Origin of the sequence: Micromonospora polyrhachis (genome assembly GCF_014203835.1) — a bacterium.
Classification (GTDB): domain Bacteria; phylum Actinomycetota; class Actinomycetes; order Mycobacteriales; family Micromonosporaceae; genus Micromonospora_H; species Micromonospora_H polyrhachis.
Window position 1 is genome coordinate 3201035 of the sequence record NZ_JACHJW010000001.1, and the last position, 57671, is coordinate 3258705.

51 protein-coding genes (2 of these 51 running past the window's edge) are annotated in these 57671 nt (G+C 67.8%); 26 read left to right on the forward strand and 25 right to left on the reverse strand.

The window, feature by feature from the left end:
- Both FHR38_RS13830 and FHR38_RS13835 read left to right on the forward strand, forming a co-directional pair.
- Window positions 1–740, forward strand: partial view of an AAA family ATPase gene (locus FHR38_RS13830; RefSeq protein ID WP_184535057.1) — the 3' portion only. It extends 559 nt beyond the left edge of the window; 740 of the gene's 1299 nt are visible here — the last part of the coding sequence; its start codon lies off the left edge, out of view; it ends in the stop codon at window positions 738–740.
- 6 nt (window positions 741–746) lie between these two features.
- A complete protein-coding gene (locus FHR38_RS13835; protein WP_184535058.1) occupies window positions 747–1352 on the forward strand; it encodes an RloB family protein in 606 nt (201 codons plus the stop codon).
- Here FHR38_RS13835 and FHR38_RS13840 read toward each other — a convergent pair.
- Entirely contained in the window at window positions 1328–1705 is a 378-nt protein-coding gene (locus tag FHR38_RS13840; protein WP_184535059.1) for a MerR family transcriptional regulator, read from the reverse strand. The genes FHR38_RS13835 and FHR38_RS13840 overlap by 25 nt on opposite strands.
- Window positions 1706–1774: 69 nt before the next feature.
- Here FHR38_RS13840 and FHR38_RS13845 point away from each other — a divergent pair, with 69 nt between their 5' ends.
- On the forward strand, window positions 1775–2869 hold the full coding sequence (locus tag FHR38_RS13845; protein WP_184535060.1) for an alkene reductase: 1095 nt from the start codon (window positions 1775–1777) through the stop codon (window positions 2867–2869).
- A gap of 163 nt (window positions 2870–3032) precedes the next feature.
- On the opposite strand, the gene FHR38_RS13850 is transcribed toward FHR38_RS13845, so the two are convergent.
- The 3 genes from FHR38_RS13850 to FHR38_RS13860 all read right to left on the reverse strand — a co-directional run bounded on the left by FHR38_RS13850 (window position 3033) and on the right by FHR38_RS13860 (window position 5840).
- Entirely contained in the window at window positions 3033–3191 is a 159-nt protein-coding gene (locus tag FHR38_RS13850; protein WP_184535061.1) for a hypothetical protein, read from the reverse strand.
- 222 nt (window positions 3192–3413) lie between these two features.
- Window positions 3414–4508, reverse strand: coding sequence for a ricin-type beta-trefoil lectin domain protein (locus tag FHR38_RS33210; RefSeq protein ID WP_221449013.1), 1095 nt, complete (start codon window positions 4506–4508; stop codon window positions 3414–3416).
- Window positions 4509–4712: 204 nt separating this feature from the next.
- Window positions 4713–5840 carry a ricin-type beta-trefoil lectin domain protein gene (locus tag FHR38_RS13860; protein ID WP_184535062.1) on the reverse strand — a complete coding sequence of 376 codons (1128 nt, stop codon included), beginning with the start codon at window positions 5838–5840 and terminating at the stop codon, window positions 4713–4715.
- A 276-nt stretch (window positions 5841–6116) separates the two neighbouring features.
- Between FHR38_RS13860 and FHR38_RS13865 the strand changes: the two genes are divergently transcribed.
- Window positions 6117–9332, forward strand: a complete 3216-nt coding sequence (locus tag FHR38_RS13865) for a UvrD-helicase domain-containing protein (protein ID WP_184535063.1) — start codon at window positions 6117–6119, stop codon at window positions 9330–9332.
- 28 nt (window positions 9333–9360) lie between these two features.
- Here FHR38_RS13865 and FHR38_RS13870 read toward each other — a convergent pair whose 3' ends face one another.
- Window positions 9361–10089 (reverse strand): prepilin peptidase, encoded by a 729-nt coding sequence (locus FHR38_RS13870; RefSeq protein ID WP_312882122.1) that lies wholly within the window; start codon window positions 10087–10089, stop codon window positions 9361–9363.
- A 254-nt stretch (window positions 10090–10343) separates the two neighbouring features.
- Between FHR38_RS13870 and FHR38_RS13875 the strand changes: the two genes are divergently transcribed.
- The 3 genes from FHR38_RS13875 to FHR38_RS13890 all read left to right on the forward strand — a co-directional run bounded on the left by FHR38_RS13875 (window position 10344) and on the right by FHR38_RS13890 (window position 13473).
- Window positions 10344–11096, forward strand: coding sequence for an LppU/SCO3897 family protein (locus FHR38_RS13875; RefSeq protein ID WP_184535065.1), 753 nt, complete (start codon window positions 10344–10346; stop codon window positions 11094–11096).
- Window positions 11097–11121: 25 nt separating this feature from the next.
- Window positions 11122–12078 carry a flagellar basal body-associated FliL family protein gene (locus FHR38_RS31585; RefSeq protein WP_221449014.1) on the forward strand — a complete coding sequence of 319 codons (957 nt, stop codon included), beginning with the start codon at window positions 11122–11124 and terminating at the stop codon, window positions 12076–12078.
- A 147-nt stretch (window positions 12079–12225) separates the two neighbouring features.
- Window positions 12226–13473, forward strand: coding sequence for an ATP-binding protein (locus FHR38_RS13890; protein WP_184535068.1), 1248 nt, complete (start codon window positions 12226–12228; stop codon window positions 13471–13473).
- Window positions 13474–13557: 84 nt separating this feature from the next.
- On the opposite strand, the gene FHR38_RS13895 is transcribed toward FHR38_RS13890, so the two are convergent.
- Window positions 13558–14097: a GNAT family N-acetyltransferase gene (locus FHR38_RS13895; protein WP_184535069.1), complete on the reverse strand. Its 540-nt coding sequence runs from the start codon at window positions 14095–14097 to the stop codon at window positions 13558–13560.
- Between the two features lie 125 nt (window positions 14098–14222).
- Here FHR38_RS13895 and FHR38_RS13900 point away from each other — a divergent pair, with 125 nt between their 5' ends.
- Both FHR38_RS13900 and FHR38_RS13905 read left to right on the forward strand, forming a co-directional pair.
- The gene (locus tag FHR38_RS13900; RefSeq protein ID WP_184535070.1) at window positions 14223–14768 is read left to right on the forward strand and encodes a DoxX family membrane protein; all 546 of its coding nucleotides are present in this window, start codon (window positions 14223–14225) and stop codon (window positions 14766–14768) included.
- A 347-nt stretch (window positions 14769–15115) separates the two neighbouring features.
- A complete protein-coding gene (locus tag FHR38_RS13905) occupies window positions 15116–16555 on the forward strand; it encodes a glycosyltransferase 87 family protein (protein WP_184535071.1) in 1440 nt (479 codons plus the stop codon).
- 157 nt (window positions 16556–16712) lie between these two features.
- Here FHR38_RS13905 and FHR38_RS13910 read toward each other — a convergent pair whose 3' ends face one another.
- Genes FHR38_RS13910 through moaC form a run of 4 tightly spaced genes read right to left on the reverse strand, consistent with a single transcriptional unit; the run spans window position 16713 to window position 19403 of the window.
- A complete protein-coding gene (locus FHR38_RS13910) occupies window positions 16713–17150 on the reverse strand; it encodes a molybdenum cofactor biosynthesis protein MoaE (protein WP_184535072.1) in 438 nt (145 codons plus the stop codon).
- Entirely contained in the window at window positions 17147–18391 is a 1245-nt protein-coding gene (locus FHR38_RS13915; RefSeq protein WP_184535073.1) for a molybdopterin molybdotransferase MoeA, read from the reverse strand. The genes FHR38_RS13910 and FHR38_RS13915 overlap by 4 nt, the downstream gene beginning before the upstream one ends.
- Entirely contained in the window at window positions 18388–18915 is a 528-nt protein-coding gene (locus FHR38_RS13920) for a MogA/MoaB family molybdenum cofactor biosynthesis protein (RefSeq protein WP_184535074.1), read from the reverse strand. The genes FHR38_RS13915 and FHR38_RS13920 overlap by 4 nt, the downstream gene beginning before the upstream one ends.
- Window positions 18912–19403 carry a cyclic pyranopterin monophosphate synthase MoaC gene (gene moaC / locus FHR38_RS13925; RefSeq protein WP_184535075.1) on the reverse strand — a complete coding sequence of 164 codons (492 nt, stop codon included), beginning with the start codon at window positions 19401–19403 and terminating at the stop codon, window positions 18912–18914. Before moaC ends, FHR38_RS13920 begins: the two co-directional genes overlap by 4 nt.
- A gap of 481 nt (window positions 19404–19884) precedes the next feature.
- Here moaC and FHR38_RS13930 point away from each other — a divergent pair, with 481 nt between their 5' ends.
- The 6 genes from FHR38_RS13930 (at window position 19885) to FHR38_RS13955 (ending at window position 25841) form a co-directional block, all read left to right on the forward strand.
- On the forward strand, window positions 19885–22413 hold the full coding sequence (locus FHR38_RS13930) for a putative bifunctional diguanylate cyclase/phosphodiesterase (RefSeq protein ID WP_376771401.1): 2529 nt from the start codon (window positions 19885–19887) through the stop codon (window positions 22411–22413).
- 5 nt (window positions 22414–22418) lie between these two features.
- Complete coding sequence (locus FHR38_RS13935) at window positions 22419–23819, forward strand: glycosyltransferase 87 family protein (RefSeq protein ID WP_184535076.1); 1401 nt, start codon at window positions 22419–22421, stop codon at window positions 23817–23819.
- Window positions 23816–24289, forward strand: a complete 474-nt coding sequence (gene crcB, locus FHR38_RS13940; RefSeq protein ID WP_184535077.1) for a fluoride efflux transporter CrcB — start codon at window positions 23816–23818, stop codon at window positions 24287–24289. The genes FHR38_RS13935 and crcB overlap by 4 nt, the downstream gene beginning before the upstream one ends.
- Before the next feature lie 31 nt (window positions 24290–24320).
- Entirely contained in the window at window positions 24321–24689 is a 369-nt protein-coding gene (locus FHR38_RS13945; protein WP_184535078.1) for a fluoride efflux transporter FluC, read from the forward strand.
- A 101-nt stretch (window positions 24690–24790) separates the two neighbouring features.
- Window positions 24791–25426, forward strand: a complete 636-nt coding sequence (locus FHR38_RS13950; RefSeq protein ID WP_184535079.1) for a phosphoribosyltransferase — start codon at window positions 24791–24793, stop codon at window positions 25424–25426.
- 22 nt (window positions 25427–25448) lie between these two features.
- The gene (locus tag FHR38_RS13955; protein WP_184535080.1) at window positions 25449–25841 is read left to right on the forward strand and encodes a TFIIB-type zinc ribbon-containing protein; all 393 of its coding nucleotides are present in this window, start codon (window positions 25449–25451) and stop codon (window positions 25839–25841) included.
- A 239-nt stretch (window positions 25842–26080) separates the two neighbouring features.
- Here FHR38_RS13955 and dnaB read toward each other — a convergent pair whose 3' ends face one another.
- The 5 genes from dnaB to rpsF all read right to left on the reverse strand — a co-directional run bounded on the left by dnaB (window position 26081) and on the right by rpsF (window position 29771).
- Window positions 26081–27484: a replicative DNA helicase gene (gene dnaB, locus FHR38_RS13960; RefSeq protein ID WP_376771478.1), complete on the reverse strand. Its 1404-nt coding sequence runs from the start codon at window positions 27482–27484 to the stop codon at window positions 26081–26083.
- Between the two features lie 613 nt (window positions 27485–28097).
- Window positions 28098–28547 carry a 50S ribosomal protein L9 gene (rplI, locus tag FHR38_RS13965; RefSeq protein WP_184535082.1) on the reverse strand — a complete coding sequence of 150 codons (450 nt, stop codon included), beginning with the start codon at window positions 28545–28547 and terminating at the stop codon, window positions 28098–28100.
- Window positions 28548–28561: 14 nt separating this feature from the next.
- The gene (gene rpsR / locus FHR38_RS13970; protein WP_007073789.1) at window positions 28562–28801 is read right to left on the reverse strand and encodes a 30S ribosomal protein S18; all 240 of its coding nucleotides are present in this window, start codon (window positions 28799–28801) and stop codon (window positions 28562–28564) included.
- Window positions 28802–28842: 41 nt separating this feature from the next.
- Window positions 28843–29364 (reverse strand): single-stranded DNA-binding protein, encoded by a 522-nt coding sequence (locus FHR38_RS13975; RefSeq protein WP_184535083.1) that lies wholly within the window; start codon window positions 29362–29364, stop codon window positions 28843–28845.
- Window positions 29365–29477: 113 nt separating this feature from the next.
- On the reverse strand, window positions 29478–29771 hold the full coding sequence (gene rpsF / locus FHR38_RS13980) for a 30S ribosomal protein S6 (protein WP_184535084.1): 294 nt from the start codon (window positions 29769–29771) through the stop codon (window positions 29478–29480).
- 954 nt (window positions 29772–30725) lie between these two features.
- Here rpsF and FHR38_RS13985 point away from each other — a divergent pair.
- A complete protein-coding gene (locus FHR38_RS13985) occupies window positions 30726–31502 on the forward strand; it encodes a deoxyribonuclease IV (protein WP_184535085.1) in 777 nt (258 codons plus the stop codon).
- An 11-nt stretch (window positions 31503–31513) separates the two neighbouring features.
- Window positions 31514–33736, forward strand: a complete 2223-nt coding sequence (locus tag FHR38_RS13990) for a putative glycosyltransferase family protein (RefSeq protein ID WP_184535086.1) — start codon at window positions 31514–31516, stop codon at window positions 33734–33736.
- Window positions 33737–33807: 71 nt separating this feature from the next.
- Here the strand turns inward: FHR38_RS13990 and FHR38_RS13995 are convergent, their stop codons facing one another.
- The 3 genes from FHR38_RS13995 to FHR38_RS14005 form a co-directional block, all read right to left on the reverse strand.
- Window positions 33808–35328 carry a glycosyltransferase family 87 protein gene (locus FHR38_RS13995; RefSeq protein ID WP_184539652.1) on the reverse strand — a complete coding sequence of 507 codons (1521 nt, stop codon included), beginning with the start codon at window positions 35326–35328 and terminating at the stop codon, window positions 33808–33810.
- A 121-nt stretch (window positions 35329–35449) separates the two neighbouring features.
- Entirely contained in the window at window positions 35450–38305 is a 2856-nt protein-coding gene (locus FHR38_RS14000; protein ID WP_184535087.1) for a transglycosylase domain-containing protein, read from the reverse strand.
- 191 nt (window positions 38306–38496) lie between these two features.
- Window positions 38497–38964, reverse strand: coding sequence for a DUF5318 domain-containing protein (locus FHR38_RS14005; RefSeq protein ID WP_184535088.1), 468 nt, complete (start codon window positions 38962–38964; stop codon window positions 38497–38499).
- 176 nt (window positions 38965–39140) lie between these two features.
- Between FHR38_RS14005 and FHR38_RS14010 the strand changes: the two genes are divergently transcribed.
- Window positions 39141–39755, forward strand: a complete 615-nt coding sequence (locus tag FHR38_RS14010; protein WP_376771402.1) for a PadR family transcriptional regulator — start codon at window positions 39141–39143, stop codon at window positions 39753–39755.
- A gap of 101 nt (window positions 39756–39856) precedes the next feature.
- On the forward strand, window positions 39857–40936 hold the full coding sequence (locus tag FHR38_RS14015; protein WP_184539653.1) for an inositol-3-phosphate synthase: 1080 nt from the start codon (window positions 39857–39859) through the stop codon (window positions 40934–40936).
- A gap of 97 nt (window positions 40937–41033) precedes the next feature.
- On the opposite strand, the gene FHR38_RS14020 is transcribed toward FHR38_RS14015, so the two are convergent.
- Complete coding sequence (locus FHR38_RS14020; RefSeq protein ID WP_184535089.1) at window positions 41034–41513, reverse strand: methylated-DNA--[protein]-cysteine S-methyltransferase; 480 nt, start codon at window positions 41511–41513, stop codon at window positions 41034–41036.
- On the reverse strand, window positions 41498–42505 hold the full coding sequence (locus FHR38_RS14025) for an AraC family transcriptional regulator (RefSeq protein WP_184535090.1): 1008 nt from the start codon (window positions 42503–42505) through the stop codon (window positions 41498–41500). The genes FHR38_RS14020 and FHR38_RS14025 overlap by 16 nt, the downstream gene beginning before the upstream one ends.
- An 89-nt stretch (window positions 42506–42594) precedes the next feature.
- Between FHR38_RS14025 and FHR38_RS14030 the strand changes: the two genes are divergently transcribed.
- Together FHR38_RS14030 and FHR38_RS14035 are read left to right on the forward strand one after the other, a co-directional pair.
- Entirely contained in the window at window positions 42595–43425 is an 831-nt protein-coding gene (locus FHR38_RS14030) for an NAD(P)H-binding protein (RefSeq protein WP_184535091.1), read from the forward strand.
- Window positions 43426–43564: 139 nt separating this feature from the next.
- Entirely contained in the window at window positions 43565–43795 is a 231-nt protein-coding gene (locus tag FHR38_RS14035) for a hypothetical protein (protein ID WP_184535092.1), read from the forward strand.
- 11 nt (window positions 43796–43806) lie between these two features.
- On the opposite strand, the gene FHR38_RS14040 is transcribed toward FHR38_RS14035, so the two are convergent.
- Both FHR38_RS14040 and FHR38_RS14045 read right to left on the reverse strand, forming a co-directional pair.
- Window positions 43807–44337 carry a hypothetical protein gene (locus FHR38_RS14040; protein ID WP_184535093.1) on the reverse strand — a complete coding sequence of 177 codons (531 nt, stop codon included), beginning with the start codon at window positions 44335–44337 and terminating at the stop codon, window positions 43807–43809.
- Window positions 44338–44432: 95 nt separating this feature from the next.
- A complete protein-coding gene (locus tag FHR38_RS14045; protein WP_184535094.1) occupies window positions 44433–44978 on the reverse strand; it encodes a hypothetical protein in 546 nt (181 codons plus the stop codon).
- Window positions 44979–45102: 124 nt separating this feature from the next.
- On the opposite strand from FHR38_RS14045, the gene FHR38_RS14050 reads away from it, so the two are divergent.
- Window positions 45103–48018: an AfsR/SARP family transcriptional regulator gene (locus tag FHR38_RS14050; protein ID WP_184535095.1), complete on the forward strand. Its 2916-nt coding sequence runs from the start codon at window positions 45103–45105 to the stop codon at window positions 48016–48018.
- An 8-nt stretch (window positions 48019–48026) separates the two neighbouring features.
- On the opposite strand, the gene FHR38_RS14055 is transcribed toward FHR38_RS14050, so the two are convergent.
- On the reverse strand, window positions 48027–49343 hold the full coding sequence (locus FHR38_RS14055; protein ID WP_184535096.1) for a hypothetical protein: 1317 nt from the start codon (window positions 49341–49343) through the stop codon (window positions 48027–48029).
- Between the two features lie 1598 nt (window positions 49344–50941).
- Between FHR38_RS14055 and FHR38_RS14060 the strand changes: the two genes are divergently transcribed.
- Entirely contained in the window at window positions 50942–52342 is a 1401-nt protein-coding gene (locus FHR38_RS14060) for an IS1380 family transposase (protein WP_184535097.1), read from the forward strand.
- A 301-nt stretch (window positions 52343–52643) separates the two neighbouring features.
- On the opposite strand, the gene ltrA is transcribed toward FHR38_RS14060, so the two are convergent.
- Window positions 52644–53960: a group II intron reverse transcriptase/maturase gene (ltrA, locus tag FHR38_RS14065; protein WP_246446525.1), complete on the reverse strand. Its 1317-nt coding sequence runs from the start codon at window positions 53958–53960 to the stop codon at window positions 52644–52646.
- Window positions 53961–54689: 729 nt separating this feature from the next.
- Here ltrA and FHR38_RS14070 point away from each other — a divergent pair.
- The 3 genes from FHR38_RS14070 to FHR38_RS14080 all read left to right on the forward strand — a co-directional run bounded on the left by FHR38_RS14070 (window position 54690) and on the right by FHR38_RS14080 (window position 57592).
- Window positions 54690–55448 (forward strand): DUF6528 family protein, encoded by a 759-nt coding sequence (locus FHR38_RS14070; RefSeq protein ID WP_184535099.1) that lies wholly within the window; start codon window positions 54690–54692, stop codon window positions 55446–55448.
- 81 nt (window positions 55449–55529) lie between these two features.
- Window positions 55530–56054 carry an NfeD C-terminal domain-containing protein gene (locus tag FHR38_RS14075; RefSeq protein ID WP_184535100.1) on the forward strand — a complete coding sequence of 175 codons (525 nt, stop codon included), beginning with the start codon at window positions 55530–55532 and terminating at the stop codon, window positions 56052–56054.
- 8 nt (window positions 56055–56062) lie between these two features.
- Window positions 56063–57592 carry a flotillin family protein gene (locus FHR38_RS14080; RefSeq protein ID WP_184535101.1) on the forward strand — a complete coding sequence of 510 codons (1530 nt, stop codon included), beginning with the start codon at window positions 56063–56065 and terminating at the stop codon, window positions 57590–57592.
- Window positions 57593–57668: 76 nt separating this feature from the next.
- Here FHR38_RS14080 and FHR38_RS14085 read toward each other — a convergent pair whose 3' ends face one another.
- Window positions 57669–57671, reverse strand: partial view of a CCA tRNA nucleotidyltransferase gene (locus tag FHR38_RS14085; RefSeq protein WP_184535102.1) — the final stretch only. 1458 nt of this gene lie beyond the right edge of the window; the window shows 3 of its 1461 coding nt (coding positions 1459–1461); its start codon lies beyond the right edge, outside the window; the stop codon is at window positions 57669–57671.

The following is a 57671-nucleotide window of genomic DNA, read 5'->3' on the forward strand; positions in this document are numbered from 1 at the left end:
TCCAGGTCCTCGGTCAGATGCCGCGACGAGTTCGCGCGAGAGCGTTCGGTAGCGGCAGCGGCACTTGGAGGGCGAGGACGCACCGTTGGTTCGACAGCCTGGAGAACGCGCAGCCCCCTCTTTTCCCCCTCGGAGACAAAGAGGGAGAGTGGCCCACCTTGAGCCGACGCGACCAGGCACTTGCTCTGCTGCGTCTCGCTGACCTGGGCATCGAGGATGTTGTCATCGATGAGCAGCAAGTTGTATATTCCGGCTCCGGCGAGACACGAACTCAACGCCGACTACGTCTTGTACACCGGTCTGGCGATAACGCCGCGCCGCTCGATTTCTCCGCCGAGTCGGAGGGCACGAGGACGTGGTTCGGTCTGATCGGACCGGTGTTGACGGCACTACAGCAGGGGTCGGTCGTCATCTTCGATGAGTTGGACGCCAGTCTGCATCCGACTCTCTCCGCAGAGCTGCTGCAAGTCTTCCGAAGCCCTGTCACGAACCCGTACGGCGCACAGCTCATCTTCACCTCCCATGACACCAGCCTGCTCAACCATCTGAACCGGGATGAGGTCTGGCTCACCGAGAAGCGAGCCGACGGCTCCACCCGCCTTGGCGGACTCGCCGAGTTCGCTGGTGAACGAGTACGCAAGTCACAAAACCTGGAAAACGCCTACCTCCATGGCCGATTCGGCGCACTTCCCCAGGTTGACCAGACAGATTTCCTCCGAGCGCTCGGGTTGATCGGCTGACTAAGGATGAGCCAACGTCATCGTGAGACGAAATCCCTCAAACGTAAGATTGCCCGCCGACCAGAGCTACGCACGGTCGTGGTCTTCTGTGAAGGCAAAAACTCTGAGCCTGACTACATCAATGGGCTAAAGAGGTTGCCCGAGATCGCGGACAACACGTCCCTGAATCTCGAACTTCACCCCGAGCAGGGTGTGCCACTCACCTTGGTAAAGATGGCAGCCGCTCGGCTGGCTGACCCAGAGGTCGACGAATGCTGGTGCCTCTTCGATGTCGAGTGGCCGAAGCATCATCCGAACTTGTCCGACGCCCGGCAGCTCGCGCAGGCCAAAGGTGTCAAGCTGGCCATCTCGAACCCGTGCTTCGAGCTCTGGCTCATCCTGCACCATCGCGAATTCACCAGATTCGTCAACACCGCTGACGCTGAGCGCATGAGTCGCCAGCTCGACGGACGGACCGGGAAGAGAATCGACAGCGCCACCTATATGCCGCTGCGAAAGCAGGCAGCACACCGAGCCGAGGCTCTGGAGAAGCGCCACACAAATAACAGCACTACCTTTCCTGATGACAACCCGTCCTCAGGTATGCATCACTTCCTGCGGGCACTCGAATAGCGAGAGCGGCTTCCGCGATGGGCGGCGAGCAGCTCATCGAGGGAGTCACGGGTCTGGGCGAGGTGAGTGATGTAGGCGGTGAGCTTGTCGCGTTCCTCGACCATACGGACGAATGCGGCGTCGCTGGTCTCGTCGCTCGGTGCGTCCATGCAGGGAAGCAACGCGTGGATGGTCTTGCTCGACAGTCCCGCCGCATACAGCCGCTGTAGGTGCTCGACCCGCTCGACTTCGTGTTCGGTGTAGTGGCGCTGGCCGCCGACGCTGCGAGTGCTGGCCAGCAGCCCCTGCTCCTCGTAGTAGCGCAGCGAGCGGATGCTCGCGCCGGTCCGCGCCGACAGCTCTCCGATCCGCATGACCGCCCCCTATGTCGTACGCCACGAGACTTGCAGCTCACATGCATGTCAGGTTTTAGCGTACTGCCCATGACAACTACGACCGAGACGACAACCCTCTTCACCCCCGCCAAGCTGGGCGAGCTGACCCTGCCCAATCGGATCGTGATGGCACCGATGTCCCGCGTACGCGCGGCGGCCGGCGGCCTGGCCACCCCATCGATGGCGGCCTACTACGCGCAGCGGGCCAGCGCCGGGCTGATCATCACCGAGGGAGTGCAGCCGAGCCTGGTCGGCCAGTCCAACCCCGGCACCCCGGGCCTGCACACCGACGCACAGACCGAGTCGTGGCGGCAGGTCACCGGCGCGGTACACGCCAACGGCGGGCGAATCTTCGCGCAGCTGATGCATGGCGGCCGCGTCTCCCACCCGGAGACCACCGGGCACCGACCGGTCGGACCATCCGAGATCGCCGCGCCCGGCGAAGTCTTCACCCCGAGTGGCCCGAAGCCGGCGCCCCTGCCGTACGCCTTGGGCACCGCCGAAGTGCCGGAGCAGGCGCAGTCCTACGCGAACGCGGCACGACGGGCGATCATGGCCGGCTTCGACGGTGTCGAGCTGCACGGGGCGAACGGCTACCTAATTGCCCAGTTCCTCTCCAGCAACGCCAACCTGCGCACAGATCGCTACGGCGGCTCGATCCCGGGCCGGATTCGGTTCGCGGTCGAGGCAGTCACCGCGACCGCCGACGCGATCGGCGCGGCCCGGGTCGGGATCCGCCTCTCCCCGAACTCCGGCATTTGGGGTGTCGAGGAGACTGATGCCCCCGAGCTGTATACAGCGCTGCTGGCCGAACTGGCACCGCTCGGGCTCGCCTACGTCCACTTCGAGGCGACGGTCGGCGACGAGGTCCTGCTGCCGCTGCGTAGGGCCTGGCGAGGCACAATGATCGTCAATCCAGCGCACCCGGCCGGGCCTCGGTGGAGCGACCGGGAAGCGGCCGAACGCTGGCTGGAGCTGGGCGCGGATCTGATCAGCTTCGGTCGGGCGTACATCAGCAACCCCGACCTGGTCGAGCGGCTCCGCCAGAATCTGCCCCTCGCCGGCCATGACCAGGACATCTGGTACACCGGCGGCGACGCCGGCTACCTCACCTTCACCACCTATCAGCACGAGGCGGCCTGATTCCTCCCCGGGATGCGGGGAGTGGGCCATCATCAACGCGCCGCCAGGGCCTCGGCATGTCGCGGGGTGGCTATGCAGGGCCGATCATGGACGGACGCACGCTGCCGACGAAGGTGATCTGAACGCCATGGACGTTACGAGGCCGCTGTAACGTCCATGGCGTTCAGATCACCAAGGCGCCTTCGCCAGGGATGCCGACGGCAGCAGCGGCGGTGGCAGTGCTGGTGGTCGCAGCAGCGCTGGTGGTGGCAGCGGCGCTGGTGGCAGTGGTGGTGGTGGCAGTGGTGGTGGTGGCGGCGGCGGCGAATGGAAACACCTGCAACCGAGCGCCGGGCACTGACGATCGACAAAACCCGCGACAAACGCTATAGACGCGACAAAACCGCGACAAACGCGATAGACCCAATAGATGCGGCAAACCGCAGCGATCGACCATTCCGGCTGCCCGCCCTACTCGATCCCGTGACCTGAACACCACCTACGTCATTTCACCTCGATGACGTAGGTGGGTGTCCAGGTCAGTCGTGTAGGGCCGCCGGGGTCGTCACCGCCTCTGGCTGAAGTACTGGTTGCCCTGGTTGAGGCAGGAGAAGATTACGACAAATATGCGCCCCGAGTCAGAGTGGACGTTGACGCACTTGTTCGCGTACGGGCTGTAGATCTGCTTCTTGCTGTTGATGCGGAACTGCTGCGCCGGATTGCCGCTGCACACCGCCACCTGGACGGGGGTCCAGTTTGCTGTCACAGCGTTGGCGACGTCCATGCACAGACCCACCGATCGGATCGTGCCGTCGGATCGGGTTTCCCAGCGTTGTACTGCGGAGCCGTCGCATACCGCCACCCCCAGATGGGTGCCATCCGCCGCCCGGAAGGCGGTCAAGCAGCGTCCGCGCTCGTCGTTGAAGAGCGTGAAGCCCGGCGGTGGTGTGGTCGGCTTGGTCGGCGGCGACGAAGTCCGCGTGGGCGAGGCGGTGGTCTTGGTCGGCTTGACGGCTGGCTGCGAGGGATCTGTCGGTGACGACGGCGCGGTGCTGGGTGAAGCAGTGGCGGTAACGACGGGGGTAGCGACGGAGGTAGGTGTGGCGGTCGGATCGCTGCTCTTCCCGACAGAAGGCACACCATCAAAGTAGGGCTGACGCTCGTACCACGCCGCGTAACGAGCCACGCGCTTCACGTACTTGTCCCCGTCCGCCGACGTCCCGCTGGAAGCCCGCAACATCGTCGCCCCGGAACGATGCCCAGCCAACGCCAACTGCCACGAATCCCCCTTGGCCTTCGCGACCCGAGCCTGCCCCACCATGTCACACAGGTAATGGGCAAGTGCAGCAATGTTCGCCTTCGGATCCAGTCGATCAGCGCCCGGCCAAGGATGCCAAGTCTTCCACGCCTCGTCGTTCAATCCAGCCAACCCCTGACCACCCCCGTCAGCGGCTCCTCGAACAACGAATCGCGACTCCTCCATAAGCTGCGCAGCCAACCGTGCCGGGCTCAACGCCGCACAGGACTTGGCTGCCTCAACAATCGGCTGACGATACTCCGCCGGCACCACCACGCCCGCCAACGGCCCCGACTCATCACCAGAACTATTCGTCGCTGCGAAAGCAGTCGTGGTACCCGCAACAACGACGAGCGCGGCCACCACTGAGGTGATCCGCCAGCGTACAGGCCACGAGCGCACTCTCGACAAGCTCACGGTTCGCACCCCTTCAATCGTTACTGCCGTCCAACGTTCTTCCCTGCCTCCTGCACCAATCGGCCCGACAGCCTCCCGGAAGGCGCGAGTCGCGGGCCAACGCCGGGGCGATGCTGGCCAGTCGTCGCAGACTCACACCGACCGGAGTCATCACCGCACCTGACGGAAGTACTGGTTGCCCTGGTCCAAACAGGGGAACAGCAGAACCAGACTGCGCCCCCACAAGTCATGGACATTGGCGCACTTGCTCGCGTACGGACTGTAGATCTGCTTTTTACCGTTGAAGTAGAACTTCTGCGTCGAAGTGCCGTTGCACGGTGCCATCAGAACCCCGGCGAAATTCTCCATCGAAGCATTCTCGATGTCCATACACAGACCCCCCGATCGGATCGTGCCGTCGGATCGCGGTTCCCAGCGTTGAGCTGCGGAGCCGGGGCACTCCCCCACCACCTCCAGGTAGATACGGCTGCCGAACGGGGTGGCGGTTACGCAGCCGAGGTACAGGTCGACAACCAGCTTGTAACCCGGCGGTGGAGTCGATTTGGTGGGACGGACCGAGGTTTGCGCGGGAGCCGCAGTGGTCTTGGTCGGCTTCACGGCTGGTTGCGAGGGGGACGTCCGCGGCGATGGCGTGGCGGTGGCTGAAGGTGCGATGGGTGGCGTGGTGGGGCCGCCACTGTTGTCGTTCCCTACGGCGGGCACACCGTCGAAATAGGGCTGACGTTCGTACCATGCCGTAAAGCGGGCTACCCGCTTCACGTACTTGTCGGCCTCCTCCGGCATACCCACGGAGGCTTTCACCGTTGCCGGGCCGGAGTGATGCCCGGCCACGGCCAGCCGCCACGTGTCACCCGCGGCCTTGGCTACGCGGGCCTGGCCCACCATGTCGCAAAGGTAGTGGGCAAGCGCCGCGATGTTGGCCTTCGGATCCAGTCGATCAGCGCCTGGCCAGGGATGCCACGCATTCCACGCCTCGTCGGTCAACCCAGCCAGACCACGGCCATTCCTGCTATTGGTCTCTCCGGCGGCAAACCGCGACTCCTCCATGATCTGGCCAGCCAACCGCGCGGGAGTCAACGCCATACAGGATCTGGCGGCCTGGACGATCGGCTGGCGGAGCGCCGCCGGCACGACCACACCAGGTAACGGCCGCGAGTCGTCGCTGCCGGAATTGGTCGTAGCGAAGGCTGCCGTGGTGCCCGCGACCACGACGAGCGCGGCCACCACCGAGGTGACCCGCCAGCGTACGGGCCACGAGCGCACTCTCGACAGGCTCACGGTTTGCGCCCCTTCAGTCATTGCCGCTATCTCACATTACGAGCGGGAGGGCACTGCGGTTCGATCGAATTATGGTCCAGGTTTGGACTGGCGCAAGCGCGGGTGGCCGGTGACCGGGTTGCCAGAGCCAAGCCCTGTACGGGTTGCCGGAGCAAGCCCTGCACCGGGCACAGGCCGGGGCCACGGCGGCGAGTGATCATCGATGGGTGGGATAGCGCAGGTCACGTCTGAGCGTGGCGCGGTGTGCGGGCGTACCCGGGCATGGAAGGATGCGGCGTGCTTCCGTTCAGCGCCGCGCCCCCCGGCGGCTCCTCCGTGGGCACCCGTCCGTTCGTCGCGGACCTGCACATCCACTCGAAATATTCGCGGGCCTGTAGCCGTGACCTCAGCATGCCCAACCTCGCGTGGTGGGCCCGGCGCAAGGGCGTCAGCCTGCTCGGCACCGGCGACTTCACCCACCCGGCGTGGTACGAGCACCTACGCGAAACCCTGCAACCAGCCGAGCCGGGCCTCTACCGGCTCAGCCCGGAGCAGGAGCGGGACATCGCCCGCCGGTTGCCGCCCCGGCTGTCCAGCGTCGCCGAGGCCAATCCGGTCCGGTTCCAGCTCAGCGTGGAGATCTCCACGATCTACAAGCGGGACGACCGGACCCGTAAGGTGCACCACCTGATCTACCTGCCGGATCTGGACGCGGTCGCCCGGTTCAACACCGCGCTCGGGCGGATCGGCAACCTGGGCTCCGACGGGCGGCCGATCCTCGGGCTCGACTCGCGGGACCTGCTGGAGATCACCCTGGAGGCGAGCCCGGACGGCTACCTCGTGCCGGCGCACATCTGGACGCCGTGGTTCTCGGCGCTCGGCTCGAAGTCCGGCTTCGACGCCATCGCCGACTGCTACGCCGATCTTGCCGACCACATCTTCGCCGTCGAGACCGGCCTCTCCTCCGACCCGGAGATGAACTGGCGGGTCTCCAGCCTGGACCGCTACCGGTTGGTCTCCAACTCCGACGCGCACTCGGCGCCGGCGCTGGCCCGGGAGGCCACCGTCTTCGACACCGAGCTGGACTACTTCGCGGTCCGGTCGGCGATGCGTACCGGCAACGGGCTGCACGGCACGATCGAGTTCTTCCCGGAGGAGGGCAAGTACCACGCCGACGGGCACCGGGTCTGCGGCGTGAACTGGCAACCGGAGCAGACCCGCCAGGTGGGCGGGCAGTGCCCGGAGTGCGGCAAGGGGCTCACCGTCGGCGTACTCAGCCGGGTCGAGGACCTTGCCGACCGCCCCGAGGGGCACCAGCCGGCGAACGCGCCGAAGGTCACCCACCTCATCCAGTTGGCCGAGATCGTCGGCGAGATCAACAACGTCGGGCCGAAGTCGAAGACGGTGCAGGGGCAGCTCAACGACCTGGTCGCCAACCTTGGCGCGGAGCTGGACATCCTCACCACCACCCCGCTCGACGACATCTCGACGGCCGGCGGCGAACTGCTCGCCGAGGCCATCGGCCGGGTCCGCCGTGGGCAGGTCCGCCGAATTCCCGGGTACGACGGCGAGTACGGCGTGATCACCGTCTTCGAGCCGGGCGAGCTGGACCGTTCCGCACCCGGTGTGCAGGCGGACGCGCTCTTCGACGTACCCGTGCCGGCGCAGCGCAAGCCCGCCGAGCCGGCGGTGAAGCCCCGCACCCGGACCCCGGCGAAGGCCGAGCCGAAGCGGCGGGCAACCCGGGCGGCGGCGAGCCTGCCACCGCCCCCGCCGATCGCCCCGCCGCCCTCGCCGCACGAACCGTTCGAGCCGATGCTGGCCGGAATGGAGGAGGTCGGCACCGGTCTGCTCGACCGGCTGGACGCGATGCAGCGGGTCGCCGCCTCGGCGCCGGGTGGGCCGCTGCTGATCGTGGCCGGTCCGGGCACCGGCAAGACCCGTACGTTGACCCACCGGATCGCGTACCTCTGCGCGGAGCTGAACGTCTTCCCCGAGCACTGCCTGGCGATCACCTTCACCCGGCGGGCCGCCGAGGAGCTGCGGCACCGGCTGGACGGTCTGCTCGGGCCGGTCGCCGAGGCCGTCACCGTGGGCACCTTCCACTCGCTGGGCCTGTCGATCCTGCGGGAGAACGCCCGCGCCGCCGGCCTGCCGGAAGATTTCCGGATCGCCGACGACGCCGAGCGGGCCGCCGCCCGGACCGAGGCCGGCACCGACGACGCGGCGTACGTCAAGCTGCTGCGCGCCCAGGACCTGGTTGACCTGGACGAGCTGGTCACCCTGCCGGTGAGTCTGCTGCGTGACGACCCCGAGTTGGTCGAACGCTACCGGGACCGGTGGCGGTGGATCTTCGTGGACGAGTACCAGGACGTCGACGCCGTCCAGTACGAGTTGCTGCGACTGCTCAGCCCGGCCGACGGAAACCTGTGCGCGATCGGCGACCCCGATCAGGCGATCTACTCGTTCCGGGGGGCCGACGTCACCTACTTCCTGCGCTTCTCGCAGGACTTCACCGACGCACGGCTGGTCCGGCTGACCCGCAACTACCGGTCGTCCGCCCCGATCCTGGCCGCGGCGGTGCAGGCCATCGCACCGACTTCCCTGGTACGCGGGCGGCGGCTGGACCCGGCCCGGCTGGATCCGGAGGCTCCCCTGGTCGGGCGCTACCCGGCCCGGTCGGTGGCCGACGAGGCCGATTTCGTGGTCCGTACCGTCGACGACCTGGTGGGTGGACTCTCCCACCGGTCGCTGGACTCGGGGCGGATCGACGGCCGCTCGTCGAACGTGTCGTTCTCCGACATCGCGGTCCTCTACCGTACGGACGCCCAGTCGGCACCGATCATCGACGCGCTGAGCAGGGCGAACGTGCCGGTGCAGAAGCGGTCACACAACCGGCTGCGGGACCGGCCCGGGGTCGCGTTGATCGCCCGCGAGCTGCGGCACGCCGACGGGCTCGGTGGGTCGCTGGCCGCCCGGGTACGCCTCGCCGGGCAGGTGCTCGCCCAGCGTTTCGCCGCCCCGACGCTGGACGCGCCGACCGGCGTGGGACCGGAGGACATCTGGAGTGCGGTGGAGGTGCTCACCCCGCTCGCCCTGCGCTGTGGCGACGACCTTCCGTCGTTCCTGGCCCAGATCGCCACCGGGGCCGAGGTCGACGCGCTCGACCCGCGCGCCGAGGCGGTCACCCTGCTCACCCTGCACGCCGCGAAGGGGCTGGAGTTCCCGGTCGTCTTCCTGGTCGGCTGTGAGGACGGGCTGCTGCCGTTCCGGTTCCCGGGTAACGATCCCACCGACGACGCGGTGGCCGAGGAACGGCGGCTCTTCTTCGTCGGACTGACCCGAGCGCAGGATCGCCTCTACGTCAGCCACGTACAGCGGCGGCACCGGCACGGTCGCGAACATGACTGCCGCCCCACGCCGTTCCTGGACGCGATCGACGCGGGGCTCTTCGAGCGGTTCGGTGACACCGAGCCGCGCCGACCGAAGGACCGCCAACTTCGGCTGCTGTGACGCCGCGCGGGTTGGTGTCTGTGGTTTCCTAACCGCACAGCAGGGCGGCGAGCAGCGCGCCGACGAGTAGGGCTGGCCCCAGCGGCAGGGCGGCCTGCCGACCGACCCGGCCGGTCAGTAGCAGGCAGAGCGCGATCACACCGGCGATGACGTGGGGCAGCACCAACCCCAGCAGTACGGCGGGCCACCCCAGCCAGCCCAGCAGCAGACCGAGTACGCCGCCCAGCTTGACGTCGCCGAACCCGAGCCGGGAACCGGGAAGCAGGGCGAGCAGCACGTACGCGCCGATGGAAACCAGCGCGCCGGCCAGTGCGCGGAGCAGCGGTTGGGGCGTACCGATGGTCAGGGTCGCGCCCACCAGCCCGAGCACCGCAGCCAGGCCAGCCGCTGCCACCAGTGGGTCGGGGAGTCGCAGACTGGTCAGGTCGATGGCGGCCAGGGGGAGGCCGATCGCCGCGACAGCGAGGAAGGCCGGTAGTGCCGGGTCGTCACGTAACCCGGCGACGAGCAGACCGAACGATGCCGCGCCGGCCACGATGGTCGACCAGGTGGGTGGTCCCTGACGGGCGGTGCAGACCGGACAGCGGGTGGCCGGGCCCAGCCATCTGGAAGGACCGGTCCGTGGTGCTCGGGCACAGTGGCACGCGGAGCGCGATACGGTGCCCGCCTCGATGGCGAGTCGATAGGCGAGTCGGGGAGTGACTCCCCCACCGACCGCACCGAGTACGACGGCGGCAACAGCGATTGCGACGGACACGCGACCAGATGATATTGACGATTGCCAAATATGTGGTAGCCCGACAATAGTACGAATCCTCCCTTGAGCGGGCGACATCACACACGCGACAGATGCTGACCAATTGCATCACAGAGGACAAAAACGGGCGACCTCTGGCGGGGTTGGCGCGATTTCGGTATAGGGCCTGTCGCAACCGCACGCTACGGTGACCAGAGCCGGCGCACTCCCGATGCTGGTCGGTGTTTCCGCCGAAGCCGCTCGAAGGAAGATCGATGTCTCAGCACGGACCACCCGGTGGGCCGTACTTCTCCCAGCCGTCGAGAGCATCGTCGGACAAACCAAACGAATACACTCCACCGTCCGACCCGTGGAGCGCCGAGGATCCCTGGCACAACAGTGCATCCAGCGCCCCGGCGAGCGGGGCGCCGCAGCCGGGTCACCACCTTCCCGGTCAGGCGTACGGATCAACCCCTCCACCCGGCTCACCCGCCGGAATCCCGCCGACGGTACGCGACCCCTGGCAATCCCCGCACCCCTGGCTGCCCGCTGGTCCAGCACTGCAGGAGAAGCGCCGCAGTAACATCCTCACCGCCGCCGTGGTGGTGTTGGCGGCGCTGCTCTGTGGTGCCGGTGGAACCGCGACCTACCTCTTCGGTGAATCCCGAGGAGCAAAAACCAACCAGGCGGTGGAAACACCGACCAGCATGACCGGACAGACCACCCCGGTCGCGTCCGGCAGCCCTGCGTCGACGACCGAGGCCACCGCCGGACCGTCCCTGGTGGACGTACGGTTCGTCAAGGTTGGCGAGTGCGTGAAGTCTGGAGACGACAACGAAACACTGATGTTCAGGATCACAGAGTGCGGGCCGGATACGTACCAGGTGTTGCAACGCTTCGAGGGATCCGTCGACGACGATAGAGATGCCGAAGCCAAATGCTCGGGAGTACCCGGTTACACCGACTGGTACTTCTACAAGAGCGGATTTGACGCGCTCGACTTCGTGCTCTGTCTCAAACTGCGCTAACCATCACTGATTCTCTGGGGAAATCATGTCAACCTACGGACCGCCCGGCCCGAACCAGCCCGAAGACCCGTACGGCGAGAAGACCACGGCAATGCCTGGCGGCTACCCACCGCCGCAGGGCCAGTACCCGCCTCCGCCGTCCGGTGGTTACCCACCTCCACCGCCCGGCCAGCCCCAATGGGGTGCGTCGCAGCAGCCACAACAGCCAGAGTGGGGGCAACCCGCGCAGCCCGAGCAACCGCAGTGGGGTCAGCCCCAGCAGTCGGTCCCACCAGCGCAGCCGCAGTGGGGACAGCAGCCACAGCCCGAGCAACCGCAGTGGGGTCAGCCGGCACAGCCCGAACAACCGCAGTGGGGTCAGCAGCCACAGTCGGTCCCACCAGCGCAGCCGCAGTGGGGACAGGCACCGCAGTCGGTGCCACCCGCGCCATCCGAGTGGGGACAGCAGCCACAGTCGGTGCCGCCCGCGCCGTCGGAATGGGGACAGCCCCAGCAGCCTGGCCAGTTCGGCCAACCGGTAGCACCGAAGAAGGGCGGCGGCGGAAAGATCGCCCTGATCATCGGGGGCATCCTCGCCCTGGTGCTGCTCTGCGTCTGCGGCGGCGTCGGGATCTGGTTCTTCACCTCTGACGACGACGAGAAGGACCCGATCGCCCAACCGACCGCAGCGCCGACCGCCCGGCCGACGGACCGGCCGTCGGCCGACCCCACTCCCTCCAGGTCGTCCAGCGACGACGATGACACCACCTCCTACAAGAAGGGTGACTGCCTGAAGAACGAGGGCACCAACTCTTCGCCGAAGCTGCGCAAGGTGCCGTGCGGTCCGGGCACCTACGAGGTGCTGTCCCGGATCCCGTTCACCACCGACGTGGAGAAGTGCAAGACCGACCCGCTCTTCGGAGCCAAGGAAGCCGACGCGAACTACTACTACGACTCCACCGTGAACAGCGCCGACTACGTGCTCTGCCTGAAGAAGCGCTGACGCAGCACCGATAACCAAAACTAGGTCTGTCTAGCGGAATTGCTAGACAGACCTAGTTTTATCTCGACAGCCTGATGCGGCGACACGCCGTAGCGGCATCTACGCACATCTAGCCTGCCAGCTAGAGATGCGGATACGGTTCGATACGTGGATCCGGTCCGCAACCCGTACGCGCCCGGTGCCGGCCAGCGACCGCCTGAACTCGCCGGCCGGGGTCGCGAGCTGGAAGTCTTCGACATCGTCCTCGAACGCGTGGCCCGAGGGCGGCCCGAGCGCAGCCTGATGCTCACCGGCCTACGCGGGGTCGGCAAGACCGTCCTGCTGAACACGCTGCGCTCCCAGGCCATCGGCCGGCTCTGGGGCACCGGAAAGATCGAGGCCCGCCCGGACCAGTCGCTACGCCGCCCGGTCGCCGCCGCACTACACATGGCGGTACGCGAACTCGCCCCGCACCATCGTGCCCCCGATCGGATCGACGCCTTCCTCGGCGTACTAAAGGCCTTCGCGCTACGTGGCGAGCCGACCTCGGGCGGTCGGGGCGCGGCCCGCCCCCGACTGCGCGACCGCTGGCAACCCGGCATCGACGTGCCCGCCGCCACCGGTCGGGCCGACTCGGGGGACATCGAGATCGACCTGGTGGAGTTGCTGACCGACGCCGCCGACGTGGCCGCCGACGTGGGGACCGGTATCGCGGTCTTCATCGACGAGATGCAGGACCTCGGGGCGGAGGACGTCTCCGGGCTCTGCGCCGCCTGCCACGAGCTGTCCCAGCTCGGTGCCCCGCTGATCGTCGTCGGTGCCGGGCTGCCGCACCTGCCGGCCGTACTCTCGGCTGCCAAGTCGTACTCCGAGCGGCTCTTCCGCTACCAGCGCATCGACCGGCTGGACCGGCTCGCCGCCGACCGGGCGCTCTGCGCTCCCGCGGGCCGGGAGGACGTCGAGTACGAGCCGAAGGCGCTCGACCTGCTCTACGAGAAGTCCGGCGGCTATCCCTACTTCGTGCAGGCGTACGGCAAGGCCACCTGGGACCATGCACCCCGCTCCCCGGTCACCGCCGCCGACGTACGGGTGGCCGCGCCCGAGGCCGAGGCGGAGCTGGCGGTCGGCTTCTTCGGGTCACGGTTCGAGCGGGCCACTCCCGCCGAACGCGAGTACATGCGGGCGATGGCCACGCTATCCCCGGTTGCGGGCGAGGAGGAGACCGAGCACCGGGACGACATGGATGCGGCTGTACCGACCGCCGACATCGCCAGGTCGCTGGGGCGCAAGCCGGCCAGCCTGTCACCGGCCCGCGACGCTCTGATCAAGAAGGGGCTGATCTACTCGGGCGAACGGGGGACGGTGGCGTTCACCGTGCCGCATTTCGGCCGATACCTGCGCACCCAGCCGAGCTGACCGACCGGTGCCCGCCCAGGCTGACCGACCGGTGCCCGCCAGGGCCGACGCCAGCACCGCCCAGGCTGACCGACCGACGGGGGCTCAGACCTGGGCCCAGGCGTGCGGGAAGCTCACGTCCCCGCTGGGCGGTGGCTCGGCACCGCTGACCGCAGCCGGCAGGACCAGTGCCTGCCACGGGTCGCCCAACCCGGACCAGGGACTGGTCAGCGCGAACCGGGCGGCTGGCTCGAACCCGAACCGCCGATAGAAGGTCGGGTTGCCCAGCACGACGACCAGCCGCTCGCCCAACTCGGCTGCGGCATCGAGGACGGCCTGCACCACGGCTGTGCCGTAGCCGAGGCCCTGCCGGTCGGGGCGTACCGCCACCGGGCCGAGTGCCAGTGCCGGCAGGATCCCCGGGTCCACCCGGACCCGGCTCAGTAGTGCGTAGCCGACGATCTCGCCCCCCACCTCGGCCACCATCGACAGTTCGGGAATCCATGCCTCGCTGGCTCGTAACGCCTCCACCAAGCCCACCTCGGCCGGAACCGGTGCGTCCGGGCGGGCGAACGCCTCGGTCACCACCTGTCGTACCGCCGTGATGTCGGCCGGCCCCTCGGGTCGCAGCCGCACAGTAGTCACGCTTGGCGACGCTACCGGTGCGGCACCGCTTTCGGGGGGGCGAATTGCCGGAGTCAGCAAAGGATGGCCGATCAGTCCAGCGGTTGGCGGGGTGATCAATGGGCCGGCAGGGTATGAAGTTATCCATGAGACCCCTACGTAGCGCCGCGCGGGTACTGCTGAGTGGGATCTTCGTGGTCAGCGGAGTCCGGGCTGTCGCGAACCCGGAGCCCTTCGTGAGTCGCGCCCGACAGGTCACCGACCGGGTAGCCCCGCTGCTGGCGAAGACGAGCCCCCGCATCCCGACCGACCCTCAGACGCTGGTCCGGGTCAACGGTGTCGTACAGGTCGTCGGTGGCCTGCTGTTCGCGACCGGCCGGTTGTCCCGGCCAGCCGCCGCCGCGCTGGCCGGCACCCTCGTACCCACCACATTGGCTGGGCATTCCTTCTGGGCCATGGAGAACCCGGCGGACCGGGCCAACCATCAGATCCACTTCATGAAGAACCTCGGCCTACTCGGCGGTCTTCTGCTCGCCGCCGCCGACACACAGGGACGACCCGGACTGCGGTGGCGGGCCAGCCACGCCGTTCAGGATGGACGACGTTCGGTGCGCCGGACACTGCGCAGCGCACGTCGCGACGCCCGGATCGCCATGTTGTCGGCGGCGACCGCGCGCCGGCTCCCGGGCTGAGCGTCCAAGCCGCAGTACCCGGGCTGAGCGTCCAAGCCGCAGTACCCGGGCTGAGCGTCCAAGCCCGCAGCCGTCGGGCTGAGCGTCCAAGCCGCAGCCGTCGGCGCACCATAGGATGACGGCGGGTAGTTGAACATGTCGATACTGTCCAAAAGACGACGGGAGTCGGTGAGAGGGAGCGAATCACCTGAAGCACCCGCCCCGCGTTAACGCGGTAGAAATGTCGCGAACTCATGTGGGATCGGACACGGTCGCATAACGCGGGAGGCGAAGAGGTGATGCGCCGTTCTAGGCTCCTTGGTGGACCTGGACGGGAACCACAACATCGGTACGGGGGTGGCCACGCCATGCCGGCGACCGTCGAAAGACGGCTGGGCCGCCTCGCCCCAGTCCGCCGCGTCGCTCGTGGAATCGATCGTCGGGCAATCGTACGGATCGGCATCGTCGCCGGAGCCTTCTACGTCGCGTGGCTCGCCATCGGCGCATTCGGCCGCCCGTACAACTTCTTCGACATGAAGATCTATCACGGCGCGGTGGTGTGGTGGGCGGGCGGTAACGAGCTCTACGACTTCGTCGCGCCGAAAACAACCCTGGGCTTCACCTATCCGCCCTTCGCCGGGCTGGTCATGCTGCCGATGGCGAAGCTTCCCGTCGCCGTCGCGGGGTGGATCAACATCCTGGCCAGCATCGCGGTGCTGGCGGTCATCCTGGCCGCGCTGCTCCGCCCGCTCGCGCACCGCCGAGGCTGGCCCCTCTGGTTCACCGTGGGGCTCGCGGTACCGGCCGCCATCGCGATCGAGCCGGTCCGGGAGACCCTCGGCTACGGGCAGGTCAACCTGCTGCTCTTCGCGCTCGTCATGGCCGACCTGGTCGCCCTGCGGTGGCGGGCCCGGCGCGGGCCCCGGGTTCGCCCCACCGACGGCCCACTGCGGCGGTTGTGGTTCAGCGGCGCCTGGGCCGGTGTAGGTATCGGTCTTGCCACCTCGATCAAACTCACCCCCGGGTTGTTCATTCTCTACCTGGTGCTCACCCGGCAGTGGCGGGCCGTGTGGACGGCGCTCGGCACCCTGGTCGGGGTCACGGTGGCGGCCTTCGCCGTCGCCGGTCCCGAGTCGTCGCGCTACTTCACCTCGGTCCTCTGGAACACCGAGCGGGTCGGCGCGGCGGACATGACCCCCAACCAGTCGCTGGCGGGGCTACTCGCCCGGCTCTACGACTCGATCGAGACCCCCGGACTGCTCTGGCTGGCGTTCTCGGTGCTGATGCTCGCGGTCGGACTGTCCCGCGCATCCAGTGCGCACTCCGACGGTGACGAGCTGACCGCGTTCACGCTGGTCGGCCTCACCGCCAACGTGATCAGCCCGATCTCCTGGTCGCATCACCTCGTGTTCGTGATTCCGGCGATCGTCGTACTCGCCGACGCGGCGGTGCGTCGTCGCGAGGCGAGTCGGGGGCCGAGCCTGCGGGTCGGGCCCAACGCCCATCCGGCTCCGCCCGGGGTCGCACTACGGCCACCGATCTGGTTCCCGACGCTGACCGGGCTCCGGCACGGCGTTGCCGCCCTCGGGCTCTACCTGCTCTTCCTGATCTCGCCGATCTGGCCGTACGAGCACCAACTTCCCGAGGTGTCGCACTACCAGGACGGGCTCTTCGGAGCCCTGATGGAGAACTCCCTGGCGATCGCGTTGATCGCGTTGGTGGCCGCGCTGCCGTGGCGGCCGGGGGCCGAACCGGTGTTCTATCCCGAACACCTGCGGGCCGCCCAGCGGAGCCTGGCCAACCGCTGAACAGGGGCTGGCCGACCCCACCGAACAAGTGCTACCACGCCGCACCGAGCGGGCGTCGGCCCAGCCACGCGAGAGTGCTACCACGCGCACCGAGCAGATGCCGGCCCAGCCACGGAAGTCTGCTGCGGTCGCACCGAGCGGGCGTCGCCCCCGGGGGTCAGGGGCAGTTCACCCACTCCTCGGTGCCGTCGGCGAAGACCTGGTGTTTCCACACCGGCAGGCGTGACTTGACCTCGTCGACCAGCCGGGCACACGCCGCGAAGGCGGCGGCCCGGTGGGCTGTACTCACCGAGGCGACCAGGGCCGACTCCCCGATCTCCAGCGGACCGAGCCGGTGGGAGACCGCGACGGCGTACACCGCCGGGTCGGCGGCGATCTCCGCCGCCACCTCCCGAAGCACGTCGGTGGCGCTGGGATGACCCTCGTACTCCAGGCGGGTCACCACCCGCCCGTGGTCGTGGTCGCGGACCACGCCCTGGAAGGAGACCACCGCCCCGGCCCGGGGGTCGGCGACCGCGGCCTCGTGCGCGGCGAGGTCGAGTGGTTCGTCGGTGACCGCCACGTGCGCCGTACGTCCGGTGGTCGACGTGCTCATGGTCGCTCTCCAAAGATCAACGGCAACGGTACGACGGCGACCCGCTCGCCGGGTTCGCCCTGCCGGCCCGGCGGGATGACGGCGAAGCCGTCGGCCTGGGCCAGTCCCCGCAGCATGGCCGAGCCGACATGCTGGACCGGATGGGCGGTGCCGCGCGTCGAGTCGATCCGGACCAGTGCCAGGTGGGTGTAGTTGCCCCGGCCTCGGATCGGTTCGGCCAGGACCGCTTGGGGCAGCGTCGGCAACGGCCGACCCTGTAGGCCGGCCAGCAGGGGGGCGACCAGGGAGACCAGCGCCACGATCGCGGACTGCGGGTTGCCGGGCAGTCCGGCGACGAACCGGGGACGACCGTCGGTCCCGACGACCCGGGCCACCATCATCGGGAACCCGGGACGGACGGCGACAGTGTTCACCACGTACTCCGCACCCACCTCGGCCAGCGCGGGATGCAGATGGTCGACCGGGCCGTGCATCGTGCCCCCGGTGGTGCAGACCAGGTCGGCACGGTCGAGGGCGGCGCGCAACGCGGCCACGTGTGCCGGCAAGGTGTCCGCCACCGGGCCGGTCACGTCGGCCGGGTCGACGGTGCAGCCGTAGCGACGCAGCCAGGCTGGTACGGCCGGGCCGAGCGCGTCCCGTACCCGCCCGGCACCGGGTCGACCGCTGGTGAGCAGCTCGTCACCGAAGACGAGCAGCGCCGCCCGGGGGGCCCGTCGTACGGGCAGTGAGTCGTAACCGCAGGAGGCGGCCAGCCCGATCAGGCCGGGGTCCACCGGCACTCCGGCCGGGAGCAGTTGCTCACCCGCCCGAGCCTCCTCGCCCGGTGCCCGCCATTCGGGGGCGGGACGCAGGGCGCCGGTGACCCTGCCGTCCTCGGTACGGGTCGACTCCTCCACCCGCAGTACGCCGTCGGCACCGACCGGCACCATCGCCCCGGTCGCGATCTCCACCGTCGTACCGTCCTCGGTCAGCGGTGTCGGCACGCTGCCGGCCAGCGCCTGGCCGACGATCCGCCACGGCGGGGCACCGTGTACGGCCCAGCCATCCACGCTGGAGGTCGGGAACGCGGGTAGGTCGGTCAGGGTGGTCAGCGGTTCGGCGAGGGTCTGTCCGTCGGCCTCGGCCAACGGGACGGCGACGGCTGGCGGCGCGGCGGCCAGTCCGGCCGCGTGCACCCGAGCGCGGGCCTGCGGCCAGTCGACGGGCTGGGCGGCGGCGGCCACCGGATCGGCAGCACTCATCGGGCTGACCCTTCGTCGGCGTCGGAGTCGGAGTAGACCTCGGTGTCGGTCCGGGGATGGTCGCCACCGCGCAGCTGGTCCACGGTGTGGGCGAGGATCGGGCCGAGTACGGCGAGCCCGTCCCGCGCTCCGCCGGTCGAACCGGGCAGGTTGACCACCAGCATCCGACCGGCCGCACCGGCCAGGCCCCGGGACAGCACCGAGGCCGGCACCTTGGCCCGGCTGTGCGCCCGGATCGCCTCGGCGATGCCGGGGATCTCCCGGTCGATGATGGTCCGGGTGACCTCGGGGGTACGGTCGGTCGGGCTCACGCCGGTGCCCCCGCTGGTGACCACCACGTCCATTCCGTCTGCGAGCGCCTGGCGCAGCGCCTGCCCGACCGGCTCGCCGTCCGGCACCACCACCGGGTCGTCGGCGTCGCAGCCCAGTTCCCGCAGCCCGGTGACGAGCAGCGGGCCGCTGGTGTCGGTGTAGACCCCGGCGGCTGCCCGGTTGGAGGCGACCACGACCCGGGCGCGGATCATGACCGGTCCTGGGGTCGGGTCCAGTCGCCGGTCTTGCCGCCCTCTTTGCGCAACACCCGTACGCCCTCGATGGAGGCGGCCGGGTCCACTGCCTTGACCATGTCGATCAGGGCGAGTCCGGCGGTGGCCACCGCGGTCAGCGCCTCCATCTCGACCCCGGTCCGGTCAGCGGTCCGGACCGTTGCGGTGATCTCCACGGTGGTGTCGGTCAGGGTCAGGTCGACGGTGACGCCGTGTAGGGCGATCGGGTGGCAGAGTGGGATCAGGTCGGGGGTTCGTTTGGCGCCCATGATGCCGGCGAGCCGGCCCACCGCGAGCGCGTCCCCCTTGGGCAGGCCGTCTCGGCGGAGCAGCTCGACGACCTCGGCGGTGGTGTGCAGCCGACCGGCGGCGACCGCCCGGCGGCCGGTCACTGCCTTTTCCGACACGTCCACCATCCGGGCCGCCCCGGCGGAGTCGACGTGCGTCAGGTTTTGGGGAACCGTCACCAGATGAGCCTATCGGGGCGGGATGCGGGCCTGCTCGGGCCCGGGATGATCGGGAACGACGCCGCTACCTGCGACTCGGCTCCTTGGCTGCTATACAAACCCTCCGGTTGGGCCCACCCTTGGTGGCACCGGTGTGACGAGCCACCTACCGGGAATGTGAATAAATACCTCTTTCGCCGCCCGACCCACTGCGCTCAGCTTCCATATGCGGACACAACGTAGCAAGATAGCGCGAGATTAGCGGAATAAGCATATAGCGACATTTAACAGTGCAAATTTGCTAGCCGACCGACTAGGGTTCCCTTCATCGCCAACAACGGCCCCAGCGATTTAGCTTCGGCCAGGAAAACGACGGAAGGGTGAATACGATGCGCGCACACGAGTGGTACTGAGTAGAGGTGTCATTAACCTGCATCGGGTCGTACGCTACAGAACCACCTAACGCCAGTCGGTTCGGACGAACGGCGACCAGAGGACAGGTGTGACCGAAACCCAGCGACGCGACATTGGGACCGATCGGCGGCTGATGCTGCTTGTCGGTCTCGTCGCCGTTTCTGCGGCGGCGGCAGTGGGCCTGAGTGTCCACGTCATCCTGACCGACGGAGGACCATCCTTCGATGATCTTTACACCGCGGCCAAACTGACATTCCTGGTGGCGGTTGGCTCCACGGCGAGGGTCGGCATTCGGATCCGCTCGACCCGGCACGGCATCTCCTGGACCGAGGTCGCCTACATCATCGGACTGGCGATCGCCCCGACGCCCTGGGTCGTCCTCTGCACCGGGCTCGGTGTGGGCATCGCCCGAGCGATCCTTCGCCCCGCACCGCTCAAGATCACCTTCGCCATCGCGAAGGACACGCTGGTAGCGGGTGCAGCCGGTCTCGTCCTGATGGCACTCGGCCCGAACTGGTCCACCAACGACCCGATCCGGCACCTGATCGGCCCGATCGCCGTCGCCTACCTCGTCGCGGTGGTGCTCGACGAGGTGCTCACCCTACCGGTCATCGCCCTCGCCACCCGGGTCCGACTCGGCAGCCTCTTCCGCACCGACTGGGACCTCCGCGCGGCGAGCGTGGTCGCCCGATTCCTCATCATCATCTGCACCCTGCTCATTCTGCGGGTCGACACCAATCTCCTACTGGTCGTGCCGCCCATGGTGTTGAGTCTTCACCTCGCCTACTCCAGCCGGGTCCGTAGTCGTTCCGAACAGGCCGCCTGGCAACGCCTGGCCTCCGCGACCGACGCCCTCAACGCCGTGGACCTCCACGCCGTTCTGACCACCGCTATCAGCAACGCGACAGAATTGTTTTCGGTCGATGAGGTAGAGATCGAGTTGAGTGCCGGCGAATCCCGGCGAATCGTGCGAGGAAAATCAACCGGCATAACCTTCGACGGGCTCGCCGACGACGCCCCGCCCGCTTCCGAGGACTTCATCCCGGTACGCCTCGAAGGCCATGACGACGGCCCCGACGTCGGCACATTACGCCTACGATTCCGCGGGCCGGTAAAACTGTCCGAACGTGAGCAGTACACCCTCCAGACGTTCGCCGCCGCGCTCTGCACCGCGATCCGGAACGCCTCGGCCTACGCCGAACTGGTCCGAGTCGCCGACGCCAACGCCCACGCCGCTACCCACGACGCCCTCACCGGCCTGGCCAACCGGCGACACCTCGTCGAGTGCGGTACGCGACACCTCAACCTGGACCACGCCGAAGGAGTCACCGCCCTCCTTCTGATCGACCTCGACCATTTCAAGGAAGTGAACGACACCCTCGGCCACTCCGCCGGGGACCGGGTGTTGACCCAGGTCGCCGACCGGCTCCGCGCCGCCGCCCAAGCCGACGATCTGGTGGTCCGGCTCGGGGGTGACGAATTCGCCATCCTGTTCCGCGGGTTACCGGCCCCGGCGGTGGCGACACACCGGGCCGAAGCCATCCTCGCCACGCTGCACACGCCGATCGACATCGACGGAATGCGGCTCAGCATCGAGGCCAGCGGTGGGCTCGCCGTCGCCCCGAGCACCGGCGGCATGACCGAGTTGCTCCGTCGCGCCGACGTCGCGATGTACCAGGCCAAACGGGCTGCACAGCGGATCGCCACCTACGTACCGGCCCGGGACACCGCCGACATCACTCGACTCGCCCTCGGTGGTGACCTGCCCCGGGCCATGGCCGACCACGAGTTCACGGTCAACTTCCAGCCGATCGTCGACCTCAACACCGGCAGGGTACTGGCCGCCGAGGCACTGACCCGCTGGCAGCATCCCACCCACGGACTCATCGACCCGCTCCAGTTCCTGGAGACGGTGGAACGGTCCGGACTGCTGCCGATGTTCGCCGACGCCGTACTCGACCAGTCCCTGATCGCCGTCAAGAGCTGGCGGGAAGCCGGCTTCGACCTGTCGGTGGCGGTGAACGTCTCCCCCCGCAGCCTGCTCGATGCCCGCTTCCCCAGCTCGGTGCTGACCCGACTCCAAGCCCATGAACTGGCCCCGGACCACCTCATCCTGGAACTGACCGAGACGCTGACCATCAGCCAACTGGAGGTGGTCGACCAGGTACTCGGGCAGCTACGCGGCGCGGGAATACGCCTCGCGCTCGACGACTTCGGCACGGGCTACTCGTCGCTGTCGGTGCTCTCCCGGATCCCCGTACACGAATTGAAGATCGACAAAGCCTTCGTGATGGCGATGGAGACCTCCACCGAGGCCACCGCGGTGATCCGCTCCACCGTCGATCTTGGTCGTAGCCTGGACCTGGTAGTCGTCGCCGAAGGGGTGGAGAGCGAACCCCAGCGCCGAGCCCTGTGGGATCTCGGCTGCTCCGTCGGACAGGGTCATCTCTTCGCCCGGCCGATGGCCAACAACCAACTGCTGGCCGCCCTACGCCGGGGCACCGGCGGTCGCCCCGGCACCCTCGCACCACCGCTACACGAGGAGGGCGAGGTGATTCGGCTCCCCCCTGGCCGACGGGCGAGCGGCCGAGGCCGTACCGACCGTCTGCCACACTAGCCTGCGTGAAAGCCGCAGATCCGTCCCACAGTCCCCGCCGGTTCTGGTCGAGCCTGAACCAGGCAGGTGACGGACTGGCCGGAGACCTGGCCCTCTATGCGCTCTCCACCATCTTCGCCGCGATCACCGCGATGACCTCCACCCTGCTCCCACACCGGGCCTGGGGAGCGGTGGCTACGGCCGGATACCTCTTCGCCACGGTCGTGGTCCTCGGCCAACTGGTCGCCCGCCGCAAGTCCGGGAACTCGCCACTGGCCAGCACCACAGGCCGGGCGGTGCTGACCGTGGTCACCTGGGTGAGCACCGCCCTGCTGCCGATGGTGTGGCAGAGCGTGCAACGCGCGGGCGGACGTACCGACCGGGCGCAGGAAGAGGTGGTCGTCATCGAGCAGTCCGGCAGCCGACTGCTCGAACACGGCACCCCGTTCCTCGGGCGGGACGCAATCGCCGCCCTGCCGCCAGCCGAGCAGCTGCTCGGCTACACGCCGTACCAACCCGGGATGGCCATCTTCGGCCTGCCCCGGGCGGTGGCCGGCACCGCCTGGTGGACCGACGCCCGGATCTGGTTCGCCCTGATGACGGCCGGTGCCCTGATCCTCGCCGTGGTGGCGCTGCGACGACGCACCGGGACAGTCGCGCGAAACAACGCCGCACTCCAAGCGGCCGCCGGCCGGGACGCCATGATCGGGAACGCCATGATCGGGAACGCCGCCGGCCGGGACGCTGCACTCGTCCGGGCGATCCAACTCGCCACCGTCCTGCCGGTCTGTGCCCTCACCCTCGCCACCGGCGGCGACGACATCCCCGTACTCGCCCTGTGCCTGCTCGCGCTCGCCCTCTGCGCCGTACACCGGGAAGGTGCCGCCGGCCTGGCCGTCGGCCTCGCGGCTGCGCTCAAGCTCTTCGCCTGGCCGGTGGTGCTCGTCCTGCTGGTGTTCGCCCTGACCCGAGGCTGGCGCACAGTCGCCCGGTTCGCAGCCGGAGCGGTCGGCCTGCCGATCCTCGCCCTGGTCCCCGCCCAACTGGTCGACTCGGCGGCGCTGGTCGAGAACGTGCTGCGCTTCCCGCTCGGTGACGGACTGGTCACCAGCCCAGCCGCGTCCCCGTTCCCCGGCTACCTGATCGCCGCCGCGCTGCCCGCCGGCCGGCTGATCGCCGCCGGGCTGCTCGTCGCGGCCGGGCTGGCGATCGCCGTCCGGCTCGCCCTCCGTCCGCCCCGCACCGCCGCGACGGTCGCCCTGATCTGCGGGTACGGCCTACTGGCCGCGATCCTGCTGATGCCCTCCACCCGGTTCGGCTACCTGCTGTACCCGGTCGCCTTCCTGGCCTGGGCATCCGCACTCCGGCACACGTCCCCCAGCCCGGCGACCGAGCCCGCCGAGCCGCTCGTCACCACCCCCGCATGAGCCCTGCCGGCCGACCCGCCCACCCCGCCGGTCGGCTGGAACAGGGCGTACTAGCCGCTGTGGCGGTCGGTGGCGCCCTCGGCTCGGCCGCCCGCTACGGACTGGCGGTGCTCTGGCCGAACCCTGGTGGCCTTCCGTGGGCCACGCTCACCACCAACCTGCTCGGCTGTGCCCTACTCGGGGCACTGATGCAGGCGGTCACGAAACGGGTCACGGCACACCGGCTACTACGGCCGTTCCTCGGCACCGGTGTCCTCGGCGGCTTCACGACCTTCTCCACGTACGCCGTCGAGACCCGGCAACTGCTCGCCTCCGGCCGACCGGGGCTGGCGCTGGCGTACGCGCTGGGCACCCTGGTCGGCGCGCTGTTCGCCGTACGTCTCGGGATGTGGCTGTCGGGAAGGGTCCCGGCCAGGGCAAGAAGCGACAGGAAGGGTCCCTTCCCCACCCGGCCCCGGCGGGGAGAATGATCGTGACCAGGCACGCGAGCGGTGACCACCGGTGAGCCTGCTGCTGGTGCTGATCGGTGGGTCCCTCGGCGCGACCCTCCGGTTCCTGGTCGACCGCTGGGTCACCGTGTGGATCGGTTCGGCACTCCCCTGGGGGACACTCGTCGTCAACGCCTCCGGCTCACTGCTGCTGGGGTTGCTCGCCGGCGCGGGCAGTGCCCTGCCGGGCTGGCTGGGTCACCTGCTCGGTACGGGTCTCTGCGGGGCACTGACCACCTACTCGACGTTCAGCCACGAGACGGTCCGACTGGCCGACGGCAGCCCGGGGGGTCGGGTCAGGGCCCTGCTGAACGTCGTCGCCACGCTGACCATCGGATTGGGTGCCGCCGCGCTGGGCTGGTCGATAACCCGGCCGGGCTGAATCCGTACCCGGGTTTCTGTCTTTGCCTGGGTTTCTGTCTTTGCCTAGGTTTCTGCGCCGACTGTCGGGCAGGCCCGGCCATCGAGGCGTAAACCTTAGGCATGGCCACGATCTACCGGGACCGAGCGGACGCGGGAGCCGCGCTCGCCGAACGGCTCACCGCGCTCGTCGGTCGATCCGACGTCATCGTGCTCGCCCTGGTCCGGGGCGGCGTGGAGGTGGCGGCTGTGGTGGCGGAACGGATCGGTGCGCCACTGGACATCCTGGTAGTCCGCAAACTCGGCGTGCCCTGGGCCCCCGAGGTCGCCTTCGGGGCAATCGGACCGGGCGGCGTGCAGGTGCTCACCGACGGACCGGCCGGACGACTGGACCAGGAAGAAATCGACAAGGTCGTCCAGCGGGAGAAAGCCGAACTGGCTCGCCGGGAAGGGCTCTATCGCGCCGGTCGGAGACCGCTCAACCTGGACGGTCACACCGCCGTCATCGTCGACGACGGACTCGCCACCGGGGCTACCGCCCGCGCCGCCGTGGCGGTGACCCGGCAACTGGGAGCACAGCGTGTCGTCCTCGCCGTGCCGGTCGGTTCCGAAGAGGCGTACGAACTGCTGGTCGCATCAGCCGACGAGGTGGTCTGCCTGCAACGACCGCCGGACTTCGGCGCGGTCGGGCTGTACTACGAAGACTTTCATGAGGTTTCGGACGCGGAAGTGCAGGCGACGCTGGCGGCAGAAGGGTGACGAGAGCCGGTACCTTCGAGGAATGCAACTGACCTGTCCCAAGTGTCATGGCGGCATGCGCCAGTACGAGCGCAGTGGCGTCACCATCGACCAGTGCGGCGAGTGCCGCGGCATCTTCCTCGACCGGGGCGAGCTTGAGAAGCTCTTCGACGCCGAGGCCCAGTGGAACCGTCAGCAGGGCGGCGCCCCGCAAACGCCCGGTGTCCCGCCCGCGCCCGGTGGTGCGTACCCGCCGCCCCCGCCGCCCCCGGCGCACCAGCCGGGTTACCCCGCTGCGCCGGGGCACGTCCCGCCGCCACCACCACCGGCGCACGGCTACCCGCCGGCACCCGTCTACGGTGGCCAGCACCACGGCTACCACGGGCACTACCGGCACAAGCGGCACAAGGGCTTCCTCGGCGAACTCTTCGACTGATCTGCTCCACCCGGTCGTCGTGATCGGTTAGCTCGTCGTGATCGTTCGGTCCTCGTGATCGGGGACCGGGCCGCGCATGTCGACAGCGACATCGTGCGGCCATTCCCTGGTCACGGGGACCGTCTGCGTCTGCGTCTGCGTCTGCCAGTGGATGATCATGATTCTGTGTGGACAATCGCGCGCGGGACGCGGGACGCGGGACGCGGGACGCGGGACGGACGATCGGACAGATCGTCGGGTCAGACGATCGCCATGTCGACAAAGCGGGACAGGTGCAGCTGCGCAGCCACCGTCACCGTGTCGGTGGGGCCGTTTCGATGCTTGGCGACGATGAAGTCGGCCTCACCGGCCCGCGGTGACTCCTTGTCATAGTAGTCATCTCGGTGCAAAAGGATGACCACGTCAGCATCCTGTTCAATTGACCCAGATTCCCGCAAATCGGACAACTGGGGCCGCTTGTCGGTACGTTGCTCCGGGCCACGGTTGAGCTGGCTCACCGCGATGACCGGGCACTCGACCTCCTTGGCCAGCAGCTTCAGGCCACGGGACAGTTCGGCTACCTCCTGCTGACGACTCTCGGTACGCTTCGGCGAACTCATCAGCTGGAGATAGTCGACAACGATCATCTTCAGGTCGTGCCGCTGCTTGAGCCGTCGCGCCTTGGCCCGGATCTCCATCAGGTTCATGTTCGGGGTGTCGTCCACGAAGAGCGGTGCCTCACTGATCTCCCCCATGCATCGGGCCAGCTTGGTCCAGTCGTCGTCGGAGAGCTGCCCGCTGCGTAGCACGTGCAGCGGCACCCGCGCCTCGGCTGAGAGCAGCCGCATGACGATCTCGACCTTGCTCATTTCCAGGGAGAAGATGGCACTGGCATTATTTGCCCGAATTGCAGCATTGCGGGCGAAATCCATAGAAGCGGTCGATTTACCCAGGCCGGGTCTACCCGCGACGATGATCAACTGTCCGGGGTGCAGTCCGTTGAGCAGCCGGTCCAAGTCGCTGAAACCGGTCGGCACCCCGGTCATCACCCCGCCCTGGGCACCCACCGCCTCGATCTCGTCAAGGGTCGGCTGGAGCATGTCGGCGAGCACCGCGAAGTCCTCGCTCACCCGCCGTTCGGTGACCTCGTAGACCGCCTGCTGGGCCAGGTCCACGACGTCGTCCACGTCGCGGCCCCCACCGGCCGCCGAGCCGTAGCCGAGCTGCACGATCCGGGTGCCCGCCTCCACCAACCGGCGCAGCACAGCCCGTTCGCCGACGATGCGGGCGTAGTAGGAGGCGTTGGCCGCAGTCGGCACGCTGGCGATCAGCGTGTGCAGGTAGGGCGCACCGCCGACCCGTCCCAGGTCTCCCGAGTCGGCGAGAGCGGCGGCGACGGTGATCGCGTCTGCCGGCTCGCCCCGGCCGTACAGGTCGAGGATCGCGTCGAAGACGGTCGCGTGGATGGGCCGGTAGAAGTCGTTGGACTTCAGGATCTCCACAACGTCGGCAATGGCGTCCTTGGAGAGGAGCATGCCGCCGAGCACACACTGCTCCGCAGCGATGTCCTGCGGCGGCGTCTTGTCGAACTGGGTGTCCCGCTGAGCTGGTACGCCCTGCTGTGGAGCGGCAGATCGAAGATCTGCCCGTACGTCGTCGCTGATCGACACCGGTCCCCCTCCGCAGCCTCAGCTGTCTCCTGCGATACCACCGGAGTACGACTCGTTCGTTCGACCTGGTCCGGACAACTCGACCGGGGGATATCGCTTACTCCGGGCCGAAGGTCGAGCGGTAACCATACGAAAGAGCAGGTCAGCACCTCAACCGCAGCGGTGGACGAGCCTTGGGACAACCTGTGGACAGTGGGCGGGTTGATGTGTGGAAACCTGTGCACAGCCTGTGGACAACTATTGGGGAAGCCTGGGGAAACGCACCCTGACCTGCCCTTCCTCAACTCACAGGCTGTGGATAAAGAAAACCTTGGGGATAACCTGCCGCTGGCTGAACAACGTCCGATCATCGTCGACGAATCTGCCGGTACGGCCCATTGCCATGTGTCATCCCGAAAGTCTCGCTGGCCAACCCGCCAGCCACCGAGTTACCACTTGCCGTCTTGTCGAGCCCGCCGCCGTTGCCGCCTTGCCAGACGACGCCGTTGCCGAACCGGGGTACGACGAACGGGGGTACGACGAACGGGGTGCCACACCCAGTGGTGTGACACCCCGTTCGTTGGGTCTACCGACAGCCTGTGACCGTCGGATGCTCAGCCTTACCCGATTACTTGGCCGCTACCACGTTCAGGTCGAACTTGGCGGTGACCTCCGGGTGGAGCTTGATGCGTACCGGGTAGGTGCCGACCGACTTCACGGTGTTGGTCAGCTCCAGCCGACGCCGGTCGAGAGCGGGACCGCCAGCGGCCTTGACCGCTTCCACGATCTCGGTCGGAGTGACCGAACCGAACAGGCGGCCACCCTCGCCGGCCCGAGCCCGCAGGCTGACCTTGAGGCCCTCAAGCTGACCCTTGACCTCGTTGGCGTGGCCGAGGTCGCGAATCTCGCGCGCCGAGCGGGCCCGCTTGATAACCGTGACCTGCTTCTCCGCACCCTTGGTCCAGGCGATGGCGAAGCCCTGCGGAAGCAGGTAGTTACGGCCGTAGCCGTCCTTCACCTCGATGACGTCGCCCGGGGCACCGAGGCCGGACACCTCCTGAGTCAGGATGATCTTCATATCGGTGCCTCCTCTCAGCGGGCCGTGGCGGTGTACGGCAGGAGCGCCATCTCGCGGGCGTTCTTGACCGCACGCGCGATCTGACGCTGCTGCTGCGAGGTAACGCCGGTCACCCGCCGAGCGCGGATCTTGCCGCGGTCGGAGATGAACTTGCGCAGCAGCGCGGTGTCCTTGTAGTCGATGTAGGTGATCCCGTCCTTGTCGAGCGGGTTCACCTTCTTCTTCGGCTTGCGCAGTGCCGCAGCCTTTGCCATTGCTCTTGCTCCTGGTTTGCGATCGCGGGCGCTCGGCGCCATCAGAACGGAGGCTCGTCGTCGAAGTTCCCGCCGCCGCCCGAACCAGAGCGCGAGGAGGATGAAGCCGGGGCCGCCGTGGCCCAGGGGTCGTCGAAGTTGCCTCCGCCGCCCTGGTTACCGCCACCACCACCGGAGGAGCCGAAGCCGCCGCCGGAACGCGACATCTTCTGCACCTTCGCCGTGGCGTACCGCAGCGACGGGCCGATCTCGTCGACCTCCAGCTCGATGACGGTACGCTTCTCGCCCTCGCGGGTCTCGTACGACCGCTGACGCAGCCGACCCGAGATGATCACGCGGGCGCCCCGCTGTAGCGACTCGGCGACGTGCTCAGCCGCCTGACGCCACACGGTGCACGAAAGGAACAGCGGCTCGCCGTCCTTCCACTCGCCGGAGGCCTTGTCCAAGGTCCGGGGCGTCGAGGCGACTCGGAACTTGGCGACTGCGGCGCCGGACGGGGTGAACCGCAACTCGGGGTCATCGGTCAGATTGCCGATGACCGTGATGGTGGTTTCTCCTGCCATGACCAACTCCTCGCGCGCTCATCAGTCTCTGTCGTCAGGCTGCCAGAGCAGTACGACAGAGTTGACGAGGCTGATCCGGGCGTGCCGGGAACGGGGACGTGCCGGGGATGCGGTCAGCGCATCTCCGGCCGGATGACCTTGGTGCGCAGCACCGACTCGTTGAGTCGCAGCTGACGGTCCAGCTCAGCCACCGCCTCAGGCGTCGCCTGCAGGTCGATGACGGCGTAGATGCCCTCGGCCTTCTTGTTGATCTCGTACGAGAGGCGCCGGCGGCCCCACACGTCGAGCTTCTCCACCGAACCACCCGAGCTGCGGATCACGTTGTTGAGGTACGTGTCGAGCGACGGGGCGACGGTGCGCTCCTCGAGGCTGGAATCGAGGATGACCATGATCTCGTAATGACGCAAGACGTGCTCACCTCCTATGGGCTAGCGGCCACGGTCCTTCCGTGGCAGGAGGTCGTGCGTCGTGGCCCGCGTGGTCGGTGGGCGGATCCCACGGTCACACGGACAACCCGGCAAGGATACCCGGAGCAAGTCAACCTGACTTGGCCGGTCCCGCCTCGCTGAGCTGACACCCAGCTGGGACGTTGGGAAGGCCCCTTCCTATCGCGTTCCGCGTAGGAAGGGGCCTTTCTCGCAGCAGAGCCGCGGGGCGCCTCGTCCGCATTCTTTGGGTGGGACCTGGGGAGGAACGACCACACCGATGAGGTTGGACGGGAGGCGCCCCGCGGAGCCTATCCTGTTGTCATCTTACGCAACAAGAGTCCGTGTTGTGCCCTAATCAGCAAAAGAGGCTTTCACCCGGTTTGCCACTTCACTTCGCCTGCTACTTGGGGTGGTGCCCTTCGCCGCGCCGGGCCGCACGGCGAAGGGCACCCGCAGAACGCGGACAAGGTCAACGCGTCCCGCATCGACAGGTCCACCGGTACGGGATATCCCTGTCCTGGTCACCATCGACGTGGCAGTCCCACCCGCCGGCGTCACGGAGCTGTCGCAAAGGTCGACGGCAGCCACCGGAAGGCGATGTTGTCGAGTCAGCGACCGCACGGCTTCTCCAAGTTCGACAGGAAGGTCAACCGTCAGGGTCCGAGAGCCGTTAGGCCCCTTGGACCTCCATCTGGTCCAACGAGTCGCGAACAGTCCGGTGACGCGCCCGCCGATCGCACCCGGGCTCGGACCAGAGCCGGACCCGGATCCGGACCCGGACGGGACCAGAGCCGGCCCAGACGGGACCAGAGCCGGACCCGGACCAGACCTGGGTTGGACCAGAACCGGACCAGAGTCGACCCCCCGGGGGGTCGGTTGCCTCGCCCGCCCGCATACCCCGCCTGGTCGGTAGCGCGACGTAGGCTCGCCCTCATGCGTATCGGAGCCCACGTCGACCCGACCGACCCGCTGGACGCGGCAGCCACCCGAGAGGCGGAAACGGTCCAGTTCTTCCTGGCCGATCCGCAGGGCTGGAAGGCTCCGGAGCCGCGTACGGACGCCGACCGACTGCGCGCCGCCGACATCGACGTCTATGTCCATGCCCCGTACGTCGTCAACGTGGCAACGCTGAACAACCGGATCCGGATCCCCAGCCGCAAGCTGCTGCTCAGCCACGCTACGGCCGCCGCGACGGTGGGCGCCAAGGGGCTGATCGTCCATGGCGGCCATGTGAGCAAGGGCGACGACATCGCGGTCGGCTTCGACAACTGGCGGAAGACCTTCGCCTACGCCGCCGAGCAGGGCGGGTTCGCCACCCCGGTGCTGATAGAGAACACAGCGGGCGGCGACTACGCCTGCGCCCGCCGGTTGGACGCGCTGGCCCGGCTCTGGGACGCGGTGGGCGAGTACGACGTCGGTTTCTGCCTCGACACCTGCCATGCCCACGCGGGTGGGGAGGACCTGCTCGACATCGTCGACCGGATCAAGGCGATCACCGGGCGGATCGACCTGATTCACGCGAACGACTCCAAGGACGGTTTCGGCTCTGGACGGGATCGACACGACAACTTCGGACACGGAATGATCGATCCTGAGCTTTTGGTCGCAGTGGTCCGAGCCGCAGACGCACCGGTGGTCGTCGAGACGCCGGGCGGAGCCGCCGGGCAGACCGCGGACATCGCATTCCTACGCGACCGCGTGGGCGGATAGGAACGGACGTCATGACCACCGATCAGTCGAACGTCACAGGCTCCCCCGCCACGGCGAAGCCCGGCGAGGCCACGAGCGGTGGGCCCAACGGATCTGCTGAAAGAGGCGAACCCATCGGCAAGAACAACGCCGGTGGAGAAGGCCAACCTGACGGCAGCAACAAGCCCGCCGAGAAGAACGAACCCGCTGGCAAGAACAACACCGCCGGGGAAGGCGAATCCGCTGGAGACGGCGAAGCCGCCAGCAGCAGCGAACCCGTCGGGGAGAAGGGCAAGGCCAAGCCGAAGACGGCCGACGACAAGACCGAGGTCGACGGAACCGCTCCCGACCTCACGAAGAAGGACGACGACGAGAGCAACGGCAAGAAGGACGACGACAAGAAGAGCAACGGTAAGAAGGACGGCGACGAGAAGACCAGCGGCGAGAAGAAGGACGGCGACGCGGCCGAGCCGGGCGCGGCCGACCCATGGTCCGCCTTCGCCCCGGCTCCCGAGCCGGTGGTGGGACGGATTCGGCGAGGCGTACGGGCGGTCGGTCGGGTCCTGATCCACGAATGGACCCTGGCCAGCCTGGCAAGTGTGGCGCTGGCTGTCCTGATGACCTGGCCGACGCTGCGCTATCCGCTGCACACGATTCCGCAGGACGTCATGGACCCGACCCTTCAGGCCTGGCAGATGGCCTGGTCCGGGCACATCCTGAAGACGGATCCGCTACAACTGTGGCACTCCAACACGTTCTTTCCCGAGCAGTGGAGCTTCGCCTTCTCCGACACCCTCCTCGGCTACGCGCCCGCCGGCATGATCGGTGAGGGTCCGGTCGCTGCCATCCTCCGCTACAACATCATCTTCGTACTGGCCCACGCGTTGGCGGTCCTCGGGGCGTACGCGTTGGTGCGCCAACTCGGTTCGGGCCGGATCGGCGCGGCGGTGGCCGGGGTGGCCTACGCGTACGCCCCGTGGCTGCTGGCCCAGGCCGGACACCTGCACGTCATCTCCCACGGTGGCATCCCGTTGGCGCTGGCCATGCTGGCCCGGGGACACGGCTACTCGCTCCGCCACGGCTACCGGCCGGAACGCCGGCACGCCGGCTGGGCGTTCGCCGGCTGGCTGGTGGCGGCCTGGCAGATCAGCCTCGGTTTCGGCATCGGCCTGCCCTTCGCGTACGCCCTGGCGGTGATCGCGCTGGTCGCGCTGGTGACCTGGATCATCCAGCGGTGGATGCGGAAGGTCCAGCGACCGTTCGGCTTCAAGCTGTTGTTCGCCGACGCGGTCGGCGGCCTGGTCTTCGCGGCCACCGGTGCCCTGCTGGCGATCCCGTACTTCACCGTCGCCGAGGCTCACCCCGGTGCGGAGCGCACCCTCAACCAGGCAGAGCAGTACTCCATCCCGCCGACCGGCTTCCTCACCGCACCGCCGGAGTCCCTCATCTGGGGTGACCTGCACGAGCAGGCACGTGCCGCGCTGCCCGGCCTGCCGGAGACGACGGTGCTGCCCGGCTACGTGCTGTACGCGCTCGCCCTCGGTGGCCTGTTCTTCTCGATCTGGACGGTACGTCAGCGACTCTTCCTGCTCGCCGGAGCGCTGGCCACCGGCATCCTGGCGATGGGTCCACGCTTCTTCGGCGGCACCTACACCTTCAACCTGCTCTTCGAGTACCTACCCGGCTGGAACGGAATCCGTACCCCCGGTCGGCTGATGATCTGGACGACCCTGCTGCTCGGCATCCTGGCCGCTGGCGCGGTCAGTGCGCTGGCGGCCAGGGCCTACGCGGTGGCCGCCGAACGGATCCCGCCCTGGCCCGGTCCGTGGCTGCGGCTGGTCACCCTGCTTCCGCTGGTGCTGGTGCTGGCAGAGGGGCTCAACGTCACGCCGCACCCGGTCGTGCCGGCCCAGCCGGAGGCGATGCGTACCGCCCAGGGGCCGATCCTGGTGCTGCCCAGCAACCAGAACGTCGACCAGAACGTCATGCTCTGGTCGACCACCCGTTTTCAGAACGTGGTCAACGGGGGAAGCGGATTCACGCCCCAGCGGTTGGACGAGATTCGGCAGATCACCGCGAGTTTCCCCGACCCGGCCAGCATCGGCCACCTACGGAACCTCGGCGTCCGGACGGTCATCATGATGCGCGAGCAGGTGGCGGGCACGCCGTGGCAGACCACCATCGACCTGCCGGTCGATCACCTCGGCATCCAGCGCGAGGACGTCGGCGAGACGGTGGTATTCCGGCTGTCGTAGCCCACTCGGGTCACGAATTCCCGTGGACCAATCGAGCCGGCCGGCGCTCAACCGCGCCGGCCGGCTCTTGGTCATCGAGCGGGTGCGGCCAGATCCGGTGGCTGGGACGCCGCAGTGTGGGGCTTCCCGTTCCGTCGCCACCACCAGACCCAGGGCGCGTCCGGCGCGCCGTCGAGGACACCGCCGTCCGGGTCGTCGGGGTAGGTGGCCCGGACCGCGTCCCGCTCGGGGTGGAGAACGTCGCGTACCACCAGCCAGCAGAGTGCGGCCACGGTGATCAACCGGAGGGTGGCGGCGAGTACGAAGACCCCTTCGGGAATGACCGGCTTGCCGGAGGCACCGAGCAGTTCGCCGTAGAAGGCGAGGAAGTAGCCGACCTCGGCGAACTGCCAGGCGAGGAAGGCCCCCCAACGCGGCCGGGCCAGCACCGCGAGGGGCAACAGCCAGAGTACGAACTGCTGCGACCACACCTTGCTGAAGATCAGGAACGCGGCGACGACCAGGAAGGCGAGTTGGGCCAGCCGGGGACGACGCGGTGCACGTATCGCCAGGAGCGCGACGGCGAGGCAGGCCAGGCCGAAGAGGAAGTACGACAGGTAGTTGAGCGTCGGGATGTTGTTGCTCAGCCACTGGAACGGTCCCTGGTCACCGGGGATGCCCGAGTTCCACTTGCCGTCCAGGTATCGCCCGATGTACCAGAGGGTGCCCCAGTCGATCGCCCGTTCGGTGTTGAGGTCGAAGAACCTTCCCCAGTTCTCCCGGTACGGCAGTGCGATCGGCAGGTTGACCACCACCACGGACACGGCGGCGGCGCCGATCGCCACCAGGGCCTGTTTGGCCCGGTTGGCGCGGAGGGCGAGCACGAGCAGTGGACCGAGGAGGAAGATCGGCCACAGTTTCGCCGCTCCGGCGAGGCCGAGCAGGATGCCCGCCGCGGTGGGTCGGCTCTTCGCCCAGGCGTAGAGCCCGAACGCGGCCAGTCCGATGGCGAGCAGGTCCCAGTTGACGGTCGCGGTGACCAGCAACGCCGGGGATAGGGCGAACATCGCGGCGTCCCAGGGTCGTCGGCGGCGCAGCGAGAGGATGACCGCGACGGTGGCCACCGCGAGCACACTGAGCACCAACGCGTTCAGGTTGTAGAACCACATGCCCTGGTTGATTTCGGGGTTCGACTCGCCGAGGCTGTGCACCGGTAGTCCCAGCGCCCCCATGAAGTAGCCGGTCACCACCGGGTATTCCACTGGGTGGTCCCGGTAGGGCACCTTGCCCTCGTTGAGCCCTTCGGCGTAGTAGAGGGCGAGTACGTCGGTGTAGCAGAACCGGGTGTACTGGATGTTGTTCTGCCAGGCGCCGTCCTGACAGGGCGACTTCTGCACCCAGTGCAGGGCAAGGGTCAGGCAGACCAGGGCCAGCACGATCCGGGCAGCGGTCCAGAACCGGCCTTCGCGGCCGGTCGGGCTGTCGATGCCGACGGCGTGCGAACCGAGCGGTCCACCGATCGCCTGGGAGAGTCCCCGGACGAACCCGTCCGACCGGGACGGATGGTCCGGCTGCTCAGGTTCGTCGATACCGGCCGTCGACTGCGCGCTCATGCACAGGCATCCTGCCGTACCGGGCGGGGTTTCGTCCGGCCGGCTCAGGCTGTGTCGGCCCGGTATGCGGAAAACGTCGAGGGCGGCCGGGTCGCCCCGGCCGCCCTCGACGGTCATCCGATCATTGTCGGGTTCGTGGTGTCTGGGTCGGTGTCAACCCGCCGCCACGGCCTCCTCGGTTGTTGTCGTCATTCGGGTCCCCAGGCTGGGTGGTGGGCCCTGGACTACCGCCGCCCGGGATCATGTTGCAGAAGATGTTGTTCGGGTCGGGGATGGGGCAGTTGGGGTTCTGCGTCTGGCCGTCGCCGCCCGGCAGGTTGGGCGGCGTCGTTGGTATCCCGTTGCCGGAGTTCGGGTCACCGATCCCCGTGGCCGGGGCAAAGCGCAGAACTTCCGCCCCCTTCAGGGCGTTGTTCATGAACTGCTGCCAGATCTCGCCCGGCAGGCCGGCACCACCGACGCTGCGGCCGTTCTTGTCCTTGATCATCGGCTTCTTCGGGTCCTTGCTGCCGACCCAGACCGCGGTGGCGAGCTGCGGGGTGTAGCCGACCATCCAGGCATCCGCGTTGAACGCCGTGTCGGCGTACTCCCAGGTGCCGGTCTTACCGGCGGAGGGCCGGGAGCCGGAGAGGCCGAGTCCGCTGTTGCTCGGGATCTTGGTCAGCGCCGAGGTGACCTCGTCCGCCACCGGCTGTTCTATGCGCTGCTGCGGCTTCAACTGCTCACCGCCGACCTTGTCCCACTTTCCGGTATCCCGGTTCTGCTTCTCGACGGAGATCACGAAGTGGGCCTTGTTGTACTTGCCCCGGTTTGCCAGCGTGGCCACCCCGTTGGCGTGGTCGAGCACGGTCACCGGGTACTGCCCGTAGGCCACCATGTCCCAGAACGGGGCGGGGGAGAGCTCACTCCCCTTCTTCTTGGTGAGGTCCATCGGCGCGGGCGGGTTGTCGGAGGTGGTCCACATGGTGGTGATGCCGGCGGCCTTGGCCATGTCGACGACCTTGTCCGCGCCGATCTCCTTGGTCAGGTGATAGAACGGCACGTTGTACGACTCGACCGTGGACCACTCCAGGCTGCACCAGTCGCCGCAGGAGGCGGTACGACCGGCGTTCACGACCGTGATCTTGGTGTCCGGAATCTTGTAGTTCTTCGTCTTCCAGTGCGACTGGAGGCTCTTGCCCGCCTGGAGACCCGCCGCCAACGTATAGATCTTGAAGGACGAGCCCGGCGGATGTCCCCCGGTCAGTACGCCGCCGAGGGTGTTCTTCCCGGCGAAGTCGATACCCGTGCCGTCGTCGCCACCGTAGTAGGCCTGCACTTGGCCATTCTTCGGGTTGATCGCCACCATCGCTGCCATCAGGTTGGCCGGCTGGTCGGCAAGCACCGAGTTCTTCTTGGCCCGCATGGCGGCGGCCTCAGCAGCAGCCTGCATCTTCGCGTCGATGGTGGTCCTGATCTTGTAACCACCCTCCTTGACCTCGGTGACGCAGTTGGGCAGCTTGTTCGCCGGGTCGTTCCCGAGCTGGCACAGCTTCATCGCGGCCATCTCTTCGTAGACGTAGTTGACCACGTTGCCTACCGGCGTCTTGACCCCGTTACCCAGGCCGTTACCTTCCTTGGGTGGCTGAACCTTCGGGTATTCCGCGTCAGTCGGTCGCGCCTGCCCCGGCGGGAACCAGCCCTTCTCCTGCATACCGTTCAGGACGTAGTTCCACCGGTCCTTCGCGGCCTCCGGGTTCACCGCCGGGTCGTAGCCCTTGTGTCCGGTGGAACTGTCGGGGACGGGCTGCTTGATCAGCCCAGCCAGCACCGCCGCCTGGGCGACGGTCAGATCCTTGGTCGGCACCCTGAAGTACGTCTGCGCCGCCGCCTCGATGCCGTACGCCCCCCGCCCGAAGTAGATGACGTTGAGGTAGTGCTGCATGATCTCGGGCTTGGTGTACTTCTCGGTCAACTTGGAGGCGATGATCGCCTCCTTGACCTTCCGGCCGTACGAGTCGTCCTTCAGGTTCTCCATCGCGTTGCGGGCGTACTGCTGGGTGATGGTGGAGGCACCCTGCCGGCCGCCGCCGGTCAGGTTGTTCCACGCGGCCCGGATGATGCCCTTGTAGTCGACCCCCGAGTGGTCGTAGAAGTTGCGGTCCTCGGCCGAGGCGACCGCCTTCTGCACGTGGTCGGGGATCTGCTCCTTGGTGACGAATACGCGGTTCTGTTCGCCGAGCTTGACCAGTTCCTTCTTGCCGTCGCTGGCGTAGACGGTGGTCACCAGCGGTGGGGCGATCTCATTCGGCAGCACCATGTTGGTGGAGTAGTAGGTGAAGCCCACCACTCCGATGCCGGCAAGCATGATGAACACCGCGAACGAGGCGATGATCCAGTTGAGCCTCTTGCGTCGCTTGGCCTTCTTGGCCGCGTCCGGCGGGACCTTGTCGTCCGGCCGAGCCCGACGCCCGGTGCGACCCCCGGGGGTACCCGGCCCACCGAAGTCCGGGGTGCCGGGTCCGGCCGGCGAGACCGGACGCACCACGGCCCGGCCGACGGTCGCCCGCCCGCCTACCGACGCTGAACCTACGGAAGCTGAACCCACGGAGGCCCGTCCGGCGGAGCGCCGGCCCGCTGGCGCGGCGTCGTCATTGGCTCCACCTGGATTCGGGGCCGATCCAGGGATCGACGCCCGGCCGACCCTGGCCCGGCCCGCCGAGGCGGAGCCGACCGAGGCGCTGCCCACGCCCGCCGAGCCAACCGAGGCACGTCCGCTCGATCCGGGTGTCGCCCGGCCCGGACCTGAGGTGGTGGGCCGATCACCACCGCCACTCCACCCAGCACCGGGGCCGCTCTCCGTCGGCTGCCACTGTTGCGCTGGACCATCGGGGCCGCGACGCTGATAGGAGTCGTCCGCCGTTGGCCCCTGATCACCATTGGAGCCCGGTATCCGGGCCCGCCCACGCGGGGAACTGGGATCGCCGTTCGAGTTCATTTGTCACACCCTGCCGGTCGCGGTGGGATACGCATGCGCTACCACCGGGTTGCCGTGAGTTAGGCCACGCGCTGAGCCAGATTCGCCGAACCAAGGCTGCCACTTCGAAGTCATCCGACTGATCCGATCGATGGTCTGGCGCGTGCCCGTTGCTGAACGGATGGCATCAAGGTCCACCGGAGGAACCGGGATCACCGTTGCGCCTCACGCCTTCGTCTAGTAGTGGGTCCACCGGTGGCAGCTCCGGACGAGGCGGCCTGGGGGCCGTCCTGCGCCTCGCCAGCATCACCGGTCGACCCATCCCGCCCAAGCAGGAACTGCTCGACGAGATGATTCCAGTTACAGCTGCGGCACACCTCCACCACGAAGACCTGGAACTCACGCAGGGTCATCGCCAGGATCGACAACTCCGCGATCGCGCGGGCCTGACCAGCTGACTGCTTGAGTTCGTCACCATAGATGTAATGGACGTGGGTGAGATTATCCTGACGGCAGACCGGGCATCTCTCCTCGGTCGGCTCACCGTGGAATCGAGCAGCGTTCTTCAGGTACGGCGAAGCGTCGCAGACCTCATAGGTGCCGACGCGGCCGGAGAACACCTCACGCAGCAGCGCTCGCTTCTGAAGCGAGTAGTCGACCACCTGTCGCTGCGTGCGCATGCGCGCAAGGGTACGCGCTCAGAACCGACGAGGCGACCGCCGTAACGTTCCGTAACAAAAATTGCGCGGAGTGGCGGTTTGCCCTCGGCCGCCTTCCGGTCTAGCGTGCGATGTATCGGTCCGATACATCGCGGCGGTTGCACCGCTCCGGTAGTGGGTACAGGGAGGGGAGTTCAATGCTCGAACTTGCCATCCTCGGCCTCCTACAGGAGTCTCCGATGCACGGCTATGAACTACGCAAGGAACTCACCGCGAAACTGGGCGCGATCCGGGCAGCCATCAGCTACGGCTCGCTGTACCCGACGCTGCGCCGGCTACAGGCGGCCGGCTGTATAGCCGAGGCCGCCGAGACGCCGGCCGACGCCGAGGATGTGCCGGCGCTCACCAGCCGACGCGGCCGGGTGGTCTACAAGATCACCGCCGAGGGCAAGGAGCGGTTCGCCGAGCTGATCGCCCAGGTCGGCCCGGAAACCTACGACGACACCGGCTTCGGCGTGCACTTCGCGTTCTTCGCCCGTACCGACCAGGCGACCCGACTCCGAATCCTGGAGGGGCGCCGCCGCAAGATCGAGGAACGCCGGGAGGGGCTGCGGGACGTGCTGGGTCGCGCTGCCGAACGGCTCGACGCGTACACCCTCGAACTGCAACGTCACGGCCTGGACGCCTGCGAACGGGAAGTCCGTTGGCTGGAGGAACTCATCGCCAACGAACGCTCCGGCCGGGCCCCCGGTGACGATCTCAGCACGACCAGCGATGACCTCGGCACGCCGAGAGAACCGCGAGACAACTAAGCCGCGAAAACCGCAAGAGAAGCAGCAAGCAGTCCGCATCCGCCTGGACGGTCCAGGAACCAACCGGAGCGGCCGTGATGAACAAGAAGGAGGCAAACGCGATGGGCTCCGTCCGCGTCGCCATCGTCGGTGTCGGTAACTGCGCCTCGTCCCTGGTCCAGGGCGTGGAGTACTACCGCAATGCCGACCCCCACGACCGCGTTCCGGGTCTCATGCACGTTACCTTCGGCGACTACCACGTCTCGGACGTGGAGTTCGTCGCGGCGTTCGATGTGGACGCCAAGAAGGTGGGCATGGACCTTGCTGAGGCGATCGTCGCCAGCGAGAACAACACCATCAAGCTCTGCGACGTACCGCCGACCGGCGTGACCGTGCAGCGCGGGCCGACCTTCGACGGGCTCGGCAAGTACTACCTGCAGACCATCCAGGAGTCCGACCAGGAGCCGGTGGACGTCGTCCAGGTGCTCAAGGACGCCCAGGTCGACGTACTCGTCTCCTACCTGCCGGTGGGGTCCGAGGAGGCCGACAAGTTCTACGCGCAGTGCGCCATCGACGCGAAGGTCGCCTTCGTCAACGCGCTGCCGGTCTTCATCGCCTCCGACCCGGAGTGGGCGCAGAAGTTCATCGACGCCGGTGTGCCGATCGTCGGTGACGACATCAAGTCCCAGGTGGGTGCCACCATCACCCACCGGGTGCTGGCCAAGCTCTTCGAGGACCGGGGCGTTCTGCTGGACCGCACCTACCAGCTCAACGTCGGCGGCAACATGGACTTCAAGAACATGCTCGAACGGGAGCGGCTGGAGTCGAAGAAGATCTCCAAGACCCAGGCCGTCACCAGCAACATCGAGACCGATCTGGGCAGCCGCAACGTCCACATCGGGCCGTCCGACTACGTGCAGTGGCTCGACGACCGCAAGTGGGCCTACGTCCGGCTGGAGGGGCGTGCCTTCGGCGACGTGCCGCTCAACCTGGAATACAAGCTCGAGGTGTGGGACTCGCCGAACTCGGCCGGCATCATCATCGACGCGGTTCGCGCCGCGAAGATCGCCAAGGACCGGGGTATCGGTGGCCCGATCCTCTCCGCCTCGTCGTACTTCATGAAGTCCCCGCCGGAGCAGCGGGCCGACGACATCGCCCGGCTCTCCGTCGAGGAGTTCATCGCCGGCAGCATCGAGCGCTGATCCCAGACGCATCGCCGTCGAGGGCCGGGTCCGCATGGACCCGGCCCTCGCGTCGTTCAACCCAACATCTTCGGGTACGGCGACAGCACGGCCGTTGTCAACCGGACCACGCGCGTCGTAGGGCCACCCCGGCTTCGAGTTCGAGCAGTTGGCGCTTGCGAGGCAGGCCGCCACCGAAGCCGACGAGTCTGCCGCCCGCACCAACGATCCGATGGCACGGCACGATCACCGGAATCGGGTTGCGGTTACAGGCGACACCGACCGCCCGCGCCGCCCCGGGATCGCCGAGCGTCTTCGCCACCTCGCCATAGGTGCGTGTCTCGCCGTAGGGAATCTTGGTCATCTCACCCCAGACGGCCCGTTCGAACTCCGACCCGCGTCGTACCGACAGCGGCACGGTGAACTCGGTCAGCTCACCGGCGAAGTACGCCCGCAGCTGCGCGACGGCCGCCGCAAGCCGATCGTCGGGCATCGCCGTGGCCGTCTCTACCGGCCCGAAGTTCGCCCCGCACACCCCGGACTCATCAGTGGCGACGGAGAATACGCCGATCAGCGAGTCGATCACGGCCCAGTGCATCCGACCATTGTTCCTCGGCCGTGGACATTCGCCTCGGGCACCTGGGGCATCGTGCCGACCTGTCGATGCTCGCTGGGACTCATCCCGTAGATCCGCTTGAACGCCGTGCTGAAGCCGAAGGGATCCGCGTACCCGAGGCGGCGCGCCACGGCGGCGACCGTCGCGGTGGACTCGGCCAGCATGTCGGCGGCGAGCGTCATCCGCCACCTGGTCAGGTAGGTCAACGGCGGCTCGCCCACCAACTCGGCGAACCGCTTCGCCAGCGTCGTACGGGACACCCCGGCCTGGGCGGCCAGGGAGGCGAGCGTCCACGGCTCACCCGGATCGGTGTGCATGGCGTGGAGCACTGGACCCACCGTGCCGTCGCCCAACGCCCGATACCAGCGAGGAGCCTCGGCCCCCGGCTGGTCGAACCAGTCCCGGATCGTGCAGACCAGCAGCCAGTCCAGGAGGCGATCCAGCACGATCTGCCGACCCGGGCGGCACCCGCCGAGTTGGAAGTCCAGGTAGGCGCGCAGCGATGAGCAGTCATGCGCATCCGGTACGACCAGCAGCGGCGGAAGCACCCTGAGTAGCCACTGCGGTGCCTGGCCCTGGACGTGGTACGCCCCGGCCAGCAGCACCATCTGCTCGGCCGGTTCCACGTTCGCGTTCGGGTCCGCGTTCGGGTTTGGGTTCGGTTCCGAGGGCCGGGCCACCAGTGACTGGCCGCAGCTGACGTCCCGCAGTTCGTCGGGCCGGAAGCTCGACCGTGGCTCGGCGGAGAAAACGAACGGTTCCGGTCCCCGCACCACGACCGCCTCGCCGACCCTTACCAGAAGGGGCTCGTCGCGCTCCGGGTGGACGATCCAACCCTCGCCCCGCATCGGCACGCAGAGCGTCAGAGGTGCCCCATCGGTAAACCGCAGCGCCCCCGACGATGCCAGCACCGACCGGCCGAAGGCGGCCCCCTCCGCGCGGACGTTGCGTAGCAGACTGTCGAACAGGTCCATGGCAGCCACAGTAGGTCGCGGACGATCACACATGCTCCGCGTACGACCAGCCATGTGCGGTCAGTGGTCGGGCCGGTTGACTCGGAACCATGACGAACAATGCGAACGAGATCCTCGTTCTTGGCGGAACCGGCAAGACCGGGCGTCGGCTGGTACGCACGCTGCGAGCGATGGGCAGATCCGTGCGGCCGGCTTCTCGCTCCGGCGAGGTGCGATTCGACTGGGAGCAACCAACCACCTGGCAGTCGGCCGTGGCGGGAACCTCAGCGGTCTATCTCATCGCTCCCGAGGACCCGGCACCGGCCAACGACTTCGTGGCGCAGGCAGTGAAGCTGGGCGTCAGACGATTCGTGATGCTCTCTGGACGGGGCCTCGACAAGCTCGGGGACTTCTCCCCGGGCATGGTCGCCGCAGAGCAGGCCCTGCGTGACTTCGGTGGCGGGTGGACGATCATCCGCGCGAACAACTTCAACCAGAACTTCGACGAGGACACCTGGCGCCAACCGCTGCTCGACGGCCGGCTGGCGCTACCGATCGGCACCGCGCCGGAGCCCTTCATCGACGCCCAGGACATCGCTGACGTCGCCGCGACGCTGTTGACCTCCGACGGCCACCACGGGCAGGTGTACGACCTGTCGGGGCCCCAGGCGCTCACCTTCGGCGAGGCCGTGGCAACCATCGCCCAGGCAGCCGGGCGGTCCATCAAATACGTGGAGTTGACGCCGGAGGAATACCGCGCCGAGCTGATCGCGGAGGGTTGTCCGGAGGCCGTCGCCACGGCACTCAACATCATGTTCGCGGGCATGCGAGCCGGTCATCTCGCCAAGCCGACCAACGCGGTGCGGGAACTCCTCGGCCGCGACCCGATCGACTTCGGCAGCTACGTCGCTCGGGCCGTTGCAGCCGGCACCTGGTCTTAGCAGCCGGCACCTGGTCTTGACGGTAGCCGGCACCTGGTCTTGACGGTAGCCGGCGCAGGGATAGCGCGCCCCGCACCGGCACAGCTTGCCCTTGTCAGGTTGATGGGCGCGATACAACGCGTACGCCATCCGCCAGACGGTGGGCAGCAGACAGTCCGGCGGTGGTTCGGCGAGCGGGTCATCGGGGTCGAAGCTGAGCCGCGTACTGCTGGCGGTCGTGGCGGCCTCGGTGCTGCTGGCGCTGCCGACGTCGAACGCGTTCTTCCACCGCCCCCGGGTCGTCGACGAGCCGCTGTGGCCGGGAATGCCCTACCCGACGCCTGAGGCCGTGGTGTGGCCCTCTCCCCCCGGTAGAGGGCCACACCAATAGGAAGCAAGTTCCTACGCGGAACCCGACTTCGAGGTGATGTAGTCGCTGTGGCCGTTGTCGTCGTAGATGTCGACGAGAAGGTAGGTGCCCTCCGCGATGCTGGTGTCCACCACCCGGTGCTCGACCGGGGCGCTGGTGCCGGGCGCGCTCCACGGTCCGTAGGAGTGCCCGCCAACCCGCAGCCAGGTATAGACGGTGTCGCTGTCGTTACGGGTGTCGTAGACGTACAGCTTCTCGCCGAGCGGGTGGAACTCCACCTTCGCGACCAGGCCGCTGCCGTCGTGCAGCTCGATCTTCACCGCCACGCCGCCGGCATCCTTCTCGAAGAAGGTGTCGTCGGCGCTGTCGTAGAGCATGCAGCCATTGCTGAAGCTGGTCACGGGCAGGTTGCCGGAGAGTCGGTTGCAGTTGTCGGTGTCCACCCGGGCCCACTTAACGGTGAGGCTGCCATAAGCCTGGGCGGGCGAGGGAACGAGTAGGAACGAGGTGAGGATGGTGAGGCTCGCGAGGGCGGTCCCCAGCAGCCCACGGCGTGAACGCATGCACTTTCTCCTGTCGAGTCGGCTGGCCGGTGGCGTCGATGCGTCGCCTGGCAGACGGATCGGGTCGGGAATGTGTGGGATGGGCTTCGAAAATCTCAGGCGATGCCGTACATGGAGACGATGAGGTCACTGCCGGCCGCGTCGTCGTAGATGTACACGTAGAACGTCGCGCCCTCTGCCGCATCGTGGTCGACAACCGTGTAGTCGATCGGGTTGCTGGTTCCCGTCGGGCTGTACGGGCCGCGGAGGCTACCGCTACCAATCCGGGTCTTGACGTAGATGGTGTCCCCGTCGTTGCGGGTGTCGTAGACGTAGACCTTCTCGTCGTACGGGTGGAACTCCACCTTGCCGACCATGCCCTGACTGTCGTGCAGCTCGAACTTCATCGCGATGCCACCGGCATCGTCCTGGAAGAACGTGTTGTCGGCGCTGTCGTAGAGCATGCAGCCACCGGAAACCCGAGTAACCGGCAGCATCACTCCGTCACCGGCCCGGCTACAGCCCGCGTTGGTGTAGATCCGGGCGGTCTTGACGGTGAGGTAGCCGTAGGCCTGCGCCGGCGTCGGGGCGACCAGGAACGAGGCGAGGACGGTGAGGCCGGCTACGACGGCCCCGAGCAGGCCGCGACGTCGTCTACGCATATGTGTACTCCTCTCGACTGGACCCGGCCGGGTAGCGTCGACTCACCGGCCGGTACGTGGGATGCGGACACATCACGGTGGACCGGGCGACTTCCCTCCCACTTCGCTGCCGCTTCGTTCAGTCGTGCAGAGCAGGAAGCGGGGGCGGATGGACTTCGAGGTGCTTGGCCCGATACGGGTCCTCGACGGTGACCGAACCCTGCCGATGGCGGGCCGGTTGCAGAGTGTGCTGCTCGGTGTCCTGGCAGCCCAGCCCAACGTCGAGGTGCCAATGGACGTGCTGGTCGAAGCGTTGTGGGGTGCGCCGGACCGGCGGGCCGGTCAGCGGATCCACCAGCACGTACACAAATTGCGCCGGGTACTCGGCGATCCCGATCGGATCAGGTTCGGCCGGGACAGCTACCGCCTGACGGCACGCGCGGACGAGGTGGACGCCCGACGCTTCGAGTGCCTTCTCGACGAGGCGAACCGGCTCGACGAGCCGCACGGGCGGGCCAGGCTGCTCCGGCAGGCACTCGACCTCTGGCGGGGTACCGCCTTCGCCGGGCTGGACGTCCCGATCCTCACCGACGAGTCGGCTCGGCTGACCGAGCGAAGGCTGATCGCCACCGAACATCTCTACGAGGCGGAGATCGGGTGCGGACGGGCGGCTGCCGTGGTGACGGAGCTGGCCGACTTGGTGCGCCGGCATCCGCTGCGGGAACGTTCCCAGCAACTACTCGTCACCGCCCTGTACGCGACCGGTCGCCGGGCCGACGCACTGGCGGCCTACCAGAGTGCTCGGACCGCCTTCGTCGACGAGTTGGGGCTGGAGCCCGGCGCCGAGCTACGCCAGTTGGCGGCGCTGATCCTCGACGGTGAGCCGCTGTGGACCACTACCGCGTCGGGTCCGGCCACGGTCGAGGTCGCCCGGCGGACCGCGCCCGCGCAGCTACCCCGGGACGTGCCCGGTTTCGTCGGTCGGGCCGGCGAGATGTCCATCCTGGACGACTTGTGCCCGGCGGCGGACGGCGACGACCGGGTGGCAATTACGGGCGAACCCGTGCCGACTCCGGGTGACCGGGTGGCCGCTACGGGCGACCCGGTGGTGATTACGGGCGACCCGGTGGCAGTTACGAACGAGCCCGTGCCGGTCGTCGTGATCGCCGGAACAGCCGGGGCCGGCAAGACCGCACTCGCGGTCCGCTGGGCGCACCACCACCGCCGGTGGTTCCCCGACGGGCAGCTCTACGTCGACCTGCACGGCTACGGTCCCGGCGACCCGGTCTCGGTGGCGGACGTACTGGCCGGGTTCCTACGGGCACTCGGGCTGGATGCAGCGACGATCCCGGTCGGCGTGGTCGAACAGGCCGCCCGGTTCCGATCCCTGGTCGACGGTCGCCGGATGCTCGTGGTGCTGGACAACGCCCGAAGTGTGGAGCAGGTCCGACCGTTGTTACCTGGCAGCCGCTCCTGCTTCGTACTGGTGACGAGTCGGGACTCGCTGGCGGGCCTGGTCGTCCGGGACGGGGCGTACCGCATCGACCTCGACCGGCTCACCCCCGCCGACGCCACGCACCTGGTACGCACGCTGCTCGGAAACCGGGCCAGCACAGAGGCGACAGTCGCCCTGGTCGACTGGTGTGCCCGCCTCCCGTTGGCACTCCGGATCGCGGTCGAGTCCATCCGGATACGTAACGGGCTGCGCCTCGCCGACGTGGTGGACGATCTCGACGGCCCGAGCGAACGGCTCGACGTCCTCGACGCGGGCACCGACCCGCACACCGACATCCGGGCAGTCTTCTCCTGGTCGTACCGTCAACTGTCCCCCGAGGCGGCTGGCCTCTTCCGGCTGATGGGTTTGCTCTCCTTCGACGCGTCGACCGCCGCACTCGCCGCGCTGACCGGCAGCGACCAGCGGAGCACCCGACGGTCGATCCGGACGTTGACCCGAGCGCACCTGATCGAGGAGCTACACGACGGCCGGTTCGGTATGCACGACCTGCTGCGGGCGTACGCCGCCGAGCGGGCCGCCGAGAGCGACGGCCCGGCGGTACGGCAGGCCGCGCTGCGGCGCGTACTCACCTGGTATCTACACGCCGCAATGGCTGCACGACACACACTGGTTCCGCAGCTGGCCGAGCTTCCGCTTGGCCGGGCGACGAGCTCACCGGAGATCGTCTTCGCCAGCGGCGGTGCCGCTTTGGCCTGGTACGACGTGGAACGGTCCGCGTTGGTGACACTGGTCGCGACGGCGGCCGGGACCGGGGAACACGACCTGGCCTGGCGGCTCGCCGCCGCGTCACTCGCCTATTTCAACATCAGCAAGCACTGGGGCGACTGGATCTCCACCCACCGGGCCGGAGTCGACTCGGCGACGCGTATCGGCGACCGGGTGGGCGAGGCGATCGTACGTAACGGCCTCGGTGCCGCCTACGACGACATCGAGGAGTTCGATCAGGCGCTGGAATGCCATCTGCGGGCGGCTGAGCTGTTCGCCGGCACCGGCACCGGAACCGAGCACCTGGCCGCCTGGAACCTCAACAACCTGGGGGTGACGTACGACCGTCTGGGTCGCTTCGACGAGGCGGTCGACCGCCATCGGGAGGCACTGGCGCTGTTCCAAGTGGCGGAAGACCGCCGGGGTCAGGCGTACAGCCTGACCAACCTCGGTGACGTCCACCGGCAGCGCGGGGAGTTCACCGAGGCGGCCGAGCACCTGCGGCAGGCGGTGTCGCTACAGGAGGCGGCGGGCAACCGCGAAGGACTGCGCTTCACCCTCTGCACCCTTGGTGACCTGCACCGGGACGCGAGCCGGTCGGACCAGGCGGCGAACTGTTACCGCCGGGCGCTGGAGACGAGCTGGGCGCTCGGTGATCGGTGGCAGGCGGCGCAGATGCTGGTCCGCCTCGGCGACCTGCACCGGACCGCGCGACGTACCGCCCCCGCCGTGCAGCAGCTTCGCACTGCGTACCGGTTGTTCAGCGAGATCGGTGACTTGGAGGCGGTGGCCCGGGTCGGTGACCGGTTGGCGGCGCTCGGTGCCAACCCGGCCACCTGACGCGCGGCTCAGAAGGTCTGCGACAGCGGTACGGCGAAGACCACCCGCTTGTCGATCACCGCACCGTTGGGGTCGACGTAGTGCTCGGTCGCGGTCCAGACCTTGCCGGCGCTCATGGTGCTGCCCGTACCGGTGTGCTCGTGGTAGAGGTCCTCACCACCGACACCCCAGCTCCACGTCTTCATCGGCACGTCGCGCGGCCCGGTGAAGAAGAAGCTGTGCTTGTCGGCCGACGAGCGGCCCAGGTAGTAGGTGTCGTTCCAGGTCTGCACGCCCTGGATGTTCGACTTGGGGATGGTGACCGCATCCCGGGGCACCGCCTTGCCGGCGGTGAGGGTGAGCTGCCGGGTCGAGGCGTCAACCGGGTAGCGGACCACCCGGCCGCCCACCACGTTCAGGTTGGCGGTGTCGACGTTGTTGCGGTATTCGCCCACCACCAGGGTGTCCGGGGTGGTGCTGCGGTCCAGTGTCAACGACGAGAAGCAGAGCGACGAGGTCGCCGGTACGCAGGAACTCTGGATGTTGGCCTGCTTGTAGACACCGATCTGCGGCAGGACGTACGAGTAACCATGTCCCTTGTAGACGCCGTTGACCAGGCCCACCTGGTTGCCGTTGGCGGCGTCCACCCAGAGGAACTTGCGCATGTCGAAGACCCGGAGGCCGACGGCGGTGTCGGTGACGTACAGGTAGTTGCCGGCCCAGGCGATGCCACCGGCGTGGATGCCCATCGCCTTGTAGTTCGGAGTGCTGGTCCTCGTCGGCTCCACCAGTAGGACATGCCGGTACTTTCCGGTGTTCCGGTCGACCATCGAGATCCGGGCGCCCTTGTCGTACGACGTGCCGGCATTCGTGGCCGAGTAGTGCCAGGCGACGGTCATCACCCGGTCCTCACCCCAGAGGTGGTCGTCGTCGGCGTCCGAGGAGCCGGTGATGCCCTGCGGGAGCCAGTTCTTGGTGCTGCTGTCCTCGGCGTTCCAGCAGAACCGATCGGACGAGCTGATGATCTGACTGGGGTCGAGCGGGATGTCGGTCCGCGCGTAGTACTCAGGCTGGGCCTGGAGCTGACTGCTGTTGCAGGCGGTAACCGAGCGGTTGGCGGTGTCCAGGACCGTGGCGACGTTGTCCGCACCGATCCGGCTGGCCAGTGCGTTGGCGTAGCTGGTCAGGCTGAAGTCCGGGGTCAACGTGAAGGCGCTGGCGCTGCGGTCGGTCACCTGACTCAGTCGAACGTCGGCGGCCACTGCCGGTGGGGCCAGCACGGTGCTGCTGACCAGCGTCGCCACCACCGCGCAGGCGATGAAGGAAGGCTTCAGTCGACTATTCATAGATGGAGATTATTTACATTAACTCACCTTGCCAAGACACTGTTTTGAAAAGCTCCTACTCCCTGGGGAAGTGAACATGCGCAGAACCGCACTGGCCGGACTGGTCGGGGTCGCGGCGGTGCGCAAGCGGTGGATTGCCGAGCAGGTCATCGGTACGCTGATGCTGCACCACCACCCTCGTCCGCGAGCGCGAGAGACGACCAGATTCATCGGTGTCGCACACCCTCGCGTTGCACACGGTCAAGGCCACCGCCGAACTCGTCCGCCCCAGAGGTGGGCAGTTCGTGGGCCCGGCCAAAGAGAGCCGGCGGGCGCTGTTTGACGCCCTCAACGCCTTGCCCTGGCAGAGTATCCCGATCACCGACAGCCGCATCGACATCAGCCAGGGAGAATCACCCGTCGCATGGCCCAGACACTACCCGCCCCACCCAACCTACCGCATGCCCGCGCAGTACCAGCCCTCGCAAACTTAAACAAGACTTCGACGGGAGTTGATTTTATAGATCGACACCCTTATCGTTAAGGGCAAGCGCGCCAAAAGCCTGAAAGTCAGGCGCGAGAATGGTCTGGCGCAATTCCAACGGAGGATGCATCGATGAAACGCGCATGGATCGCTCTAGCAACCATGGCTACCGCCACAACGATGGCCGCCACCCTCGTTCCCTCGCCAGCGCAAGCCGCCGGCTCGGTAATCGATATCGGGGTTACCATTTACGAGGGCGGATACGTCAAGGGATCCGGAAGTACGACCAACAATGGCGACTACACTAACGTCTGCCTCGTCATCATGGGCAACACTTCGCCCGGCACCCCGGGTAGCATCTTCCACTCTGGCCCTGCGGCGTGTAAGTCCCAGATTGGACAGTGGGTCTGGAGCGCCCCTCCCCAGCAGGCAGGAGGAGGAGCTTGCGCCGCATACTACACACGGATCACTGCATACAAGAATGGCAACAGCGTTGCCAACAAGAACTCTAACACCATCTACATTGGAAACTGTTAAGCAGCTTCACATCGTCTCGCTACCCTAATTTCAGCTCGAACCAAAATTGCGAGGCGAGCAAATTGGCCGATTCACGCTAGCCCGTACGCGACCCTTCCATTATCGCGTACGGGCTAGCGTCACTCAATCTCGATTGATTTATTCGAGATTGCTCGCCAAAAACTTTTTAACACCAGCCTAAACGAGTTGAGCATATGGGCCCGGTCGGGTTGAGATCTGGGGCGCACACCGGCGCGTCGGGCACAATAAGCTGATCTCAACAAATTTGCGGTAGGCATTGACACTCGAAATGAGTCAGATGCGGCGCAGTGGCCGCGAAGCCGCCTTCCCTTGCCCGCGTAGCAGCCAGTTGTCGATGGGCTGCTTGACCGGGTCTTGCTGCCGTGGCCTGCGCTTTCCTGGATCAGAGCCGGCAGGTCGAATTCGGTAGCGGCCCAATTCAGCGCGGCAGTGATGCCCAACTGCCGGGTGAAGCTAACCTCGGCCCTTCGTTAAGGGCTGTCCAAGGAGTGGGTCGAGAACGAAGAAGTGCCTTCTGATCAGGGAGAATAGGGCTTGTCGAAGGTCCCATAGTCCCGCCACGGAAGGCACTTGCAGGGTGAAGGCTACCGCAACACGTCCGAAGATCATGGTGACCGGTGGTGGGCGGGGTGTGGTCGGTCATGCCGGTGCCCGGTTGCTCACTGATCTCGCTGATGCGACCGGGTTGACCAGCGCGTTCGGTGAGGCCTTGGCAGGTCTGCGGCAGCGGCAGGGCGGGCACGATCCGGGCCGGATTGCCGTGGATCTGGCGGTGATGCTCGCCGGCGGCGGTGAGGCCATCGCCGACCTGGCCGTGCTGCGTGACCAGCCCGGCCTGTTCGGGCCGGTCGCGTCCGACCCAACCGCATGGCGGATGTTGTCCCGACTGGACCAGCCCATGCTGGCCGGCCTACAGTCCGCGCGGGCACGCGCCCGTGAGGTCGCCTGGGCCCAGCACGCCGAGGTGAACGGTGACCTGCCGCAGCCGATAGCGGCCGGCCAGCAGGTTGATGGTCTGGTCCTGGACATCGACGCGACCATCGTGATCTGCCACTCCGAGAAGGAAGGGGCGACTCGTACCTGGAAGAAGACGTTCGGGTTCCACCCGTTGCTGTGTTTCCTGGACAACACCGGCGAAGCCCTCGCCGGCCTGCTACGGGAAGGCCGAGCCGGCTCCAACACCACCACCGACCACATCACCGTCCTCGACCAGGCCCTCGCCCTGGTCCCCGACGTTTGCCGGCACGGCAGCCCGATCCTGCTCCGCGCCGACACTGCCGGTTCCAGTCACGGGTTCCTCGCCCACATCCGCGGCCTGCGACAACAGCAGCACCTGGATATCCGGTTCTCGGTCGGCGCCGCGATCACCGAACCCGTGCGCGAGGCGATCCGGGCCGCGACTGGCTGGATCCCCGCTATCGACACCGGCGGTGACCTGCGAGAACATGCCGAAGTCTGCGAGATCACCGGCCTGTTCGACGCCACCGGTTGGCCCGAGGGCACCCGGTTCCTGATCCGCCGGGAACGCCCACACCCCGGCGCACAACTGAGCTTGTTCGACACCATCGAAGGCTGGCGGCACCAGATCGTCGCCACCGATACCCCGCCCGGCGGTGGCAGCATCCAGTTCCTGGAAGCCCGACACCGGGCTCACGCCCGCGTCGAAGACCGCATCCGCACCGGGAAAGACACCGGATTCGGCCGGTTCCCGTCCCGGCTGTTCACCATCAACCAGGCCTGGCTGCAACTCGCCCTGACCGCCATCGACCTGCTCGCCTGGACCCAGAACCTGCTCCTGAACGGCGAGTTGGCCACCGCGGAACCCAAGAAACTGCGCTACCGACTGCTACACGTCGCAGCCCGGATCACCCGCACCGCCCGCCGAACCCGTCTCGCTATCGCCAACGGCTGGCCCTGGACCGACGCGTTGACCAGCGCATTCACCACTCTCGCCGCGTTACCCCGACCCACCGGCTGATCCCGCAGCCCCACACCCCTACCAGTCAACACGGAGGAACCCGGCCCCACGCCGGGTCCTCAGCATGCCGCTAAAACATCAGCAACCACGCGAATCACACCCATCGAGTATCGGCTATGCGGCCACACTCAAATGTAGGGTCGGGAGCTGGCGCGGTGGCCCAGGTTGGCGGTAGGCCCGGCAGCCTTCTGATTCCGGTGGTTTCCCCGTCCGGGTGTCCCACTGCCGTGGCCGTGGCCATGGTGCTCCGTTTCCAGCTCCCGCCACTTCGAACCGTGCATGCGGTTCTCCCGCACACGGCTCACCGACGCCGTTCACCGCCGGCATTCGGCTTGTCCCGCCGCCACGGCTTGAACGGCCGCGGCGCGACGACGGTTCCCAGGCCGATCAGGCCCAACTCGTTGCCCGACTGGAACGACAGCACCTGCCAGCCGAACTTCCGGCTGCGTTTGTGCCGTTTGGCGATCACCAATGCCAGCCGCATCTTCGCGTAGTACCTGATCTTCTCGAAATGGCGGGCTGAGTTGCCGTACTTGAAGAACCCGGCCCAGCCGCGCAGGAACAGATTGATGTCCTGCACGATCCATTCCACGGGCAGCAAGAGCCTTGACCGGAGCGTCAACTGCCGGATCCGGTCGCGGGCGTGCTGCATAGCCTTGTTCGCGGGCCAGCGGGCCAGGAAGGTGACCTGCTTGCCGCCCGTACGGGCCCAGGCGCGCACCAGCCGGTGATGGAAGCCGAGGAAGTCCACGCCTTCCCCACCGACGGCAAGGTGCACGATCCTGGTCTTGGCTTCCTTCGGCTCCAAGCCGAGGTCGGCCAACAGGTCCCGAAGCCGCTGAAGCGCGGCCTCGGCCTGCGCCCGGGAGACGCACATCACCAGCAGATCGTCAGCGAAGCGGACCAGTACCCCATGCGCCCGCACGTCCCATGCCCGATCAAGTCGGTGCAGGTAGACGTTACAGAGCAACGGTGAGATCACACCGCCTTGTGGGCTGCCGGTGACCGGTCGCCGGACCTGGCCGTCTTCCATCGCCCCGGCGCGCAGCATCGCTCGCAGGAGCTTCAAGACCGCCTGGTCACAGACCCGTTCCTGGACTGCTTGCATCAACTCTTCGTGCGGAATCGCCGAAAAGCAGTTGGCGATGTCCGTCTCGACCACCCACCGCCTACCCCGCCAGGACTCGTCGACGAGCACCTGGAGGGCGTCGTGCACCGACCGCTTCGGGCGGAACCCAAAGCTGCACGGCAGCATGTCGGCTTCGAAGACCGGCTCGAGCACGATCTTCACCGCCGCCTGCACGATGCGGTCACGAACCGCGGGAATCGACAACGGCCTCTGCTCGGCCGTGCCCGGCTTCGGGATAAGCACCCGCCTGGCCGGTAACGGTCGATAGCTGCCATCCCTCAGTTCAGCGGCCAGTTCGTTGAGCAGCCGGGCCACCCCGTACTCCTCGACCTGACCCAAGGTGGTCTTGTCGACCCCCGGCGCACCGTTGTTACGGCGCACCGCGACCCACGCCCGCCACAAGACGTCTCTGCGGAAGACCTTGTCTCGAAGCGCATGGAACCGACGCCCAGGATCGGCCTTGGCCGCCCGGTACAGCGCCTGCTGCAAAGCTCGAACCGGGTCCAACACGGACCCCAATGCGGCGGAACTAGCCGAACCGGCACTCACCAGGCTCCCCTCCATCAGCAGTACGCATCGACGAAGCAGCGGCCCTTCCCATCACCGGCGGTTGTGTTGTCCGCCCGGCTCAACCGGTACTACGGCCGCCTCCGACTCCCTCCCAGCCAGCGATCCACTTCCCGAGATCATCGGTTATAGGACACCACGCTCCGGCAACACGATTCCGCAGGTCACCGGGCTGGGGAGGGTCTCCCCAGTTCCCGCCGCCACCATCTGAACGTTCCGCGCCCCATACGCCGGGGAGTTCTTCGCGGCTGCAATCCAGGAGCTACACCGCTTCCATGGCCTTCACCCTGATTTCGGGGGCTCGGCACTCCCTCTGCCCCACCACAAGGGCAGGACCTCTAACGACGCCGCAGGCTTCGCGTCATGCTACGGACCGCCCAGTCGCTCCCCCAATAGGGCTTTCGACGCTGCGCTTCGACGCCGAGCGTTTCCCCTCGACGCCGGCAGCCTGCTACCGGGCCTCCTGGCAGCTACCCGGACCGGACTCCCACCGGCAGGCGACGACGAGCTTACGACCCCAGATGAACTACACACTCACCTCCAGGTCCGCTGGGCGCACGAAAGACCGAGGCTAACGTCGCAGCCCGACCGTGCAGTTCTTCGACGCCACGGGCACGGGCCACCACCGGGCAGTGGCAGAACCTCTCCGGGGTGAAGTTCCGGGGCACCGCCGCGTTCGGCACGGTCGCCCTGGTCACCGCCTCCGGCGGCAAGGCCGCCATCGTCGACGTGAAGGACGGCCAGCGGACGGCCACCACCGCCGACATCCTCTGGCAGGCCACCCCCGGCGGCAACCCGCACTCGATCGAACGCATCCCCGACAACGGATCCATCGTGGTGGCCAGCTCGGGCGGCTACCTGACGTTGTACTCCCCGACCGCGATCAGCAAGCCGAGCACTCTCGCGCAGGTGCAGAAAATCAGTCTGCCCGGGGCGCACGGGGTGCTCTACGACCCGACCCACCAGTATCTCTGGGCGATCGGCGAGGGCAAACTCGTCCGCTACCGCATCACCGGAACGTACCGGGACACCCGGCTCACCGCGATCGGCACGATCAACCTCGGTACGTACACGAACTCGGACGGGGTGGTGAAGCCCAACATGGGCCATGACCTGTTCGCGCCGTACACCGATCCGAACACGCTCTTCATCACCCACACCACCGGGGTCTTCTCGGTCGACACCACCACGTTCGCCCTCACGACGCTCTCCGGAACGACCCGGGTGAAGGCGTACGTCAACCACTCCGGCGGCGAGCGGGCCTGGGTCCGTGCCGACAACACCGGTTCCCGTACCTGGGGCAGCCCGACCGTGCAGTTCTTCGACGCCAGCGGTACGGCCACCGAGGCGAAGACCCGCACCGGCGCCGAGTTCTACAAGGTCCGGGTCTACACGACGGCCTTCGAGTGACCCGACGGCAACTGACGTAGCGGAGGTCGCGGCGACTGCCGCGACCTCCTACTTCTTGCGTATGGGGGCTACTCTCCGGGCATGGCCACGGCAACCCTGATCTTCCTCATCATCGGTGGAGTGGGTCTGGTGGTGCTCGCCGTCGCATTGCTCGGTGCCGAGATGTTCAGCTTCGGGCAGCCCGATGTGGACGGTCCGGTCTCCCTGGAGGCGGTCGCCGGTTTCGTCGGCGCGCTCGGGTTCGGTGGGGCGATCGCCAGTGAGCTGCTCGACGCCCGTACCCCCGGCACCGTCGCCGTTGCGGCCGGCGTCGGTGTCCTCGCCGCAGTGCCCACCGGTTGGCTGGCAGTACGGCTCGCCCGAGCCGCCCGCAACATGCGTACCGACGCCACCCCCACCCGTGACCACCTGGTCGGCTCGCTCGGTGTCGTGGTGACCCCGATCCCGGCGGCCGGCTACGGCGAGGTCCGGGTACGCGTCGGCGGCCAGCCGGTCAAGCTCAACGCCAAGGCTGAAGAACCGATCGCGACCGGTACCCAGGTCTTCGTCATCGAGGCCCTCAGCGACACCAGCGTCCTGGTCGAAGCAACCCCTCACGTCGGATAAGGAGCTACATGCCACTGCTCGTCGCTATCGGCGGGGCGGTTCTGCTCGCCATCATTCTCGTCCTCTTCGTGCTCTCCCGGATCAAGGTCGCCGGCTCCAACGAGGCATTCATCGTCACCGGCCGCAAGGGCCGCACCACCCAGACCGCCGACGGTGCCCGGTCCACCGACATGTCCGGCCAGAAGGTCGTCCTCGGTGCCTCCGTCTTCGTCCTGCCGGTCGTGCAGAAGCTGCAGTCCCTCGACCTGTCCAGCCGCCGCATCGACGTCGGCATCAAGGGCGCGGTCAGCAAGCAGGGCATCCGGGTCGAACTGCACGGTGTGGCGATCGTCAAGGTCGGCGGCACCGAGGACGCGATCCGCGCCGCCGCCCAGCGGTTCCTGCACCAGCAGGACGAGATCGAGGACTTCACCCGGGAGGTGCTGGCCGGTGCACTCCGCTCGATCGTCGGCCGGCTGACCATCGAGGAGATCATCCGGGACCGGGCCGCCTTCGCCAGCGCGGTCGCCGAGGAAGCCGAACACTCGATGACCAACCAGGGTCTGGTGCTCGACACCTTCCAGTTGCAGGACATCCTCGCCGAAGGGTCCTACCTTCAGGACCTGGGTCGGCCGGAGGCAGCCCGGGTGCTCAAGGACGCGGCCATCGCCGAGGCCCGCGCCCGGCAGGCCGCCGAGCAGGAGCGGCTGCTCGCCGAGGAGGCAATCGCCGAGGCGAACCGCAACCTGGCCCTCAAGCAGGCGTCCATCGCGGCAGAGATCGACGCCGCCAAGGCCAAGTCGGCGGCGGCCGGGCCGCTCGCCCAGGCCGAGCGGGACCAGGCGATCCTCTCCGAGCAGCAGAAGGTGGCCGAGCGCAACGCCGAACTCAAGCAGCGCCAGCTCGACACCGAGGTCCGCAAGCCGGCCGACGCTGCCCGATACAAGGTCGAGCAGGAGGCCGAGGCGTCCCGCAACGCGGCAGTGTTGGAGGCCGACGCGAAGCGGCAGGCCACCATCGCCGCCGCTCAGGCCGCCGCCGAGCAGGCCCGACTGACCGGTGAGGGTGAGCGGGCCCGCCGGGCCGCGTTGGCCGAGGCGAACGCGATCGAGGGTGCCAAGGAGGGTGAGGCGGAGCAGCGTCGCCGTACCGCCATCGCCGACGCGGTCGAGCGGGAAGGTCAGGCGGAGGCGGCGGCGATCCTGGCCAAGGGCCAGGCCGAGGCCGAGGCGATGGCCCGCAAGGCGGAGGCGTTCGCCGAGTACGGCGAGGCCGCCGTACTCGACCTGCTGGTCAAGGTGCTGCCGCAGGTGGTCGAGGCGGCCAGCGCTCCGATGAGCGGCATCGACAAGATGACCGTCATCTCCACCGACGGTGCCTCGTCGCTGACCAAGTCGGTGGCCAGCAACGTGGCGCAGGGGCTCCAGTTGGGCACCGACCTGACCGGTATCGACCTGGCCGGGCTGCTCGCCAAGCTGGGTGGGGCCAGCGAGTTGGGCAAGCGCAACGGCGGGGCCGTGGTCGACGGCAACACCGTCGAGGCATCCGGCAGTAAGTAGCCGCTGACCGAGCGAGAAGATCGCCGTCCCGGTCTGGGGCGGCGATCTTCTATTTCAGCGGGTAAGGCCAGTGCCCTCA

Coding starts and splice junctions, on each gene's coding strand:
- FHR38_RS13835 (WP_184535058.1), top strand. CDS start 747: ATGAGCCAACGTCATCGTGAGACGAAATCCCTCAAACGTAAGATTGCC.
- FHR38_RS13840 (WP_184535059.1), bottom strand. CDS start 1,705: ATGCGGATCGGAGAGCTGTCGGCGCGGACCGGCGCGAGCATCCGCTCG.
- FHR38_RS13845 (WP_184535060.1), top strand. CDS start 1,775: ATGACAACTACGACCGAGACGACAACCCTCTTCACCCCCGCCAAGCTG.
- FHR38_RS13875 (WP_184535065.1), top strand. CDS start 10,344: ATGTCTCAGCACGGACCACCCGGTGGGCCGTACTTCTCCCAGCCGTCG.
- FHR38_RS31585 (WP_221449014.1), top strand. CDS start 11,122: ATGTCAACCTACGGACCGCCCGGCCCGAACCAGCCCGAAGACCCGTAC.
- FHR38_RS13900 (WP_184535070.1), top strand. CDS start 14,223: ATGAGACCCCTACGTAGCGCCGCGCGGGTACTGCTGAGTGGGATCTTC.
- FHR38_RS13905 (WP_184535071.1), top strand. CDS start 15,116: ATGCCGGCGACCGTCGAAAGACGGCTGGGCCGCCTCGCCCCAGTCCGC.
- FHR38_RS13910 (WP_184535072.1), bottom strand. CDS start 17,150: ATGAGCACGTCGACCACCGGACGTACGGCGCACGTGGCGGTCACCGAC.
- FHR38_RS13915 (WP_184535073.1), bottom strand. CDS start 18,391: ATGAGTGCTGCCGATCCGGTGGCCGCCGCCGCCCAGCCCGTCGACTGG.
- FHR38_RS13920 (WP_184535074.1), bottom strand. CDS start 18,915: ATGATCCGCGCCCGGGTCGTGGTCGCCTCCAACCGGGCAGCCGCCGGG.
- crcB (WP_184535077.1), top strand. CDS start 23,816: ATGAGCCCTGCCGGCCGACCCGCCCACCCCGCCGGTCGGCTGGAACAG.
- FHR38_RS13950 (WP_184535079.1), top strand. CDS start 24,791: ATGGCCACGATCTACCGGGACCGAGCGGACGCGGGAGCCGCGCTCGCC.
- FHR38_RS13955 (WP_184535080.1), top strand. CDS start 25,449: ATGCAACTGACCTGTCCCAAGTGTCATGGCGGCATGCGCCAGTACGAG.
- rplI (WP_184535082.1), bottom strand. CDS start 28,547: ATGAAGATCATCCTGACTCAGGAGGTGTCCGGCCTCGGTGCCCCGGGC.
- rpsR (WP_007073789.1), bottom strand. CDS start 28,801: ATGGCAAAGGCTGCGGCACTGCGCAAGCCGAAGAAGAAGGTGAACCCG.
- FHR38_RS13975 (WP_184535083.1), bottom strand. CDS start 29,364: ATGGCAGGAGAAACCACCATCACGGTCATCGGCAATCTGACCGATGAC.
- FHR38_RS13985 (WP_184535085.1), top strand. CDS start 30,726: ATGCGTATCGGAGCCCACGTCGACCCGACCGACCCGCTGGACGCGGCA.
- FHR38_RS13990 (WP_184535086.1), top strand. CDS start 31,514: ATGACCACCGATCAGTCGAACGTCACAGGCTCCCCCGCCACGGCGAAG.
- FHR38_RS13995 (WP_184539652.1), bottom strand. CDS start 35,328: ATGAGCGCGCAGTCGACGGCCGGTATCGACGAACCTGAGCAGCCGGAC.
- FHR38_RS14000 (WP_184535087.1), bottom strand. CDS start 38,305: ATGAACTCGAACGGCGATCCCAGTTCCCCGCGTGGGCGGGCCCGGATA.
- FHR38_RS14005 (WP_184535088.1), bottom strand. CDS start 38,964: ATGCGCACGCAGCGACAGGTGGTCGACTACTCGCTTCAGAAGCGAGCG.
- FHR38_RS14010 (WP_376771402.1), top strand. CDS start 39,141: ATGCTCGAACTTGCCATCCTCGGCCTCCTACAGGAGTCTCCGATGCAC.
- FHR38_RS14015 (WP_184539653.1), top strand. CDS start 39,857: ATGGGCTCCGTCCGCGTCGCCATCGTCGGTGTCGGTAACTGCGCCTCG.
- FHR38_RS14020 (WP_184535089.1), bottom strand. CDS start 41,513: ATGCACTGGGCCGTGATCGACTCGCTGATCGGCGTATTCTCCGTCGCC.
- FHR38_RS14025 (WP_184535090.1), bottom strand. CDS start 42,505: ATGGACCTGTTCGACAGTCTGCTACGCAACGTCCGCGCGGAGGGGGCC.
- FHR38_RS14030 (WP_184535091.1), top strand. CDS start 42,595: ATGACGAACAATGCGAACGAGATCCTCGTTCTTGGCGGAACCGGCAAG.
- FHR38_RS14040 (WP_184535093.1), bottom strand. CDS start 44,337: ATGCGTTCACGCCGTGGGCTGCTGGGGACCGCCCTCGCGAGCCTCACC.
- FHR38_RS14045 (WP_184535094.1), bottom strand. CDS start 44,978: ATGCGTAGACGACGTCGCGGCCTGCTCGGGGCCGTCGTAGCCGGCCTC.
- FHR38_RS14055 (WP_184535096.1), bottom strand. CDS start 49,343: ATGAATAGTCGACTGAAGCCTTCCTTCATCGCCTGCGCGGTGGTGGCG.
- FHR38_RS14075 (WP_184535100.1), top strand. CDS start 55,530: ATGGCCACGGCAACCCTGATCTTCCTCATCATCGGTGGAGTGGGTCTG.
- FHR38_RS14080 (WP_184535101.1), top strand. CDS start 56,063: ATGCCACTGCTCGTCGCTATCGGCGGGGCGGTTCTGCTCGCCATCATT.